Annotated in this window: 53 protein-coding genes and 1 pseudogene (1 of these 54 running past the window's edge); 18 read left to right on the top strand and 36 right to left on the bottom strand. The window is 55.5% G+C overall.

The window, feature by feature from the left end:
- The 4 genes in view from secD to queA are tightly spaced (at most 55 nt apart) and all read right to left on the bottom strand, a layout consistent with a single transcriptional unit that may run on beyond the window.
- A protein-coding gene (gene secD, locus M8370_RS13430; protein WP_071830016.1) for a protein translocase subunit SecD crosses the window boundary here: on the bottom strand, nt 1–782 show its beginning. 1,066 nt of this gene lie to the left of the window's left edge; only the first 782 of its 1,848 coding nucleotides appear in the window; the start codon lies at nt 780–782; the stop codon falls past the left edge of the window.
- A 27-nt stretch (nt 783–809) separates the two neighbouring features.
- Nucleotides 810–1,142 (bottom strand): preprotein translocase subunit YajC, encoded by a 333-nt coding sequence (gene yajC, locus M8370_RS13425; RefSeq protein ID WP_000007630.1) that lies wholly within the window; start codon nt 1,140–1,142, stop codon nt 810–812.
- Between the two features lie 22 nt (nt 1,143–1,164).
- Complete coding sequence (gene tgt, locus M8370_RS13420) at nt 1,165–2,292, bottom strand: tRNA guanosine(34) transglycosylase Tgt (RefSeq protein WP_013095832.1); 1,128 nt, start codon at nt 2,290–2,292, stop codon at nt 1,165–1,167.
- Nucleotides 2,293–2,347: 55 nt separating this feature from the next.
- The gene (gene queA, locus M8370_RS13415; protein WP_250021181.1) at nt 2,348–3,418 is read right to left on the bottom strand and encodes a tRNA preQ1(34) S-adenosylmethionine ribosyltransferase-isomerase QueA; all 1,071 of its coding nucleotides are present in this window, start codon (nt 3,416–3,418) and stop codon (nt 2,348–2,350) included.
- A 92-nt stretch (nt 3,419–3,510) separates the two neighbouring features.
- On the opposite strand from queA, the gene acpH reads away from it, so the two are divergent.
- Nucleotides 3,511–4,092 carry an ACP phosphodiesterase gene (gene acpH, locus M8370_RS13410; protein WP_094085026.1) on the top strand — a complete coding sequence of 194 codons (582 nt, stop codon included), beginning with the start codon at nt 3,511–3,513 and terminating at the stop codon, nt 4,090–4,092.
- A 127-nt stretch (nt 4,093–4,219) separates the two neighbouring features.
- Nucleotides 4,220–4,822, top strand: coding sequence for a peroxiredoxin (locus tag M8370_RS13405; protein ID WP_013095829.1), 603 nt, complete (start codon nt 4,220–4,222; stop codon nt 4,820–4,822).
- Nucleotides 4,823–4,877: 55 nt separating this feature from the next.
- Here M8370_RS13405 and malZ read toward each other — a convergent pair whose 3' ends face one another.
- The 5 genes from malZ to phoB all read right to left on the bottom strand — a co-directional run bounded on the left by malZ (nt 4,878) and on the right by phoB (nt 12,021).
- On the bottom strand, nt 4,878–6,692 hold the full coding sequence (gene malZ / locus M8370_RS13400) for a maltodextrin glucosidase (protein ID WP_250021180.1): 1,815 nt from the start codon (nt 6,690–6,692) through the stop codon (nt 4,878–4,880).
- Between the two features lie 138 nt (nt 6,693–6,830).
- Complete coding sequence (gene proY / locus M8370_RS13395; protein WP_020686369.1) at nt 6,831–8,204, bottom strand: proline-specific permease ProY; 1,374 nt, start codon at nt 8,202–8,204, stop codon at nt 6,831–6,833.
- A gap of 81 nt (nt 8,205–8,285) precedes the next feature.
- Nucleotides 8,286–9,605: a branched-chain amino acid transporter carrier protein BrnQ gene (gene brnQ / locus M8370_RS13390; RefSeq protein ID WP_013095826.1), complete on the bottom strand. Its 1,320-nt coding sequence runs from the start codon at nt 9,603–9,605 to the stop codon at nt 8,286–8,288.
- 409 nt (nt 9,606–10,014) lie between these two features.
- Nucleotides 10,015–11,310 carry a phosphate regulon sensor histidine kinase PhoR gene (phoR, locus tag M8370_RS13385; RefSeq protein ID WP_029883416.1) on the bottom strand — a complete coding sequence of 432 codons (1,296 nt, stop codon included), beginning with the start codon at nt 11,308–11,310 and terminating at the stop codon, nt 10,015–10,017.
- 21 nt (nt 11,311–11,331) lie between these two features.
- On the bottom strand, nt 11,332–12,021 hold the full coding sequence (gene phoB, locus M8370_RS13380; RefSeq protein WP_010428026.1) for a phosphate response regulator transcription factor PhoB: 690 nt from the start codon (nt 12,019–12,021) through the stop codon (nt 11,332–11,334).
- A 187-nt stretch (nt 12,022–12,208) separates the two neighbouring features.
- On the opposite strand from phoB, the gene sbcD reads away from it, so the two are divergent.
- The gene (sbcD, locus tag M8370_RS13375) at nt 12,209–13,414 is read left to right on the top strand and encodes an exonuclease subunit SbcD (protein ID WP_250021179.1); all 1,206 of its coding nucleotides are present in this window, start codon (nt 12,209–12,211) and stop codon (nt 13,412–13,414) included.
- Complete coding sequence (gene sbcC / locus M8370_RS13370) at nt 13,411–16,542, top strand: exonuclease subunit SbcC (RefSeq protein ID WP_250021178.1); 3,132 nt, start codon at nt 13,411–13,413, stop codon at nt 16,540–16,542. The genes sbcD and sbcC overlap by 4 nt, the downstream gene beginning before the upstream one ends.
- Nucleotides 16,543–16,640: 98 nt before the next feature.
- Here sbcC and mak read toward each other — a convergent pair whose 3' ends face one another.
- A complete protein-coding gene (mak, locus tag M8370_RS13365; protein WP_032618450.1) occupies nt 16,641–17,546 on the bottom strand; it encodes a fructokinase in 906 nt (301 codons plus the stop codon).
- Nucleotides 17,547–17,669: 123 nt separating this feature from the next.
- Between mak and rdgC the strand changes: the two genes are divergently transcribed.
- Nucleotides 17,670–18,584 (top strand): recombination-associated protein RdgC, encoded by a 915-nt coding sequence (gene rdgC / locus M8370_RS13360; protein ID WP_013095820.1) that lies wholly within the window; start codon nt 17,670–17,672, stop codon nt 18,582–18,584.
- Nucleotides 18,585–18,630: 46 nt separating this feature from the next.
- On the opposite strand, the gene ppnP is transcribed toward rdgC, so the two are convergent.
- The 5 genes from ppnP to M8370_RS13335 all read right to left on the bottom strand — a co-directional run bounded on the left by ppnP (nt 18,631) and on the right by M8370_RS13335 (nt 21,270).
- The gene (gene ppnP, locus M8370_RS13355; RefSeq protein ID WP_013095819.1) at nt 18,631–18,918 is read right to left on the bottom strand and encodes a pyrimidine/purine nucleoside phosphorylase; all 288 of its coding nucleotides are present in this window, start codon (nt 18,916–18,918) and stop codon (nt 18,631–18,633) included.
- Nucleotides 18,919–18,989: 71 nt separating this feature from the next.
- Entirely contained in the window at nt 18,990–19,667 is a 678-nt protein-coding gene (locus tag M8370_RS13350; RefSeq protein ID WP_250021177.1) for an AroM family protein, read from the bottom strand.
- Nucleotides 19,668–19,905: 238 nt separating this feature from the next.
- Nucleotides 19,906–20,097: a protein YaiA gene (gene yaiA / locus M8370_RS13345; RefSeq protein WP_013095817.1), complete on the bottom strand. Its 192-nt coding sequence runs from the start codon at nt 20,095–20,097 to the stop codon at nt 19,906–19,908.
- A 44-nt stretch (nt 20,098–20,141) separates the two neighbouring features.
- Nucleotides 20,142–20,666, bottom strand: coding sequence for a shikimate kinase AroL (gene aroL / locus M8370_RS13340; RefSeq protein WP_029882461.1), 525 nt, complete (start codon nt 20,664–20,666; stop codon nt 20,142–20,144).
- Between the two features lie 142 nt (nt 20,667–20,808).
- Nucleotides 20,809–21,270, bottom strand: coding sequence for a YaiI/YqxD family protein (locus tag M8370_RS13335; RefSeq protein ID WP_013095815.1), 462 nt, complete (start codon nt 21,268–21,270; stop codon nt 20,809–20,811).
- A gap of 96 nt (nt 21,271–21,366) precedes the next feature.
- Between M8370_RS13335 and proC the strand changes: the two genes are divergently transcribed.
- A complete protein-coding gene (gene proC / locus M8370_RS13330) occupies nt 21,367–22,176 on the top strand; it encodes a pyrroline-5-carboxylate reductase (protein WP_013095814.1) in 810 nt (269 codons plus the stop codon).
- A gap of 17 nt (nt 22,177–22,193) precedes the next feature.
- On the opposite strand, the gene adrA is transcribed toward proC, so the two are convergent.
- The 5 genes from adrA to M8370_RS13305 form a co-directional block, all read right to left on the bottom strand.
- Nucleotides 22,194–23,297: a diguanylate cyclase AdrA gene (gene adrA, locus M8370_RS13325; RefSeq protein ID WP_250021176.1), complete on the bottom strand. Its 1,104-nt coding sequence runs from the start codon at nt 23,295–23,297 to the stop codon at nt 22,194–22,196.
- A 103-nt stretch (nt 23,298–23,400) separates the two neighbouring features.
- Nucleotides 23,401–23,721 carry a phosphate starvation-inducible protein PsiF gene (gene psiF / locus M8370_RS13320; protein WP_013095812.1) on the bottom strand — a complete coding sequence of 107 codons (321 nt, stop codon included), beginning with the start codon at nt 23,719–23,721 and terminating at the stop codon, nt 23,401–23,403.
- Between the two features lie 292 nt (nt 23,722–24,013).
- Nucleotides 24,014–24,274, bottom strand: coding sequence for an anti-adapter protein IraP (gene iraP, locus M8370_RS13315; protein ID WP_013095810.1), 261 nt, complete (start codon nt 24,272–24,274; stop codon nt 24,014–24,016).
- A 211-nt stretch (nt 24,275–24,485) separates the two neighbouring features.
- On the bottom strand, nt 24,486–25,700 hold the full coding sequence (locus M8370_RS13310) for a multidrug efflux MFS transporter (protein ID WP_013095809.1): 1,215 nt from the start codon (nt 25,698–25,700) through the stop codon (nt 24,486–24,488).
- 169 nt (nt 25,701–25,869) lie between these two features.
- Entirely contained in the window at nt 25,870–26,553 is a 684-nt protein-coding gene (locus M8370_RS13305; RefSeq protein WP_250021175.1) for an extensin-like domain-containing protein, read from the bottom strand.
- A 102-nt stretch (nt 26,554–26,655) separates the two neighbouring features.
- Between M8370_RS13305 and ddlA the strand changes: the two genes are divergently transcribed.
- On the top strand, nt 26,656–27,762 hold the full coding sequence (gene ddlA / locus M8370_RS13300; protein ID WP_250021174.1) for a D-alanine--D-alanine ligase: 1,107 nt from the start codon (nt 26,656–26,658) through the stop codon (nt 27,760–27,762).
- Here ddlA and M8370_RS13295 read toward each other — a convergent pair.
- The gene (locus M8370_RS13295; RefSeq protein ID WP_020686357.1) at nt 27,759–27,995 is read right to left on the bottom strand and encodes a DUF2754 family protein; all 237 of its coding nucleotides are present in this window, start codon (nt 27,993–27,995) and stop codon (nt 27,759–27,761) included. The genes ddlA and M8370_RS13295 overlap by 4 nt on opposite strands.
- A gap of 247 nt (nt 27,996–28,242) precedes the next feature.
- On the opposite strand from M8370_RS13295, the gene M8370_RS13290 reads away from it, so the two are divergent.
- Entirely contained in the window at nt 28,243–28,545 is a 303-nt protein-coding gene (locus tag M8370_RS13290) for a DUF2755 family protein (protein WP_013095805.1), read from the top strand.
- Here M8370_RS13290 and M8370_RS13285 read toward each other — a convergent pair.
- From M8370_RS13285 to M8370_RS13275, 3 genes are all read right to left on the bottom strand, one after another.
- Nucleotides 28,542–29,639 carry a DUF1615 domain-containing protein gene (locus tag M8370_RS13285; protein WP_013095804.1) on the bottom strand — a complete coding sequence of 366 codons (1,098 nt, stop codon included), beginning with the start codon at nt 29,637–29,639 and terminating at the stop codon, nt 28,542–28,544. The genes M8370_RS13290 and M8370_RS13285 overlap by 4 nt on opposite strands.
- 14 nt (nt 29,640–29,653) lie before the next feature.
- Complete coding sequence (sbmA, locus tag M8370_RS13280; protein WP_013095803.1) at nt 29,654–30,874, bottom strand: peptide antibiotic transporter SbmA; 1,221 nt, start codon at nt 30,872–30,874, stop codon at nt 29,654–29,656.
- A gap of 115 nt (nt 30,875–30,989) precedes the next feature.
- A complete protein-coding gene (locus tag M8370_RS13275) occupies nt 30,990–31,523 on the bottom strand; it encodes an isochorismatase family protein (RefSeq protein WP_013095802.1) in 534 nt (177 codons plus the stop codon).
- A gap of 204 nt (nt 31,524–31,727) precedes the next feature.
- On the opposite strand from M8370_RS13275, the gene ampH reads away from it, so the two are divergent.
- The gene (ampH, locus tag M8370_RS13270; protein ID WP_013095801.1) at nt 31,728–32,894 is read left to right on the top strand and encodes a D-alanyl-D-alanine-carboxypeptidase/endopeptidase AmpH; all 1,167 of its coding nucleotides are present in this window, start codon (nt 31,728–31,730) and stop codon (nt 32,892–32,894) included.
- On the opposite strand, the gene M8370_RS13265 is transcribed toward ampH, so the two are convergent.
- Nucleotides 32,891–33,514 (bottom strand): helix-turn-helix domain-containing protein, encoded by a 624-nt coding sequence (locus tag M8370_RS13265; RefSeq protein WP_250021173.1) that lies wholly within the window; start codon nt 33,512–33,514, stop codon nt 32,891–32,893. The genes ampH and M8370_RS13265 overlap by 4 nt on opposite strands.
- A gap of 87 nt (nt 33,515–33,601) precedes the next feature.
- A complete protein-coding gene (locus tag M8370_RS13260; protein ID WP_250021172.1) occupies nt 33,602–36,376 on the bottom strand; it encodes an autotransporter YaiT-related protein in 2,775 nt (924 codons plus the stop codon).
- Nucleotides 36,377–36,827: 451 nt separating this feature from the next.
- On the opposite strand from M8370_RS13260, the gene hemB reads away from it, so the two are divergent.
- Entirely contained in the window at nt 36,828–37,802 is a 975-nt protein-coding gene (hemB, locus tag M8370_RS13255; RefSeq protein WP_013095798.1) for a porphobilinogen synthase, read from the top strand.
- Nucleotides 37,803–37,929: 127 nt separating this feature from the next.
- Nucleotides 37,930–39,630 carry a bifunctional ornithine lipid synthase OlsF gene (gene olsF, locus M8370_RS13250; protein ID WP_058684251.1) on the top strand — a complete coding sequence of 567 codons (1,701 nt, stop codon included), beginning with the start codon at nt 37,930–37,932 and terminating at the stop codon, nt 39,628–39,630.
- 105 nt (nt 39,631–39,735) lie between these two features.
- Here olsF and tauD read toward each other — a convergent pair.
- The 7 genes and pseudogenes from tauD to M8370_RS13215 form a co-directional block, all read right to left on the bottom strand.
- Nucleotides 39,736–40,585 (bottom strand): annotated as a pseudogene (gene tauD / locus M8370_RS13245) (taurine dioxygenase).
- Nucleotides 40,582–41,409, bottom strand: a complete 828-nt coding sequence (gene tauC, locus M8370_RS13240) for a taurine ABC transporter permease TauC (protein WP_020686348.1) — start codon at nt 41,407–41,409, stop codon at nt 40,582–40,584. Before tauC ends, tauD begins: the two are co-directional and overlap by 4 nt.
- Complete coding sequence (tauB, locus tag M8370_RS13235) at nt 41,406–42,173, bottom strand: taurine ABC transporter ATP-binding subunit (RefSeq protein WP_250021171.1); 768 nt, start codon at nt 42,171–42,173, stop codon at nt 41,406–41,408. The genes tauC and tauB overlap by 4 nt, the downstream gene beginning before the upstream one ends.
- Before the next feature lie 10 nt (nt 42,174–42,183).
- Nucleotides 42,184–43,146 carry a taurine ABC transporter substrate-binding protein gene (gene tauA / locus M8370_RS13230; protein WP_250021170.1) on the bottom strand — a complete coding sequence of 321 codons (963 nt, stop codon included), beginning with the start codon at nt 43,144–43,146 and terminating at the stop codon, nt 42,184–42,186.
- Nucleotides 43,147–43,323: 177 nt separating this feature from the next.
- On the bottom strand, nt 43,324–44,256 hold the full coding sequence (gene mmuM / locus M8370_RS13225) for a homocysteine S-methyltransferase (protein WP_250021169.1): 933 nt from the start codon (nt 44,254–44,256) through the stop codon (nt 43,324–43,326).
- Complete coding sequence (gene mmuP / locus M8370_RS13220; protein ID WP_013095772.1) at nt 44,243–45,643, bottom strand: S-methylmethionine permease; 1,401 nt, start codon at nt 45,641–45,643, stop codon at nt 44,243–44,245. Before mmuP ends, mmuM begins: the two co-directional genes overlap by 14 nt.
- A gap of 237 nt (nt 45,644–45,880) precedes the next feature.
- Nucleotides 45,881–46,789: a LysR substrate-binding domain-containing protein gene (locus M8370_RS13215; RefSeq protein ID WP_250021168.1), complete on the bottom strand. Its 909-nt coding sequence runs from the start codon at nt 46,787–46,789 to the stop codon at nt 45,881–45,883.
- A gap of 127 nt (nt 46,790–46,916) precedes the next feature.
- On the opposite strand from M8370_RS13215, the gene M8370_RS13210 reads away from it, so the two are divergent.
- The 4 genes from M8370_RS13210 to M8370_RS13195 all read left to right on the top strand — a co-directional run bounded on the left by M8370_RS13210 (nt 46,917) and on the right by M8370_RS13195 (nt 52,430).
- The gene (locus M8370_RS13210) at nt 46,917–48,104 is read left to right on the top strand and encodes an MFS transporter (protein ID WP_095427855.1); all 1,188 of its coding nucleotides are present in this window, start codon (nt 46,917–46,919) and stop codon (nt 48,102–48,104) included.
- A gap of 11 nt (nt 48,105–48,115) precedes the next feature.
- Nucleotides 48,116–49,297, top strand: coding sequence for an amidohydrolase (locus M8370_RS13205; RefSeq protein WP_250021167.1), 1,182 nt, complete (start codon nt 48,116–48,118; stop codon nt 49,295–49,297).
- Nucleotides 49,298–49,415: 118 nt separating this feature from the next.
- Nucleotides 49,416–50,525 carry an AI-2E family transporter gene (locus M8370_RS13200; RefSeq protein ID WP_013095768.1) on the top strand — a complete coding sequence of 370 codons (1,110 nt, stop codon included), beginning with the start codon at nt 49,416–49,418 and terminating at the stop codon, nt 50,523–50,525.
- A 120-nt stretch (nt 50,526–50,645) separates the two neighbouring features.
- Nucleotides 50,646–52,430 (top strand): diguanylate cyclase, encoded by a 1,785-nt coding sequence (locus M8370_RS13195; RefSeq protein WP_250021166.1) that lies wholly within the window; start codon nt 50,646–50,648, stop codon nt 52,428–52,430.
- Between the two features lie 31 nt (nt 52,431–52,461).
- Here M8370_RS13195 and M8370_RS13190 read toward each other — a convergent pair whose 3' ends face one another.
- Both M8370_RS13190 and M8370_RS13185 read right to left on the bottom strand, forming a co-directional pair.
- Complete coding sequence (locus M8370_RS13190) at nt 52,462–52,971, bottom strand: hypothetical protein (RefSeq protein WP_045292999.1); 510 nt, start codon at nt 52,969–52,971, stop codon at nt 52,462–52,464.
- A gap of 16 nt (nt 52,972–52,987) precedes the next feature.
- The gene (locus tag M8370_RS13185) at nt 52,988–53,887 is read right to left on the bottom strand and encodes a LysR family transcriptional regulator (protein WP_250021165.1); all 900 of its coding nucleotides are present in this window, start codon (nt 53,885–53,887) and stop codon (nt 52,988–52,990) included.
- 99 nt (nt 53,888–53,986) lie between these two features.
- Between M8370_RS13185 and M8370_RS13180 the strand changes: the two genes are divergently transcribed.
- The 3 genes from M8370_RS13180 (at nt 53,987) to M8370_RS13170 (ending at nt 56,910) form a co-directional block, all read left to right on the top strand.
- Nucleotides 53,987–54,781, top strand: coding sequence for an SDR family NAD(P)-dependent oxidoreductase (locus M8370_RS13180; RefSeq protein ID WP_250021164.1), 795 nt, complete (start codon nt 53,987–53,989; stop codon nt 54,779–54,781).
- A 24-nt stretch (nt 54,782–54,805) separates the two neighbouring features.
- Entirely contained in the window at nt 54,806–56,020 is a 1,215-nt protein-coding gene (locus tag M8370_RS13175) for an L-dopachrome tautomerase-related protein (protein ID WP_250021163.1), read from the top strand.
- 218 nt (nt 56,021–56,238) lie between these two features.
- Nucleotides 56,239–56,910 (top strand): hypothetical protein, encoded by a 672-nt coding sequence (locus tag M8370_RS13170; protein ID WP_058661767.1) that lies wholly within the window; start codon nt 56,239–56,241, stop codon nt 56,908–56,910.
- A 182-nt stretch (nt 56,911–57,092) separates the two neighbouring features.
- On the opposite strand, the gene M8370_RS13165 is transcribed toward M8370_RS13170, so the two are convergent.
- Entirely contained in the window at nt 57,093–57,485 is a 393-nt protein-coding gene (locus tag M8370_RS13165) for a hypothetical protein (protein WP_229284381.1), read from the bottom strand.
- Between the last annotated feature and the right edge of the window lie 186 nt (nt 57,486–57,671).

Below are 57,671 nucleotides of genomic sequence, written 5' to 3'. Positions count from 1 at the left end.
GGCAGTTCTACAACGATACGGTCAGCACCCTGACGCTGCACCAGCGGTTCAGCCACGCCCAGTTGGTTTACACGGTTGCGCAGAATGTTGATGTTCTGCTGAACGGCATATTCACGCGCTTCTTTCAGACGGGCGTCGGTCATTACCGCGCGCAGCTGGTTGCTGCCCTGAGCGGTGATCACCAGGTCACGGTGACGTTGGGTCAGGTAATCTACAGCCTGATCGCGCGCCGCACTGTCGCGGAACGTGATGCTCATACCGTAGTTATCTTCTTTACGAACGGTGGTATACGCGATGCCTTTTTCACGCAGATCGCTGCGCAGGCTATCGATATTCTGTTCCTGCAGTTTGCCCAGCGCGGTATCCATATCCACTTCCATCAGGAAGTGTACGCCGCCACGGAGGTCAAGACCGAGTTTCATTGGCTCTGCGCTCAGCGCAGCCAGCCAACGTGGGGTAGCAGGAGCAAGGTTAAGCGCCACGACGTATTTATCACCCAGCACGCCCATCAGCGCTTCGCGAGCGCGGAGCTGCGTGTCGGTGGTGTCGAAGCGAGCAAGAATTGCGCCCTCTTCCAGAGCCACAGACTTAGCGGTAATTTTTTCTTCTTGTAACGTTTTCTGGACCTGGATCAGCGTTTGCTCACTGGCGGCGACACCGCGCGCGCCAGTGATTTGAACAGCCGGATCCTCACCATACAGGTTGGGAAGCGCGTACAGCAGGCCGACGAGAATCACGACGACCAGCATGATGTACTTCCACAAAGGATAACGGTTTAACACGGCAGTTCCCTTTGGGAAAAGTTGGGATTACAGCGCCTTCATGGTGCCTTTCGGCAGAACGGCAGCTACGAAGTCACGTTTGATAACCACTTCAGTGGTGTCGTTCAGGGCGATAGCAATGTAGCCACTTTCAGCCACTTTGGTTACGCGACCGACCAGGCCACCGTTAGTCAGGACTTCATCACCTTTCGCGATGGAGTCCATCAGCTTTTTGTGCTCTTTGGTACGCTTCTGCTGTGGGCGCAGGATCATGAAGTAGAAGATCAGACCGAACACAACCAGCATCAGAATCAGAGACATCGGGCTGCCCTGCGCTGGAGCACCTGTTGCCGCTACCGCATCAGAAATAAAAAAGCTCATTCAAATTCCCTCATTATTAATATTAATCAACGTTCAAAGGTGGAACGGTTCGACCCTGACGTTGGTAAAAATCGGTCACGAAGCTCTCTAATTTACCCTCTTCGATAGCCTTGCGTAAACCAGCCATTAAGCGCTGATAATAGCGAAGGTTATGAATGGTATTGAGACGCGCGCCCAAAATCTCATTGCAACGATCGAGATGATGCAAATACGCGCGAGAATAATTGCGACAGGTGTAGCAATCGCACTCGGCATCGAGCGGACTGGTGTCACTCTTATGCTTCGCGTTACGGATTTTCACCACGCCATCGGTAACAAACAGATGACCGTTACGTGCGTTACGGGTTGGCATGACGCAGTCGAACATATCGATGCCGCGGCGCACACCTTCAACCAGATCTTCTGGCTTACCCACACCCATCAGGTAACGGGGTTTATCCGCCGGGATTTGCGGGCAGACATGTTCCAGAATACGGTGCATGTCTTCCTTCGGCTCACCCACAGCTAAACCGCCGACAGCGTAGCCATCAAAACCTATCTCTACCAGACCTTTAACAGAGATATCGCGTAAATCTTCGTAAACACTGCCCTGGATAATGCCGAACAGCGCATTTTTGTTCTGCAGGGAGTCAAAACGGTCGCGGCTACGCTTCGCCCAGCGCAGCGACATCTCCATGGAACGTTTAGCGTAATCCCAGTCCGCCGGGTATGGCGTACATTCGTCGAAGATCATCACGATGTCAGAGCCGAGATCGTACTGAATCTCCATAGACTTTTCAGGATCGAGGAAAATCGGATCGCCGTTGATCGGGTTACGGAAGTGGACGCCCTCCTCGGTGATCTTGCGAATATCACCCAGGCTGAAGACCTGGAAACCGCCAGAATCGGTCAGGATCGGGCCTTTCCACTGCATGAAGTCATGCAGATCGCCGTGAAGCTTCATGATCTCCTGACCAGGACGCAGCCACAGGTGGAAGGTATTACCGAGGATAATCTGGGCGCCAGTGGCTTCTACTTCTTCCGGCGTCATCCCTTTTACGGTGCCGTAAGTCCCCACAGGCATAAACGCGGGGGTTTCCACCACGCCGCGATCAAACACCAGGCGACCGCGACGCGCGCGGCCATCGGTGGTATCGAGTTCAAATTTCATTTTTATTCCTCTGTGCCAGAAAAACAGTCCAACACATTATTCCGGTGCCGCGGACTTATTCCCCGACACGCTCATTCAAAGCCAGCGGATTGTACGTGATAAACATCGCGTCCCCGTAGCTAAAAAAGCGATATTTTTGTTCTACCGCAGACTTGTATGCCGCCATGGTGTGCTGATACCCCGCAAAGGCGGAGACCAGCATAATCAGCGTTGATTCAGGCAGATGGAAATTGGTCACCAGTGCATCGATGACTTTGTACTGATAGCCCGGATAGATAAAGATCTGCGTATCGCCAAAGAATGGCTCGATCAGATCTTTTTGAGCCGCCTGGGCAGCGCTCTCCAGTGAACGTACGGAGGTGGTGCCTACCGCAACAACGCGGCTGCCGCTCGCTTTTGCCGCCAGAACCGCATCAACAACCTCCTGCGGCACTTCAGCATACTCAGAGTGCATGATGTGATCTTCAATGCTGTCTACCCGCACCGGCTGGAAGGTGCCCGCGCCGACGTGCAGCGTCACAAACGCCATCTCCACGCCTTTTGCGCGTAATTTTTCCAGCAGCGGTTCGTCAAAGTGCAGACCCGCCGTCGGCGCCGCTACCGCGCCAGGCTTCTGGCTGTAGACGGTCTGGTAGAGCTCACGATCGGCCTCTTCATCCGGGCGCTCAATATACGGCGGCAAAGGCATGTGGCCGATGGCATTGAGAATATCCAGCACCGTGCGCTCATCGTTGAACTCCACTTCAAACAGCGCGTCGTGGCGCGCGGTCATGGTTGCTTTGATGCTCTCGTCATCGCCCAGCAGCAGTTCGGCACCCGGTTTAGGTGCTTTAGAGGCGCGAATATGTGCCAGAATACGTTTATCATCGAGCATACGTTCGACCAGCACTTCAATCTTGCCGCCGCTGGCCTTGCGGCCAAACAGACGCGCCGGGATCACGCGAGTATTGTTAAAGACCAGCAGATCGCCAGGGTTGAGCTTGTCGAGCAGATCGGTGAAAGTACCGTGCGTCAGCTCGCCCGTTGGCCCGTCCAGTGACAGCAAGCGACAGCTACTGCGCTCAGGCATTGGATAGTGAGCAATCAGGGATTCAGGTAGTTCAAAGGAGAAATCGGCGACGCGCATGACGTATACTCGTGACTTAAAAACAGGCGGCATAGTCTAGTGCTCACACCCTTTTGCTGCAACAACTAGCCGCCCCCGGACAAATAAAACGCATGAATTTTCTCGCTCACCTGCACCTCGCTCACCTCGCTGACAGCTCCCTTTCCGGCAATTTGCTGGCCGATTTCGTCCGCGGCAACCCCGCCGAGACCTGGCCCGCTGAGGTTGTCGACGGGATTTTTATGCATCGTCGTATCGATGTCATGACGGATAACCTGCCAGAAGTAACCGAGGCCAAAGCGTGGTTTCGCCCTGAAACGCGCCGCGTTGCGCCAATCTCGCTTGATGTCATGTGGGACCATTTCCTGTCGCGCCACTGGGAGCAGCTGTCGCCGGAAATGCCATTGCCGGATTTTGTGCGTTATGCCCACCAGCAGGTGTCGATCATTCTGCCCGACTCGCCGCCGCGCTTTGTGAATCTGAATAATTACCTGTGGTCGGAACGCTGGCTGGAGCGCTATCGCGAGATGGACTTCATCCAGAATGTGTTAAATGGGATGGCGAGCCGCCGACCGCGTCTGGATGCGCTACGCGATTCATGGCATGACCTGGACGAACATTACGATGCGCTGGAAACGCGTTTCTGGCAGTTTTACCCGCGAATGATGGCGCAGGCGAAAAACAAACAGCTCTGACAGAATTCGCATTGATAGGTAAAAGCTGGCGGAACGATTGTCACCACCTCTTTGTCTTATCCATGAACACTCTTTATACTGGCTCGCGTTGCGTTCCAAATAACCTTAGTATCTACAGGAGAATCATATGGTTCTGGTAACTCGTCCGGCTCCGGATTTTACAGCTGCAGCAGTTCTGGGCAACGGTGAAATCGTTGAAAACTTCAACTTCAAACAGCACACCAACGGTAAAGCGACCGTTCTGTTCTTCTGGCCAATGGACTTCACTTTCGTTTGCCCGTCTGAGCTGATCGCGTTCGACAAACGTTATGAAGAATTCCAGAAGCGTGGCGTAGAAGTGGTTGGCGTCTCCTTCGACTCTGAGTTTGTACACAACGCATGGCGTAACACCCCTGTCGACAAAGGCGGCATCGGTGCGGTGAAATACGCAATGGTTGCGGACATCAAACGCGAAATCCAGCAGGCTTACGGTATCGAACATCCGGACGCTGGCGTTGCGCTGCGTGGCTCCTTCCTGATCGACGCGAACGGCATCGTGCGTCACCAGGTTGTGAACGATCTGCCGCTGGGTCGTAACATCGACGAAATGCTGCGTATGGTTGACGCGCTGCAGTTCCACGAAGAGCACGGTGAAGTGTGTCCGGCTCAGTGGGAAAAAGGTAAAGAAGGTATGTCTGCGTCCCCAGACGGCGTTGCGAAATACCTGTCCGAGAACGTATCCAGCCTGTAATCGGCACGGTTTACGCAAAAGGCCCGCTTATGCGGGCCTTTTTGTTATCACGCCGTCAGCCAAACCAGACGGAAGCAGAAATCGCTGGCAGGGAGAGGATCCCCTCCTGCACGCTCCCTTTCCCCTCTTTTAGCTGCCACGCGCTCACGTTAAGCAGCGGAGAGTCATCCAGCACCACTTCGCACGCCTCGCCCCGGTTGATGCCTACCAGCACGCGCTGCTGGTTATAAACGCGGACAAACACCACCACGTTGTCGTGGGCATAAACCACCTGACAACCACCGTAGCGCAGCGCCTGGCTCTGCTTACGCAGCTTCGCCAGACGCTGGTACAGACTGAACAGCGCTTTGTCCTGCTTCGCCGGATCCCATGGGAAGGTTTTGCGGCAGAATGGATCGTTGTTCCCGTCCAGCCCCACCTCATCGCCGTAATAGATGCACGGCACGCCCGGCCAGGTAAAGAGCCAGGTCACCGCCAGCGGCAGGCGCGCGACATCCTTACCGAGCAGGGATTTAAATCGCGCGGTGTCATGGCTGTCCAGCTGGTTAAACATCCGTAACTGCTGCTGATGCGAAAGACTGGCGCGGTAGTTATCCATCCACGCCATGCAGGTTTCCGCATCAATATGCTGCGGATCGTAGGAAATATCGGTGTTAGCAAGGAATCCCCACAGCGGGAAGGTAAAACCGCGATAGTTCATTGCCGCATCTTCCGCGTCCGCCTGCAGCCACTGGCGCGCGTCGCCAAAATGTTCGCCAAACACGAACGCCTCCGGCTGCGCGGCTTTTGCTGCACGGGTGATCCCGGCGACGTGCTGAAGGTTATTACGCGCCCCGCCCGCTTCACCGAGCATATGCACGACGTCAAGACGCCAGCCATCCATATTCCATGGCTCACTCAACCAGTGGCGCACAATGCTGTTTTCACCGCCGTAAATCTCGTTCACCAGCGTTGGCGACTGGAAATCCAGCTTCGGCAGGCTCGGATAGCCCAGCCAGTCCAGCGCGCGCCCCTCCTCGTTGAAGCTGTACCAGTCGCGCTGGGGTAAATCCGGGTTATGGCACGCCCCGCCCATCGACTGGTTATGACGGTCAAACCACGCGTGTGAGTCGCCGCTGTGGTTGAACACGCCGTCCAGTATCAGACGCATGCCCTCTTTTTGCGTATTTTTACGCAGACGAAGCAGCGCGTCATCACCGCCAAACTGCGGGTCAACGTGGCGATAATCGGCGGTATCGTATTTATGCACGCTCGGTGCTTTAAAGACCGGGTTAAGGTACAGCGCCGTCACGCCCAGCTTCTTCAGATACGGTAGCTTTTCGCTGATGCCGTCAAGATCGCCGCCGTAGAACGTCGAGCCGCCCGCCTGCGCGGTTAACGGCTCATCCCATTCTTTCAGGATAATGTCGTGTCCTGCAGCGTGGTGGTAATAAACTTTATCCTGCCCGGCGGTGCGCGTTTCGCTGCGCGCAAAGCGATCCGGGAAAATCTGATAAAAGACCTGGTCGTTAACCCACTGCGGGCCAGCGTCCGGGTAATCGACGGCAAACTGCTCCAGCCGCGCCGGAGGAAAACGGCTAAATCCCTGCGGGGTAAACCACAGCTGGCGGTTATTCCAGAGCAGCTTAAAGCTATAGCGTCGGCGCGGCTGGCCGCTGCGCAAGTCGATGTTTGCCCGCCATGCCGTTACGCCAGGCTGCGGCTGGCTGCGCTGCTTGTGCATTTTCAGCGTGGTTTCTTCATTATCGACTTCAGCGCGTAGCGTCACGCGTTCAGGCTGATTTTCCCCCGCCAGCCAGAGCGTAATCACAAGGTTGTCTTTGTTTTGCTTAACAAATGGGGCAACCGGAAGGTGCCAGGCGTTTAACATCACGAATCCCCTTTGATGAAATTGACGTCACCTTGCCACAGGGTGATTAAGGTTAGCTCACCATGACGTGATTTATTGGGGGAGGAGAAAGGAGGAGGAGACAAAATTCCCTCTCCCACAGGGAGAGGGCATAAAATATTACTGCGCTTGCGCCAGCTGACGGTCGCGGCGGCATTTAAACACCCAACCCACCAGCAGCAGTACGATCCACGCACAGCCTACATAGAGGGAAATACGGGTATCAGGATGGTAGCCAATCAGGCCGATGATAAACACCAGGAAGATCAGCCCAACGACGGTCGTCGCTACCCCGCCTGGCACTTTAAACTTCAGCGCTTTTGCCTCCTCAGGGGACAGACGGCGGCGGAACGCAATCTGTGACAGCAGGATCATGATCCACACCCACACGGTCGCGAAGGTCGCCAGAGAAGCGATCACCAGGAAGACGTTTTCCGGCATGATGTAGTTCAGGTAGACCGACAGCAGCAGCGCAACGGTCATCACCATAACCGTCACCCACGGCGTGCCGCGACGGGAGGTTTTGGCAAAGACCTTCGGCGCACTGCCCTGCTCAGCCATGCCGTGCAGCATGCGGCCCACGCCAAAGACGTCACTGTTGATCGCTGACAGCGACGCGGTCAGGACCACAAAGTTCAGGATGCTGGCCGCAAAGGCGATGCCCATATGCTGGAAGGTCAGCACAAACGGGCTACCGTTGGTCCCCACCTGGTTCCACGGATAGATAGACATAATGACGAACAGAGTACCCACATAGAACACCAGAATACGCATCGGCACCGAGTTGATGGCGCGTGGAATGGATTTCTCCGGGTCTTTGGCTTCCCCGGCGGTGATCCCGATAATCTCAATCCCGCCGTAGGCAAACATCACCATCTGGAGCGACATCACCATGCCGAGCCAGCCGTTGCTGAAGAAGCCGCCGTTGCTCCAGAGGTTATGAATACCGGTTGGCTGGCCCCCGTTACCGATCCCCCAGATGATGATGCCGAAACCGGCCACAATCATGATGATGATGGTGGCAACCTTGAAGAAGGAGAACCAGAACTCCAGCTCACCGAAGACCTTCACGCTCATCAGGTTGACGGCACAGATAATCAGCACCACGCTCAACACCCAAATCCAGTGCGGAACCGCCGGGAACCAGACGCCCATGTAGATGCCAAAGGCGGTGACGTCGGCAATGGCCACAATCAGAATTTCGAAGCAGTAGGTCCAGCCGGTGATAAACCCGGCCAGCGGGCCTAAATTCTCCTGCGCATAGCGCGAGAATGAACTGGCTGAAGGGTTATGAACCGACATCTCTCCCAGCGCACGCATGATGATATACGCCGCCACGCCGCCGATGATGTAGGCCAGCAGAACGCTTGGACCGGCCATTTTGATGGCATCTGCCGAGCCATAAAAAAGACCGGTACCGATAGCGGAGCCGAGCGCCATAAAGCGAATGTGGCGCGTGCTCAGCCCACGTTTGAGTTTGTTAGTGCTTTCCATTTAAATCTTGCCATTCAACACGAAAAAAACAAAAAACCACGGGGCCTTAAGCCCCGTGGTTAAACAGTTTGTTGCCGTTGATTAATGGGCGTTCGATGCGACCTGACGCCCTGCAGCACGGTCCCAGATAATGGCCAGAACCAGTGCAACAACGGTAGGCATCAGCCAGGCCAGACCTTGCTCAGACAGCGGCAGACGCTGTGTCCAGGCTGGCAGGATGTGAGCAAACGCTGATGCTTTAATCCCGTCAAGGATACCAAAAATCAGGCTGATAAACATGGCTGGCGCAATAATTCGCGAGGAGTTGTTCCACCACGGGCGCGTAAAGCTCAACACCACCAGCACGATACACGGCGGATAGATGGCCGTCAGCACCGGAATGGAGACCTGAATCAGGTGGCTCAGACCGAGGTTAGACACCGCCATGGAGAAGATGCCGAGGATGAATACCAGCGTGCGGTAAGAGAGCGGCAGATACTGCGCAAAGAACTCCGCACAGGCACAGGTCAGGCCAACCGCCGTCACCAGACAGGCCAGGAAGATCAGGGCCGCCAGCAGCATGCTGCCCGCACCGCCAAAGGTGTGCTGAACGTAAGCGTGCAGAATTGCCGCACCATTCGCGTTCTGATCGACCAGCGTGGCGCTATCGGAACCCAGGCGGAACAGCGCCAGATAGAGCAGCGTCAGGCCCACACCGGCCATCAGACCAGCCCAGATGGTATAGCGGGTCAGCAGACGCGCTTCGGTCACACCACGAGAACGGGCAGCGTTCACGATAACGATACCAAACACCATCGCGCCCAGCGTATCCATGGTCAGATAGCCGTTCACAAATCCGTTAGAGAAGGCCGCGTTTTGGTAGGCATCCATCGCGCTGCTGATAGGACCCGCAGGCCAGATAATGGCCGCAACCGCCAGCACGATCAGCGCGATAATTTTGAGTGGAGCCAGGAAGTTACCCACGGTATCCAGCAGTTTGCCCGGATAGAGGGAGACCAGAATCACAATAGCGAAGTAAACCAGGCTGTAGATAAACAGCGGCATCGCACCGTCACCGGTCAGTGGCGCAATCCCCACTTCGAAGGAGACTGTCGCGGTACGCGGGGTCGCAAACAGCGGGCCAACGGCCAGATAACACACCGTTGCCAGCAGAACGCCAGCCACTTTACCAATTGGGGTGCTGAGGCTATCAACGCCGCCGCCAACTTTCGCCAGCGCAACCACGGTCAACACCGGCAGGCCCACGGCAGTGATCAGGAAACCAAATGCTGCTGTCCAGACGTGTTCACCCGCCTGTAAGCCAACCATTGGAGGAAAAATGATGTTGCCTGCGCCAACGAACAGCGCAAATGTCATAAAGCCCAGCGCGATGATGTCACGCGATTTTAAGTGATGGGTCATAAAACCTTACTGCCTGTGGATGTGGTGTTGAATATATTGAGATTTTCGCCATCCCCAATGGGACGATACAGCGGAAATTTTGCTCAATTTCAGCGGGATATGCTCCCGTCCTGGCGTGGAGAAGTATAGTTTTTCGATTTACCACGCAAATACAGTCGGTCTGACAGTATCTGGGGGGCAATTTAAACGCTTATAACGTTTAAAGGCAAGGAGGGATCGTAAAACCAGAACAATATGCCAGCATGAAAACACCAACCAGAATAATTCGCTAATATCATGAAAAAGCCATGGCTAATCATGCGAACAAAAAAGCACCAGCCGTATAAAATTCATTCGCGTTTCGCTTTACTGCAAAGCAAACGGGCCAGCAATAGCTGGCCCGTGGAAAGGTAAAATGACACACCCGCCGTCAGGCGATCTTTTTGGCAATTAATCGTTCCGGTATAACGAAACTGAAACGGGTTCCTTTGCCCAGCGTGCTTTGAATATCGAGGCGGCTTTCATGGTGATTCACCGCGTGCTTCACAATGGCCAGCCCCAGCCCGCTTCCCCCCGTTTGCCGGGAACGGGCTTTATCTACCCGGTAAAACCGCTCGGTCAGACGTGGAAGATGCTCAGGCGCAATGCCCGGCCCGTTATCCTCGACGCTAAACTCGGCCCCCGTTGGTGTCTGCTGCCAGCGCACCATAATATCCGTTCCTTCCGGGGTATGATTAACCGCGTTATAGACCAGGTTAGAGATAGCACTCCGCAGTTCATCCTCGCTCCCGAGCACCTTCAGACTGTTATCGACGTCAAAGGTCAGATGATGTTTTTTATGGCTTAAGGTTTGCGCTTCGCGCTCCACTACCCGCAGCATCATCGGTACGTCGATAGTGTCATTTAAGGCAAGTGTCGGAGCCGCCTCAATCTTCGACAGCGTCAGTAGCTGTTTCACCAGCCCTTCCATACGGTGCGTCTGCTCGCGCATGGTATGCAGCGCCTTCTCACGCGGCGCCCCTTCAAGCGTCTGCTCCTGCATCATCTCCAGATAGCCCTGCAGCACCGTCAGCGGCGTGCGCAGCTCGTGGCTCACGTTGGCGAAGAAGTTGCGTCGTGCCCCTTCCAGCTGGTGCATCTGGGTGACGTCGCGCGCCACCATCAGCCATTGCCGATCGCTGTAGGGCATCACACGTATTTCAAGATGGCGGCCATTGTTGAGCTTCAGATTATGCGGACGCGTGAAATCACGTTTTTTCAGATACTGCGTGAACTCCGGATAACGCAGAAGGTTGAGGATATTCTGGCCATTATCGTCCGGCCAGCGCAGGCCCAGCAGCTGTTGGGCGAGACCGTTACACCAGAAGATTGTCCCCTCTTCCGTGGTCAGAATCACCGCATCCGGCAGCGATTCCGCACCGCTGCGAAAGCGTTTAATCAGGCTTCCCAGCTCGCGACGGCGCTTTTTATTACGCATCTGCATCTGGTGCAGGCCGTAAAGCAGAGGCTCCCAGCTCCCGCTTCCTGGGGGAGGCGTCATACTTCTGTCAACCCACAACCACCAGGAGAGGCGCAGTAAGTTCCAGAAATGCCAGATCAGCAGCCCGGTCACAGACGCCAGCAGAAACCACGGCAGGTATCCAAGAAAGGCCCCCAAAATGAAGGCCGGAATACAACATAAGATCAGTTCAAAGACGAGCCTTTTCCATGACAGACGTTCCAGCACGCGTCACACTCCTGTCATTGTTCAGAAACGGGTAGAAAAACGATAACCCGTGCCGCGGACCGTCTGTACCATGCGATCGTGGCCGCTCAGTTCCAGCGCTTTACGCAGGCGGCGGATATGTACGTCAACCGTCCGGTCTTCGACATACACGTTAGTTCCCCAGACGTTATTCAGCAACTGTTCGCGGCTGTAAACACGCTCCGGGTGAGTCATAAAGAAATGAAGGAGTTTGAATTCGGTAGGCCCCATGTCGAGGGGATTTTCGCCCGTCATAACACGGTGCGAGGTGGGATCAAGGCTCAGGCCCTGCATCTCAATGACCTCTTCCACCGCCATCGGTGAAATACGGCGCATCACAGCTTTAATACGGGCAACCAGCTCTTTCGGTGAGAAGGGTTTGGTAATGTAATCATCCGCGCCGGTCTCAAGGCCGCGCACGCGATCTTCCTCTTCACCGCGCGCGGTAAGCATGACAACGGGGATATCGCGGGTCATCGCTTCACGCTTGAGGTGTTTGATAAACTGCAGTCCGGAGCCGCCAGGCAACATCCAGTCAAGCAGGATCAGATCGGGCCAGGGTTCATTCAGCTGGTTCACCGCGCTGTCATAATCTTCCGCTTCAACCGGCTGGAAGCCATTTTGTTCGAGCACGAAGCACACCATTTCACGAATTGGAGCTTCATCTTCTACGACCAGAATACGTCTCGCCATACTTTGCCCTGTCTTATCTTATTTAAGTTACAAGTTTGTAATGCGGCGTCATTATGCGTCAGATTTATGACAGATTTATGAAAAACAGTACCACGTAAAATGGCAAACTGTTGTTTTATTACAGCGGTTATTTTCCAGCTTCTGAAAGTTTATAATCCCCATTCCCTTTTTTTGCCACGGATTCGCTATGCGCATATTACACACCTCGGACTGGCATCTGGGTCAAAACTTTTACAGCAAAAGCCGGGCAGCGGAGCATGAAGCGTTCCTGAACTGGCTGCTGGACACGGCCCGATCGCACGAGGTGGACGCGATTATTGTCGCGGGTGACATTTTCGATACCGGTTCGCCGCCAAGCTATGCGCGTGAGCTCTACAACCGCTTCGTGGTAAATCTGCAAAAAACCGGCTGTCATCTGGTGATTGTCGCCGGTAACCACGACTCCGTCGCAACGCTGAATGAATCCCGCGATATCCTGGCCTTCCTTAACACGACCGTGGTAGCCAGCGCCGGTCATGCGCCGCAGATCCTGAAAAAACGTGACGGTACACCGGGAGCAGTGCTGTGTCCGGTGCCCTTCCTGCGCCCACGCGATATCGTGCAAAGCCAGGCGGGGATGTCCGGCGGGGAAAAGCAGCAGCATCTGTTGCAGAGCATCACGGACTATTATCACCAGCAACATACGGATGCCTGCGCCCTGCGCGGCGAACAGGCCATTCCGGTGATTGTTACCGGGCATCTTACTACCGTCGGTGCCAGTAAAAGTGACGCGGTGCGTGACATCTATATTGGTACGCTGGACGCCTTCCCGGCGCAAAATTTCCCGCCAGCGGATTATATCGCGCTCGGGCATATTCACCGGGCGCAGGTCATCGGCGGCTGCGAGCACATTCGCTACTGCGGCTCGCCCATTGCGCTCAGTTTTGATGAGACCGGCAAAGCCAAATGTGTGCACCTGGTGAGCTTTAATGAGGGCAAACTCAGTGCCGTGGAGTCGCTGGAGGTCCCCGTCACCCAACCGCTGGCGGTGCTGAAGGGCGATCTGGCGGCGATTACCGCCCAGCTGGAGCAGTGGCGCGGTGTCGAGCAAAATCCGCCCATCTGGCTGGATATTGAAATCACGACCGACGACTACCTGCATGATATGCAGCGTAAAATTCAGGCGTTGACGGAAGATCTGCCCGTCGAGGTCTTACTGGTTCGCCGCAGCCGCGAACAGCGCGAGAAAATTCTGCTGGGTGCACAGCGTGAAACGCTCAGCGAACTGAGGGTGGAAGAGGTATTTGAACGCCGACTGTCGCAGGAAGAGATTGACGACACCACGCGCGCAAGGCTTAACGAGCTGTTCCTCCATACCCTGCACGCGCTCAGCGATGAGGAAGAAAACGCATGAAAATTCTGAGCCTGCGTCTGAAAAACCTCAACTCCCTTAAGGGCGAGTGGAAAATTGACTTTACCGCCGAGCCGTTTGCCAGCAACGGGCTGTTCGCCATTACCGGCGCGACCGGTGCCGGGAAAACGACCCTGCTCGACGCTATCTGTCTGGCCCTTTACCACGAAACGCCGCGTCTGCAAAAAGTCTCCCAGGCACAAAACGACCTGATGACCCGCGATACCGCCGAGTGCCTGGCCGAGGTGGAGTTTGAGGTAAAAGGCATAGCGTATCGTGCGTTCTGGAGCCAGAACCGCGCGCGCAATCAACCAGACGGAAACCTGCAGGCACCGCGCGTCGAACTGGCGCGTTGTGAAGACGGTAAAATTCTGGCCGATAAAGTGACGGACAAACTTGAGCAAACCGCCGCGCTCACCGGGCTGGATTATAGCCGTTTTACCCGTTCAATGTTGCTCTCCCAGGGGCAGTTTGCCGCCTTCCTCAACGCTAAACCGGGCGATCGCGCCGAACTGCTGGAAGAGCTGACCGGCACCGAGATCTACGGTCAGATCTCAGCGATGGTGTTCGAGAAACATAAGGCCGCCCGTAACACGCTTGAGATGAGCGAGGCGCAGGCCGCAGGTGTGGTGTTACTGAGCGAAGCGCAACAGCAGCAGTTACAGGAGAGTTTGCAGGCACTTACTGACGAAGAGAAAACCCTGTTGACTCAGCAGCAGAACCAACAGCGCGATTTTCAGTGGCTGACGCGCAATGACGAGCTTATTCGCGAGCAGCAGCGGGTTATGCTCCTGCAACAGCAGGCGCAGCAGGCGCTGACCGACGCCGCGCCTGAGCTGGCCAAGCTCCAGCTTGCGCAGCCCGCCGCCCAGCTTCGCCCCCTGTGGGATAGCCAGCAAGAACAAACCACGCGCCTCGCGCAGACAAAGCAGCGCATTGTCGAAGTAAATACTCGCTTACAGGCCAAAGCCGCGCAGCGCTCACGCATCCGTCATACGGCGCTGCGTACCTATGCGCAATTGCAGAGTGACCTTACGATCCAGGCAACATGGCTGGCGGAGCATGAACGTTACCGCGTGTGGGGCCAGGAGATCGCTGGCTGGCGCGCCCATTTTGCGCAGTTGAACCGCGATAAACATCAGATTGCCACGCTTGCAGCCCGTATTGCTGAATTATGTCAGAAGCTCGCCGGGATGCCGGAAAACCCCCTGACGTTGACGGCGGATGACGTGGCAGCAGCAATGGAGCAACAGTCCAGGTCACGCCCTTTACGCCAGCGCCTGACCACGCTTCATGCCCGCTATCAGCCGCTGCAAAAACGGCTGCAAGAGAACGCGGATACCCGGCAAAAAGCGCAGTCCGAGCAGGTAAAACTCAATGAAACGCTGACGCTGCGCCGCCAGCAGTACAAAGAAAAAAACCAGCACTATGTCGATTTGAAAGCATTGTGTGAAAGCGAAGCGACGATCAAAAAGCTGGAAAGCTACCGCTCGCAGCTTGAGGCCGGAAAACCCTGCCCACTGTGCGGCTCCAGTGAACATCCCGCCATTGAGACGTATCAGGCGCTTGAACTCACCGATAACCAGCGGCGCCGGGACGCGCTGGAAAAAGAGGTCGCCGCGCTTAAAGAGGAGGGTCTGCTGGTGCTGGGACAGGTCAATGCCCTGACGCAGCAGATCCAGCGAGCAACAGACGAAGCGCAGGCGCTCTCTCAGGAAGAGCAAGCACTCACTAAAGAGTGGCAGGAGGTCTGCGCCGACCTGAATATCTCGTTGAATATTCAGGAAGATATCGCCCCATGGATGAACGAACAGGAACAGTACGAACGTCAGCTCTATCAGCTCAGCCAGCGCCTGACGCTGCAAAACCAGCTTAACGAACAGCAAGCGCAGGAGCGTCAGTATCAGCAGCAGCTGTCAGCAACGCGTCAGGCACTGGAAAACGCCCTGCTCGCGCTGTCGCTGCATGTTCCTGAAGAGGGGGAAGAGACCGCCTGGCTGTACGCCCGGGAAACGGAATTCAACCTGTGGCAGGAAAAACAGACGCAGTATGCTGCGATTCAGGAGCGCATTAATACCCTGAAACCGCTGCTCGACACGCTTCCGGCAGGCGATGACACCGAGGCAGAAGCGGCCATTCCTGAGAACTGGCGCGAGATCCACGACGAATGCCTGTCCCTGCAAAGCCAGCTTGTCACCCTGCAGCAGCAGGAGAGTCTGGAAAGCGAGCGGCTACAGCACGCCACAGCGCAATTTGCCACCGCGCTGGCGGCAAGCTGCTTCGCCGATCGCGAGGCCTTTCTCGCCGCGCTGCTGGATGAGGAGACTATCCGCCATCTTGAACAACGCAAGCAGACGCTGGAGAGCCAGCTTCAGCAGGCAATTGCGCTTAGCGGGCAGGCTGAACAGCAGCTACAGGCCCACCAGCATCAGCGACCGGAAGGGCTGGACGCCGACGCGCAAACCCTGCATGCGCAGCTACAGCAGTTGACGCAGCAGCTTCGCGAGAACACCACTCATCAGGGGGAGATCCGCCAGCAGCTTAAGCAGGACAGCGATAACCGCCAGCACCAGCTGGCGCTGATGCAGCAAATTGACGAGGCCTCACGTCTGGCCGAGGACTGGGGTTATCTGAATGCGCTGATAGGCTCCAGCACCGGCGACAAGTTCCGTAAATTCGCCCAGGGTCTGACGCTGGATAATCTGGTCTGGCTCGCTAACCAGCAGCTTAACCGCCTGCACGGGCGCTATCTGCTGCAGCGTAAAGTCAGCGACGCACTGGAGCTGGAGGTGGTCGATACCTGGCAGGCCGATGCCGTACGCGATACCCGCACGCTTTCTGGCGGCGAAAGCTTCCTCGTCAGTCTGGCGCTGGCGCTGGCACTTTCCGACCTGGTGAGCCACAAAACGCGAATCGATTCGCTGTTCCTGGATGAAGGTTTCGGCACGCTCGACAGCGAGACGCTGGACACCGCGCTGGATGCGCTCGACGCGCTGAATGCCACCGGGAAAACCATCGGCGTAATAAGCCACGTCGAGGCTATGAAGGAGCGTATTCCGGTGCAAATCAAAGTGAAGAAGATTAATGGACTGGGGTATAGCAGGCTGGATAAGGAGTTTGCGGTGCAGTGAAAGGCGGATCGGCGCGGTCTGGTGCCCTCACCCTGGCCCTCTCCCACAGGGAGAGGGTACAAACATAAAAAACCGCAACGTGCGTTGCTGTTTTGCTTTTATTCCGGCCATAACCACGCTGCGCCGCGCACGCCGCTGGAGTCTCCATGGACGGCTTTGCGGATTGGGGTTTCGCATTCCCCGCCGAAAACCCACTGTTTGACGAGAGCAGGCACCGTCGCGTACAGCCGGTCGACGTTGCTCATCCCACCGCCCAGCACAATCACATCAGGATCGAGAATGTTCACCACATGCGCCAGCGATTTCGCCAGGCGCATTTCGTAGCGGCTCAACGCCAGTTCCGCCACGGGATCCTGCTCCTCAACCAGACGCATGATCTCGTTACCCTTAAGCGGCTGACCGCTCAGGCGGTGGTAATCGGTGGCAAAACCGGTGCCAGAGATAAACGTCTCAATACAGCCCTGCTTTCCACAGTAGCACGGTACTTCAGTACGGTATTTAAGTTCGTCTTCATCCATCCATGGCAATGGGTTATGTCCCCACTCGCCTGCCGTACCGTTACCGCCAATATGCGCACGCCCGCCGAACGCCACACCGGCCCCGCAGCCGGTACCGATGATGACAGCAAAAACGGTCTGGGCACCGGCCGCCGCACCGTCAATCGCCTCTGATACCGCCAGACAGTTCGCATCATTTGCCAGACGCACCTCACGCTGCAGACGCGCGCTCAAATCTTTATCAAAAGGCTGGCCGTTGAGCCAGGTGGAGTTGGCGTTTTTCACCACCCCGGTATAAGGCGAAATGGACCCGGGAATGCCCATCCCGACGGAGCCGGTCTGTCCTGTCGCCTGCTCTGCCATCTCAACCAGCCGGGCAATCGTCTCGATAGTCTGGTGATAATCGTCGCGCGGCGTGGGCAGGCGGTGACGGAAAAGCTGCTCCCCCTGCTCGCTCAGTGCGATAACTTCAGTTTTGGTGCCGCCCAAATCAATCCCAATACGCACAAGACTCTCCTCATTATTTTGATTATCAACAGAGTAGAAGCACGCTTCCCGATTAGCAATGCAAGCGATGCGACAATTCGTTATCATGCCCGCTGATTTAACGACAAGGCCGTGGAAATTATCATGCTGTGGTTCAAAAATTTGATGGTTTACCGTCTCAGCCGCGACGTTTCGCTGCGTGCAGAAGAGATGGAAAAACAGTTAGCCGCTTATACCTTTTCCCCTTGCGGAAGCCAGGATATGGCAAAAACCGGTTGGGTTCCGCCAATGGGTTCACAAAGCGATGCCCTGACCCACGCCAGCAGCACGGGTCAAATCATCGTTTGCGCCCGTAAAGAAGAGAAAATCCTGCCCACGCCGGTGGTGAAGCAGGCGCTGGAAGCGAAAATTTTTAAGCTTGAAGCCGAACAGGGCCGCAAGCTGAAAAAGACCGAAAAAGATTCCCTGAAAGACGAAGTGTTGCACTCCCTGCTGCCGCGCGCGTTTAGCCGCTTCAGCCAGACCATGATGTGGATCGATACCGTCAACGGGCTGATCATGGTGGACTGCGCCAGCGCCAAAAAAGCGGAAGATACGCTGGCCCTGCTGCGTAAGAGCATCGGCTCTTTGCCGGTGGTTCCACTGGCGCTGGAAACGCCTATCGAGTTAACCCTGACCGAATGGGTTCGCAGCGGCACGGCGGCGCAAGGATTCCAGATCCTCGATGAAGCCGAACTGAAAGCCCTGCTTGAGGATGGCGGTGTCATTCGTGCGAAAAAGCAGGATCTGGTGAGCGATGAGATCGCCGTCCACATTGAAGCAGGCAAAGTGGTCACTAAACTGGCGCTCGACTGGCAGCAGCGTATTCAGTTTGTGATGTGTGACGATGGCTCTGTTAAGCGCCTGAAGTTCTGCGATGAACTGCGCGATCAGAACGAAGATATCGATCGTGAAGATTACGCCCAGCGCTTTGATGCGGACTTTATCCTGATGACCGGCGAGCTGGCCGCGTTGATTCAAAATCTGGTAGAAGGCCTCGGCGGCGAAGCGCAGAGATAATTTCGTCTCAACCTGACCCTCTCCCCAACGGGGAGAGGGAAGAAGATTATTTCAGATAGCGGCACAGATAAGAGGTCGGTTCAGCAACCTGCAGATGGAACTCACTGTGGCCAGGGACGTTGAAAACTTCGCCGGCAGAGTAAACTTTCCATTCCGTTTCACCCGGCAGTAAGACGTTAAGCGCACCACTTACCACCGTCATCTCTTCAGCTTCGGCCGTACCAAAGGTGTATTCCCCTTCAGCCATCACGCCGACACTGGCGCGGCCAGTGCTGCTGCTGGTAAAACCAATGGATTTCACTTTACCGGAAAAGTATTCGTTACTTTGAAGCATGAACTGGCCCTTATATTTTTAGATAAAAATTCACTATAGGGGCCATGCTCATGACCTGTCACGCAAAATCATCAGGTAAGGAGTTCTGAGGCCAGACGCGCCATCAGAACGTTCGACAACAGTACCGGCACATCCAGCGCTTTTTGCAGTAGATCGCGGTGATGCTGGTGGAACCCCAGGCAGTCGAGGATCAATACATCAGCCCCGCGCTCCAGTAGCTCCTTCCCGGCCGCAATGAGTTTGGCCTCACTGTCCCAGAAGGGATTGGCCAGCGCATACAGGGGCGTTTTTTCAAGCACGTGCCATTTTGCTTCCTGGTTGTTCATGAGTTCTTCAATGGGCACAATCACCCCCACCTGGTGTCCGTCCACAATGGATGCCACCAGCGGCGGAATGATTCGCATCGGCTCGAGTAAAATCGCATTACGCGCCATGAGTCCCTTAATGGGAGCAGTACTCATTAGCAAAATAACGTCATACTCTTGATTATCGAGCACTTCTATTACTGCCTGCAGCGAGCGCTCAATTTTCTGTCGTGAAACATGCGCCAGTTTACCGTCGCTTAATAACGTCGCCAGGGGATCCTCCCCCGCCTCTACAGCGTAGTCCTCCATGACCTCTTCCCGGCTCATCTTCCCCAGCAGGCTGAGATGCGTGATCTGTTGTTCAGATACATGCTCGGTTAAGAGCGGTAACACTTCGCTTACAGGGACCACACCAATAGTGATGATCGCCAACGTTGCCTTCATCGTCTTCGCCTTCCATTACTACAAAAACTTATTACACAGGTACAGGCTCACTACGCTGCACAGTTCGTTTTTTCAACAAAACAGCACCAAGCGTAGCAGGTGATCTCCATCCCGAAATGTAAAGATCACCTGCCGGTAACGGAGCTACCTGTAATAACTAAATATTAACTCCTGCTTAACATTAGCGATGAGTAAAAAGTGTGATTCAGGCACGGTATTGGAGCGTTTAGGAAAACATTTATGACTTATCGGGATCTTCGTAGCGCCGTTTCGCATCCAGCGCTTCCTGTTCAGTCTCATGTTCACTGATGAGAGAGTCGGGTTTGGGGTGATCGGCACGCAGTTGATACCAGGTCACGGTTTGATCGCCATTGCCTTTTTCAACGGTAACAATACGTGCTTCACGCGGATAGGGAGGTCTGGTTGGCATAGCTCATCCTTTTTTTATGTCAGAGCTATAAGTATAGACGGCGGTTAGCTGGCACAAGCCAAACGCAGGGCGGTAATAATCTGAATCACAACCTCTTCGGGCGACGCGGAAGCATCCACCACGTGATGTGCCGCTTCGCGGTATAACACATCGCGCTCCGCCAGCACCTCGCTCACCTCTTCGCTGAGCGGTCTGGAGGTCAGCGCAGGGCGTTGCCCCTCTTCCGGAAACGCTTCCAGACGCCCCACCAGCGCAGCCACGGGCGCACAGAGATAAATCACTATCCCTTTTTCGCGCATAAAGCGGCGGTTATATTCCGCCAGAATAATTCCGCCACCTGTGGCAATCACCGCATCGGGTGCCGTTACCGCTTCCAGCGCGGCCGTTTCACGGCTGCGAAAGCTCTCCCAGCCCTCTTTTTCGACGATATCCGCGATGGTTTGTCCGGCCTGCGTCTGCAGCCAGTGGTCGGTATCAACAAAATGACGTTGACAGGCACGCGCCAGCTCCAGGCCAACGGTGGTTTTCCCACAGCCGCGGGGGCCAACTAAAAAGATGGGTTGGGTCATAACCAGGTGTTTCCCCTTGATGCCGGATGGCTGAAGAGTGTAAAGAAATAATTGCAGAAGATGTTGCGTTTACTTTACTGCAAAGCGGTACGGAATGACAACCCTGTCACTGCCATACTGTACCAAATATTGACAATGATTATCATTTAGCAGTGCGACGTTTCACTTCCAGCAACCACTTATCCAGCTCTGCGGCAAACTGCTGGCGGTCACGTTGAGATAAACTGTCTGGCCCGCCGGTCTGCACACCGCTGGCGCGAAGCGTATCCATGAAATCGCGCATGGTCAGTTTTTCCCGGATGGTTGCTGGTGAGTAACGCTCCCCGCGCGGGTTCAGCGCTGCGGCGCCCTTTTCCAGTACCTCTGCGGCCAAAGGAATATCCGCCGTGATCACCAGATCTTCCGCGCTGCACAGCCGTACGATCTCGTTATCCGCCACATCAAAACCGGCAGGAACCCGCAACGCACGAATGAATCGGGAAGGCGGTACGCGGATATTCTGGTTTGCCACCAGCGTAAGCGGCATCTGAACACGCTCGGCAGCGCGGAACAAAATCTCTTTAATCACATTCGGACATGCGTCCGCATCAACCCAAATCGCCATAATGTCTCCCCTATTGATACTGGCGACTATTGTCGCCTGCATTTCGTTGTTAAGCTATCAATCAGAGAAAACAACGCATAACGACGGAGAAACGTGATGGATAAGAAAATCGGGTTTATTGGCTGCGGTAACATGGGCAAAGCCATCCTGGGTGGCCTGATCGCCAGCGGGCAGGTCCTGCCGGGTCAGATTTGGGTCTATACACCATCACCGGATAAAGTCGCGGCGTTGCGTGATGAGTATGGTATTAACGCAGCCGAAAGCGCGCAGGAAGTGGCCCAGGTCGCCGATATCGTCTTTGGGGCGGTTAAACCGAATATCATGATCAAAGTCCTGAGCGAGATCACCTCCAGCCTGAATAAAGACACGCTGGTGGTGTCGATTGCCGCAGGCGTGACGCTCGATCAGCTGGCCCGTGCACTGGGTCATGACCGTAAAATTGTTCGCGCAATGCCCAATACCCCTTCGCTGGTCAACGCCGGGATGACCTCCATCACCCCTAATGCGCTGGTGACCACGGAAGATGTGGCCGATGTGCTGAACATTTTCCGCTGCTTCGGCGAAGCGGAAGTGATTGCCGAATCGATGATCCATCCGGTTGTGGGCGTGAGTGGTTCTGCTCCTGCGTATGTCTTCATGTTCCTGGAAGCGATGGCGGATGCTGCGGTGCTTGGCGGTATGCCACGTGCGCAGGCCTATAAATTTGCCGCACAGGCGGTGATGGGCTCAGCCAAAATGGTGCTGGAAACCGGTAAGCATCCAGGGGAACTGAAAGATATGGTCTGCTCGCCTGGCGGTACCACTATCGAAGCGGTGCGGGTGCTGGAAGAGCGCGGGTTCCGTGCGGCGGTCATTGAAGCGATGGCGAAATGCATGGAAAAGTCAGAGAAGCTGAGTAAGTCCTGACCAAACTAAGCCGGATGTCAGGCGGCCACCTCGGTACGTCCGCGTCCGGCATTTTTGGCTTTATAAAGCGCGATATCTGCCGCTTTTAACCAATCGCGGTAGTGGGCAAACTGTGTTCCCCATGGCGCAACCCCCACGCTGATGCGAAGCCGTTCGTTCGGGGCACAGGGTAACGACAGTTTTTTCAGCCGCTCGTGGACGCGGGACATCGCCGCAATTGCACTTTCTGCCGGGGTCCCGGACATGATGATCGCGAACTCATCGCCACCGAAACGGCCAATATAATCCCCTGCCCGCAGCGTCATCTGCAGTTGACGAGTGATAGCAATGATCGCTTCATCGCCCACATCATGTCCCCAGGTATCATTGATGCTCTTGAAGTGATCGATATCGATAAGCAGGATCGTGGTTTGACAATGATCCCGTCGGCACTTTTCATACTCCATCCGCAGCAACGTTTCCCAGTGGCGCCGGTTATAAACGCCCGTCATGCCATCGCGGGTACTCATCAGCTCAAGTCTTCGCTTATTTTCCGCCAGGCGAATGGCCGTCTGATGGCTCACCCAGGCAAAGAGTATTGGGTAGACCATCAAGACCGGCAGCGTCAGCCACCACTCCAGCGCTCCGGAAGAGAGCACCACAACATTTCCGGTTAGCTTCAGCGTCACGACAGCGGATAACGTGGTTATGGCAATGCCTGCGAGAAACAGGCGACAGCCGCCGGATCCCATCATATTCATGCCCATCATCATAACCAGCGCAGCCGATGGCAGAGCGTTCACGCCCATCAGGCCGATCCAGATGCCGGTAAAAATAGCGTCGATCTTCAGATTGAAGATTTCACATTGATAAGGTTGAGATGAACGGCAGGTGAACTGCCAGGCAAGATGCGGCCAGATAAAAACCCAGCTCACCAGTAATAACCACCAGCCGCCGGGCAGAAAATGCGTGACCAGCACACCGGCAACAGGAAAAAACATCGCCGCCAGACCCACAATCCGCCCCAGCCGGACGCGCCGGGCAAAGCGTATGCCGGTACGGTGCGCGTCATCCTGAGAAAGGTTTTGAAGCCACTCTTCCCCGATACGCTCTTTATTGTAAAAGTTTTCGTCGTTCATCATATTTTGGGAATATTCTGAAACATTTTCCCAAATTATAGAGAGGGGGGATGCGGAGAAAGTATGAAATTTCGGGTGAGTCACCGTAAGGACTCACCCGATAGGACTATGCCTGTTTCTTCAGACAACCACTCATAAACTTGCTGCGATCGTCGCCTTTCAGCATTTGTTGCGTGGCCTGAGCGTTACATTCACGCATTTTTTGCTGCTGCGGCGTCAGGCTTTTTTCATCTGGTTTGGATGCACCATTTTTGAGGCAATCGCTCATATATGTCTTACGGGCATCCCCTTTCAGCGCTTTTGCTGTCGCCTGTTGGTTGCAGGTTGTCATACGCTGCTGTTGAGGTGTTAAGGTTTTCTCTTCCGCATGCGCTGAGGCGATCAGGCACAGGCCGGAAAACAGGGTAACCAGTATTGTTGTTTTCATTGCACCATCCTTTATGTGAAGTTCCACATTAAGTCTGGTTCGTTGCGGGAAAAAAACCACCCTGCGACAATGATTTTCTTCGGGTTTATGCATTATTTCATCTCTGGCGCGGCACGCTGTTCATTACCCGGTTTCGCCTGACGTGTTAGGGTATTTAATAGCGAGAGGCATGAGATGAAATAGAGGCTCTGTTTAGATTCTTTTCTCCCAGTGCGAAGGCCAAAAATAAAAACAGAGCGACGACAGGCATCCTGCATGACCATTCTATGACAGGCCATTCTCTTTCAGCAGGCTAGCTGCGAGGATGCCTTAACAGCTTCTTTACGTATTGCTGAAGCATCTCCGCGTCTTCAGCAGGGACCAGCGAATCGGGGCGAGCCTTGTCCAGCGCGCTTTCTACATTATCGATTAACGCCTGTTGCTGCGGTTGTGTCATTTGTCGGAGCAACGCCGTAACGACAATTTCCAGCGCCTCGACCTGGGCGACCAGTTCTTTTGACTCTTCTTCCTTTTGTGCAAGCTTGACCAGCAACTCAGCAATGAGATTTTTCATCGTGCTATTTCCTTATGCGTTTTTTCTGAACTTAGCATTCAGAATGAATAATGCAAAGAGGAGAAAAGTATTATCTTATGCAAAAGTGATGCTGCTGCCAAAATAAAGATGAATGGCAAGCAGCGAAACGTTTTTCTCTTTAGAAAAAGCCGCATTTAGTTATATAAAAATGCGGCAACCATAAGAATATATAATACATTACAGCAAATGATTAACGCGCTGCTCTCGCCTGCTCTAATTGGCGACGGCGTCTCAGCGCAATCGCCAGCTGGATAATATTGATCAACACCACAATCGCCGTGGCCGCAAATACCCAACGAAAACCGGCCATCGCCGAAACGGATGCGCCAATAAGCGGACCGGCAACGTTACCTAAATACATAAATGACTGGTTATAGCCAAAAATACGCCCTGTCACCTGGTCACTTGAATATTTCACCAGCAAGGTCTGCACCGCAGGTAACATAGCGCCATCGGCAAAGCCGAGCAGGAATCGCAGCACGCCGAGCTGAAGCGGTGAGGTGACGAACGACATCGCAAAAAAGAGCACCACGGCAAAAATCAGCGTGGCCATCAGGATACGCGCCGTACCGATCCTGTCGCCCAGTTTTCCCAGCCGCGGCGCAGAGATTAACGCCGATACGCCCGGCACGGCAGCAATCATCCCGCTGAGAAACGCAATATTGCTGCTGTCTGGCTCCATCGATTTTATAAACAGCGCCAGAATCGGGCCTACCGAACCATTACAGAGCTGGATCACCATGGTGGTTACGAACAGGCTTATCATCAGCCCGGGATACGGCAGCGAGGCGAAGACCGCTTTGCCGCTCAGGCGTTCAGATTTACTGACAACCGGGCGCCCCCCCTCCTTGATCAGAAACAGCGTCACCAGAAAACTGATCACCAGCAGGATAGCGGTAATGAAGAAGACGGCGCGCAACCCTACGTGGTCGGCCAGAAAGCCGCCTAACAACGGGCCGCCGATAACGCCACTGATCTGTGCGGTGGAGAGCGTACTCAACGCCCAGCCGCTACGTTCACGCGGCACCTGTGAAGCGACCAGCGCCATGGCGTTCGGAATATAACCGGATGTCAGCCCCATGATCGCCCGCAGGATAAACAGCTGCCAGACGTTAGTGGCAAAGGCCTGCAGCAGGATGGCTATTGCCATTCCCAGCGAAGCGCGCAGCAGCATCAGTTTGCGCCCTTTTCGATCCGCCAGGCTCCCCCACATGGGTGACACAATGGCGGAAACCAGAAACGTCACGCTGAACGTCAGCCCCGACCACATAGAGAGGGCTTCATGCGAGGTCACGCCCAGCTGCGACACGTACAGCGGCAGAAAGGGCAAAATCTGGCTGATGGCCAGCCCGGTGAAGAAACACCCGAACCAGACCGAGATGAGGTTAACTTTCCAGGATTCCATAAAAGAAATAGTCTTCATTTTTAGGCAAATGCGCCGACAGATTAGCAAGTTACCGGCATCTACGCCGTGCCAGAGATGCGGCCTTGCTGACTTTGGTGTTTTATCTTCCCAGTCATCATATTTGTGAAATATGTCACAAATCATCCAATTTCTGGCGGAAGATTATGCTTTAGCGGCAGAGTCCAAAGCCGCGCATTCCCAGATGGAAATGGTTGGCGTGCGCCGCGTTATACTCCGGCCCCAGGCCGTTCCCGTAGTAGCCGCAGCTCGCCGTCAGCAGCGCCTGTAGCCACGGCTGCGTTTTGGTCGATCTCCAGCCGTGCAGAATGGTGACCCGTTCACCGTTCGCCAGCCGAAACGCGCTGATATCCAGCGCCTCTGCCGTGGCATGTTCGCTGCGTCTTGCATCAGGGCGGTGGTAAATATTGCGACAGGCGTAGCTGCCCAGGTGCTCAATGCGCACCAGCTCGCTTCCGGTCCAGGTTCTGGTGAGTGGCCGGGCCTGCTGGCTGACAAACAGTGCAGAACTCAGCGCCAGCGGGCAGCTGGCAAGAAAGCTGCTGTTCAGGCTGACCGGCCCGAAGTCACGCACGCGCACCACGTTGTGAAGGGGGCATACTCCGGCGCTGTCGGCGACAGGCTGTGTGCGAATAAGGGCCTTCTGATTGGCCTGCGATAACAGGCTGGCACACGCCTCGGGGGTAAGGCGCCGCAGTTTGTACTGAGTAATTGGGCCTGGCGGGTCGTCAAGCGAGAGCGGCGTAAAAGGGTTGTAGTGAGACGGCAACCAGCGGTAACCCACCGTTGCGACTGCCACCAGAATGAAAACGATCAGCAACGTTTTGCCTTTCACACTCCCCCCTCTTTACTCCCAAAACATTATGGCAGAAGGTCGCGAAACCCGCAGGGCATCGTGGTATGTTATTGGCTTTTCGTCAGACTGGAAGAGAGTGAGATGGCAAAGCAGCGCGTAGGTATTGTCTTTGGGGGAAAATCAGCGGAGCACGAGGTTTCATTGCAGTCGGCAAAAAATATTGTCGATGCGATTGATAAAAACCGTTTCGACGTAGTGCTGCTGGGCATTGATAAACAGGGCCAGTGGCATGTGAACGATGCGAGCCAGTATCTGTTAAACGCCAACGATCCGGCACATATCGCCCTTAATCCTTCTGAAATCAGCGTCGCCACCGTCCCTGGCGTAGTGAAGGGGCAACTTATCGACGCCGGTAATGCACAGGCTCTTGCTCAGATTGACGTCGTGTTCCCAATCGTCCACGGCACGCTGGGCGAAGATGGTTCGCTGCAGGGTATGCTGCGCATGGCGAACCTGCCGTTTGTCGGCTCCGATGTACTGGGCTCCGCCGCTTGTATGGATAAAGACGTCACCAAACGCCTGCTGCGCGATGCCGGGCTGAACGTTGCCCCGTTCGTGACACTCACCCGCGCCAACCGCGATAAATACACATTCAGCCAGATTTCCGCCCAGTTGGGTCTGCCGCTGTTCGTGAAGCCTGCGAACCAGGGCTCCTCCGTTGGCGTCAGCAAAGTGACAAGCGAAGCGCAGTTCACCGAAGCCGTTCGTCTGGCTTTTGAGTTTGACCACAAAGTCGTGGTTGAGCAGGGTATCAAAGGCCGTGAAATTGAGTGCGCGGTGCTGGGCAATGATTTCCCACAGGCAAGCACCTGCGGTGAAGTGGTGTTAAACAGCGATTTCTACTCTTACGACACCAAATACATTGATGATAAAGGCGCTCAGGTCGTCGTGCCGGCAAATATCGATCCGGCCATCAACGATAAGATCCGGGCGATCGCCATCAACGCCTATCAGGCTCTTGGCTGCTGCGGCATGGCGCGTGTGGATGTGTTCCTGACGCCAGATCCAGATAATGAGGTGGTGATTAATGAAATCAACACCCTGCCGGGCTTTACCAACATCAGCATGTATCCAAAACTGTGGCAGGCCAGCGGTCTGGGTTACTCTGAGCTGATCACCCGTCTGATCGAACTGGCGCTGGAGCGTCATGCCGCTGACAGCGCACTCAAAAGTTCCGTAAACGGTTAATCGGTTCTTTTCACCGTCTCCGTCTCATCCGCTGTCGTCTCTTCCGGACGACGGCGGATAATTAACCCAGCCAGCCAGAAACTGATCACCCATGTCACCAGCCCGACAGCATAGGTTTGCCATCCTTTGGCTTCAAACCCCAGCAGCCCTACGACACCGTTAAGAATAAAGATCAGCCCGATAGCAAAGGCGTAGTAGTGCCAGTCACGGCGTAGTTTGGACGTGAGCTTCATAACAACTCCGGCAGGAAAAAAAGACATCCTCTCACAGTTTTACGATCGGGTCTGTGGCAGATGCGGAAAATCTGAAACACGACGCAATTTCAGTTAAGTAATGAATTTGTGATGTGCTGCAGAAATCGACAATCCAGGAGAATTCCGCAGGGGAAATTACCACGATTCTGATATTGACAAATGCTATGACCTGTCAAACTCACCGTGTGCGAAGCGTATTAACAGAGTGATATTTCCGGAGGTCTTTATGGCTGACTTTACATTGTCGAAACCGATTTTTGGCGGCACACCACCAAAAACCTCCACTGCGGGTAATATTGCGTATGCCCTGTTTGTCCTGTTCTGCTTCTGGGCAGGCTCTCAGCTTCTCAACATGCTGGTTCACGCGCCTGGCGTCTATGAACATCTGATGCAGGTGCAGGATAACGGACGCCCGCGGGTTGAGATTGGTTTGGGTGTGAGCACCTTGTTTGGCCTTGTCCCCTTCCTCGCGGGTTGTCTGATTCTCGGTGTTGTCGCGTTAGTCGTACGCCTGCGTCGTCGCCATTAACGTCCCATACAACGAGCCCGACGATCGTCGACGCGTTTGGCGAACCATGCCGTTGTCAGATTACGCGTGATTTTCGGGCTTTCCAGTTGAATACCCGGCAGGATTGCCCGCGGTAACGCTTTTCCACTCTTCTTCTCGGCCAGCGCGAAAACCTTGTTGTAGAGATCCGTCTTCTCGAACGCCAGGCTATCACCTTTCTCCAGCTGACGGCGAATGTCGCTATCGCTCATGCCAAGTGTTGTTGACAGTTTGCGCACCGCCAGTTCCGTAGTGCCCGCCTTGCTGCTGCCGTAGGCGATGAGATCGCCGTCCAGCGCCAGTTTCACCCCGCTGGCACGGCTGACCGCACTCTGAAACGCCGCGTTTCGGCTGGCATACCAGCCCGCGTTAAAGTCTGCAAAGCGGTACAACGGCTCGCTGTAGCTCGCCGGATAGTTCAGCAGATGGTACGTGCCAAACCACAGTCCGCCACGCAGGGAGAAGACTTCCTGGCGCACCGTCCCGTCGATTTTCCACGGATAACCGTCCGTATGCTGCTCGGCAAACGCAATGCTGACCTGCATCGGGCCGCCGGTGTGCACCGGGTTAAGCGAGCCGAACAGTTTCTGCCCCATCGGCACCATATTGATGAAATCATCAAAAATGGCGCTCAGCTGTTTCTCGGTTTTCACCGTGTCCAGCCGATCGCTGTAGCTTTTGCCGTTTGGCGAGGTGATTTTAAGGGCGGTATGCACCAGGAACACCGGGATATGCATCGATTCCGCGCGACGGTCGATCTCTTTCCAGGCAATTTTGTTCAGCCCCGGCACCACCGGATCTGATTGGTACATCGACTCCTGCTGCGCCACTGCCAGCACCGAGCAGATATTCTCCTCGGTAGGGGCAATTTTCTGACTTTCAAAGGTCTTCGCTAATGCCTCGGCCCACGCATTGCGGTCTTTCACCGTAGAGGGCATTTTTTGCCGCACCACGCTCGCCACATCTACAGGTTTCTCACCTTTTTTAAGCGGGGCGGCCCCTTTTTCGGCACACCCCGCCAGCACGAGTGCGGCGAGTAAAGAGAGCGATAATGTACGCGGTACGGCAAAAGACATAGCAATTCCCTGTTTTAGCTAAATGTATTGGTGACTTCCTGCAGATCCCGATCGTCCAGCTCGCGTTCAAAGCTGCGCAGACGTTTGTAGATGGACATCAGTTCCACCAGCGTGGTCCAGGAGCTAATCAGATACTGGAACGACCCGCGAACCTGACCAAATACGTTGGTGATCTGTGTCATCAGACCCAGCGTTATCGTACCCGCAACAATGGACGGGAACAGCAGGAACAAACCGAAAACGTTATCCACCTGCAGATACAAAATGCGCGCAATGTTGAAGTACATATAGTGGAAGTAAAGACGGAAATAGTTGCGACGCACGGCGCCAAACAGTTCACGTACGGTTGGCGGCGAGGCGCGGTTGGCGTCATCTTCACCATACACCAGCTCTTTACGATACGCCGCTTCAACGCGCTGATTTTTAAACTCCAGCCCAGGCAGCTTGATCCCCACCACGGCCAGCAGCCCCGTTCCCATTAATGACCAGACAATAGCGGCAATCACCAGGCCATACGGCAGATGACCAACAATCGGCAGGTCCGGCACGTGCGCCGAGAGCGTCACCAGCACCGGCAGGAAGGCAATCAGGGTCATAATGGCATTGATAAAACTCACGCCCATGTCTTCAAGGGTCGAGGCGAAACGCATGGTGTCTTCCTGCACACGCTGTGCGGCGCCTTCGATATGACGCAGGTGTTGCCAGTGCGCCATATAATGTTCGTTCATCGCGGTACGCCAGCGGAAGACGTAGTGGCTGACAAAGAAATTGTTCATGACGCCAATCACTACCGCAATAAGGGCAATACCGAGGAAGATGCCAACTTCATGGTAGAACTGATTGATAGTCACCTTATGCGGTGAACTCAGCGCACTCTGGATCAGATCGTAGAACGGGGCATACCAGGCGTTAACCGCCACCCCCACTTCCACCAGAAACCAGGTGACAAAGATGATCAGCGACGTGCCCAGAATCGACCAGTATTGCCAGCGATGTGGCGAATAGACAAACCAGAACAGGGCAAAGAGCCCTACGCAGACCATGTAGTAGGCATAAAACAGCAGATAGCTCAGCGACCAGAAACGCGCCGCGCTAATGGGAACCTCGCCCGTCGCGCCCGTGATACGCGTCAACCACGCTCCGCCGCCGGCCTGCCAGAAAATGACAGCGATCAGTGCCCAAATAAATGCCGACAGGAAAAATGGCCCCGGCTTTGGGAAAAAAGACTTAAACATGATACATCCTTCTTGTTGTTATGGCTGTTGCTGTGCTCAACACACCACCACACGAAAATCTTGCCTGGGCCAGGTGCCTGGCGCAGGCAAAAAGGTCAGACCCGAGGGTTTATTATTAGTTCGCTTTCCAGTTTTCAAGAATTGTTTCGGTGCGTTTCACCGCGGGCGGGTTTGCGGGCGCAATGAAGTTGTGCCAGACGTCGTTGTAGTGGTTAATCAGAATGCGGGCTTCGGCCGCCGGGCGATTCGCGGTGGTATGCGCATCCTCCGCCACGGTGATGTGGTAGCCCCGGCTGACGCCATTCTTGAACGTGGCATCGACACAGTAATCAGTAGCGCAACCGCAGATGACAAACTCCCGGATCCCCTGCTCGCGGAGCAGCGTTTCAAGCGAGGTGTTATAGAATGCATCGCAGGCCGTCTTGGTCACGTAAAGGGCATCAGCAGGCTGATGCAGTTCAGGCAGCAAGGCAAACCCGTCACTGCCCTCTTCCAGACCGCCGGGCTCGGTATGCTGAATAAAAATCACCCGATCGGCTGCCTGCGTAAGCTGATTGATCAGTGAAACACATTTTTCACGCTGATGACGAGGCGTTTCGAACACCCCTTGCTGCATATCGACAACCATAACCACACGCTTTCCGGACATACCCTTCTCCGCAAGATTGAGTAACACAGCCCTCTATCATAAGGCCGATGTCACAAAATGGGAGACTGACGGTAAGTAAATTCTTCTGATTTACTCGCAGTTACGTTTTTCTGGTTATCGTTATGTAATTCGGGGCATTGCACCGTACGGTTTAGTAGTATAAATACCCATTACTTTCCTCATTCACACTATGGATGCTTTTCGTTGAAACGTTGTCTGCTCTTTTTCGCCGCGCTGTGTGCGGTGAGCTTCTCAACCGCCCAGGCAGCCCAACCGCTGACGGCGCCCGTTCTGGCATCGGATATTGCCGATCGCTACGCGAACCTGATTTATTACGGCAGCGGCGCGACGGGAATGGCGATGGTCGTCATCGACGGTAATCAGCGCGTGTTTCGCAGTTTCGGTGAAACGCGTCCCGGTAATAATGTTCATCCGCAGCTGGATTCCGTCATCCGCATCGCGTCCCTGACCAAGCTGATGACCAGCGAAATGCTGGTGAAATTGCTGGACCAGGGCGTGGTGAAACTCGACGATCCGCTCAGCAAGTATGCTCCGCCGGGCGCACGTGTCCCGACGTATCAGGGAACGCCGATAAGGCTGGTCAACCTGGCAACGCATACCAGCGCCCTGCCTCGCGAGCAGCCAGGTGGTGCGGCGCATCGCGACGTTTTTGTCTGGCCAACGCGTGAACAGCGCTGGAACTACCTGAGCAAAGCCACGTTGAAGTCCGCGCCCGGTTCTCAGGCCTCTTACTCCAACCTGGCGTTTGACCTGCTGGCCGATGCGCTGTCGACGGCAGCGGGCAAACCGTATACGCAGCTGTTTGAAGAGCAGATCACGCGCCCGCTGGGCATGAAGGACACCACCTTCACCCCATCACCGGATCAGTGCCGCCGTCTGATGGTCGCCGAAAAAGGTGCCAGCCCGTGTAACAACACGCTGGCAGCCATCGGCAGCGGCGGGGTTTATTCCACCCCTGGCGACATGATGCGCTGGATGCAGCAGTTCCTCTCATCAGACTTCTACTCACGCAGCCATCAGGCCGACCGTATGCAGACGCTGATTTACCAGCGCAGCCAGTTGCACCGCGTGATCGGTATGGACGTGCCGGGCAAAGCCGACGCCCTCGGTCTGGGCTGGGTATATATGGCACCTAAAAATGGCCGTCCGGGCATTATTCAGAAAACGGGGGGTGGTGGAGGATTCATTACCTATATGGCAATGATCCCCCAGTCCAACGTGGGCGCTTTTGTGGTGGTCACCCGCTCGCCAAATACCCGTTTCGTCAATATGAGCGATGGGATCAATAACTTAGTGGCTGAGCTCAGCGCCAATAAAGCCCAGGTGCTTACCGCCTCCGTCCAGCCTTAATATTCCGTGGGCAAACGGTTGATGCTAACCAGTTTGCCCCGGCTCATATTGATGTAGTTACCCTGTCGAAGCGCAGCGAGCACCTCTGCCACGACCGAACGCGAAATGCGCGTGCTTTGTTGAATATGATTCATCACACCAATTTTTGAGCGCAGGGTTTCATCCCATTCGGCCATATTCAGCAGCATGGCGCGGATTTGGTGATAGGAGTTATTTCCTACCAGTTGCCTGTCCCGCTTTTCCAGAATGGATTTAATCCAGGACAGCCAGCAGAAAGCTTCTTTCCAGAGAGAACTTTGCTGAATAAGCTGCAGAGAGGTCGAAGCAGGTAAATAAAAGCCTGTGCACGGATTTTTGGCAACGACCCGATATTCCTTGCTGTAATCAAGCATGCCTGCAGTCAGCCCCAGAATAAAGGGCGCAGTAGCAATGCCAATCAGCAACTCGTCTGAACGGCGATAGATTTCAATAACGCCGGTCTGTAATACAAAGGTGCTGGGTTCATCATTATCATCATTTGAAATAATCTGCTGGGGAGCAGATTTAAATGGGATACTGGCTACTTTCAAACACTGTTCGAGCCGGCTTAATTCAGAAAGTGGTTTCGCATTAACTTTCATGCAGACCTCTGGACATCCGTATTTGTCGGTTCAATATTATTTTTTTTAGATGACAAAGCGGGGGATATATTCCCCCGCTTTTATACTTTACCAGGTATATTTCACACCCAAATTGGCGCCCCAGTTCTGGTCAACGTCACCGCCGCCCAGGTAAGTGGCATCCGTGTATGCACTGAAGTTTTTGGTGAAGCTGAACTGTGTGCCCAGACCCACACGCACCGCAGAGCCTTCAACGCCGTTATCAATGCTGTCGCCATTCACGTTCGCATTGTTATCAGCATCGTCATACACATACGCCAGTTTGACGTATGGCGTCAGAGCCTGATCGCCGCCGTAGTTGAAGGTATACCCTGCGTCGACACCGAGTTCATAGCGCAGGCTGTCGTAAGACTGGCCATCAATTCGCATGTCATTGCTCAAGCGGTAGTCGTCACCCGACTGGAACAGCCCAGACACTGCCGCATAAGGCGTGACGTAGCCGGACAGGTTTGGTTTCCAGTCATAACCCAGTTTCATACCGAAACCTACCGCATCTGTCGTGGTATTACCGTCCACGTACTGACCGTTACTCATGGTCGCGGAGAGATCGTTATTGAAGCGGGTGTAGCTCAGGGAGCTGTCGAGGAAGAGATCGTTGGCAAACTTCGCAGAGGCATAGATCATCGCCGTCTGGCTATCCTGATCAACCTGACCGGTACGATCGCTGATATCCCCCTTCGCGAAACCTGCCGCGCCACCCACGATCCACTTCGCGTTGTTACCGTCAATCTGCGTATCCAGACCAACCATAATCCCGCTTACGTCCTGATCGTAGCTGATAACGCCATTGTCAGCGTCAAAGTTGCCGCCGAAGTAGCTCACCCACGCCCCGCCGTTATCGGCCAGACCGTGACGGCTGTTAGTCAGACGGGTTCCAACGGTATCCTGCTGCAGATCCCAGATATTGGTATTCGCTGACGGAATGCTCAGCGCCATATTGGCGTAGTCAGTCAGCGCCTTCTGCTGCAGAACAACCGTGTCACCCTTCTGCTGCGCCTGGTAGGTATAGGCACCTAAATCGGCTTTGTTTGCTGCCGTAAAGCGGGCCGCAGTGTCTGCGTTGTTGTCATAAACGCGGATGATCTCTTTGTTTTTATAATCAGCAACAGAACCGGCGCCGGTCGCATCGTCGATACGCACAGTGTAGTTACCTGCCACATCACCGTTCACCGCCAGATGACCGTCTGAGTTAAGCGCCACGACGCCATAGTCGTAATCTGCTTTGCTCTTGTCGTTGGTGATAAAGCGGGCGTTGTTCAGATCGCTGTTCAGCACGTAGTCACGGCTGGCAACGTTCAGCACACCGCCATCGGTCAGCACCATGTTGTGCGTGTCCACCTGACCCAGGCCCAGTGCCAGTTCCGCACCGTTGTCGACGGTGATGGTGTTGGCATACAGTTCAGCCGTTTCTTCCGTCAGCGCGGCACGGCTATAGCTGTCCAGATACAGGCTGTCTGTCGCCACTGCACCGCTGTCGCCAATATTCAGGGTAGAGGCGTTGGTCAGGGTGATGGAATCCGCCAGCAGGCCAGAGTTTTCAACATTGACCTGCGACTGGTTATTCACTGCCAGCGTGTCGATGTTAGACAGTTTGCGGGTATCCCACTCTGAACCGTTGTTCAGGGTGACGTTGAACAGACCGCTCTGGTAGACCTCTTCACCTGCAACGTGACCGTTGGTGTCGTAGGTGGAATCAGGCCAGATGCTGTTTGGCGACAAGGTTCTCCAGTCAACGCTGCTGTAACCCTCACCATACATCTGCGCGGTGCCGATCGCTTCAACGCTGGATTGTGCAGCGCCAACCCATTTGCTGCCGTTGGTCAGTGTAACTTCCAGCTTATCGGTACCATCCCAGCCGTTGGTGGTTGGGTTATACACACCGTCTTCGGTGGTATCGGTTGCCGGGTCGCCATTCTCGTAGAAGTTATTGTCGAAGGTGCTGGAGAACAGGATATCGCCGGTAACGGTAGAGTGATCGAAGGTGGCGGTGGTTTGCATGGCGTTGTCAGACGCGCTGGCCGCGACGATCAGTGCCGCGTCATCTGCGCCGGTCGCGTTGGTTTCACCGTAGTCGCTCGGCTTCGCGGTTTGACCATAGAACCCGCTGGTACCCAGATCGCTGTATGCGCCAGAGGTCAGAACAGAGTCTTTGACCACCAGGGTGTTAGTAAAGACATTACTGCTATCCGCAACGCCTTCAACGCCGTCATACGGGGTATTGTCCAGCTCATGGTAACCCTGAGTCAGCGTGATACCTGCAACGTGGGAGTTGTTCTGGATAACAATATCCGATTCCACATCCAGCGTAATCGCATTACCCAGTCCATAGGTATCCAGATAGTGGGTTTCGGTGTTGTCACCATTCAGAACATCATACGCATAATGCTCATAGGTATCGTTAATGGTGGAGTGATCGACGGTCAGGCTAAAACGATCGTACTGCGTATGGGTCGTGCCGTCCGTATCAACCCCATCAGCACACGTGGTGGTCATGCACTTTGAGGTGATCATGCCATTAATGGTGCTGTTAGAAATGCTCAGTGCATTCGCTCTTCCATTGACACCATCGTCAAGGTAGTACGTCGAAATAACACCGTTCACCGTTGACTTATTAATCACCGGATAAATATCACCGTCGTGGGTGGCATCCGAGTAATCCCAGTCAGCGTAGCCATAATACCAGGGTGTTGATGCTGTATTATCATATCCGAAGGTATTATATGTGGCACCAGAAATATCTTTCGCATTGGCCTGAGAAGCGATAGCCAGGGTGCAGGCTAATGCAAGTTGTGATACAACCAGTTTCTTTTTCCATGTTTGCATTGGGTCATCCCTCCTCAGGGACGTAAGCAAGTTTGTCCATCAAATCATTTGGCAACATTGTATTGCGGAGGGAATTATGCATTTTCATTTCGAAAAGGTTCAATGAATGATTCCATTAAGTCCGTATCCAGACTAATAACATGAAAAAAATGCAACGACATTAAAAATTATAAATAAACACTATAAAAACAGCGAATTAAAATCATCTGACATAAATATAGAAAATATAATAAAGAATAATAGATCATTATTAATGATATATTTACTTCAATTTAGAAATCGCACCAATATCTCGAGCGTGTGAAAAACAGGCTGACGTTGGTTATATATATTGACCATGTGAAACATCGCAAACCCCATTTCGCATTAACAAAAAGCCTACTTTCGTAAAACCCTCTCCTCCACTTTCATGTACACTAGCCTTCTTTGTTCCACAAACGTCAGGCATATCATGACCGATTTAATTGCTCGTCCCCGTCGTCTGCGCAAGTCACCTGCACTGCGCGCTATGTTTGAAGAGACAACACTGACCTTAAACGATCTGGTGTTGCCGATTTTTGTTGAAGAAGAGATCGATGACTACAAAGCCATCGACGCCATGCCAGGCGTGATGCGCATTCCGGAAAAATATCTGGCGCGTGAGATCGAACGTATCGCCAACGCGGGGATCCGCTCGGTGATGACCTTTGGCATCTCCCACCACACTGACGCTACCGGCAGCGATGCCTGGAAAGAGGACGGTCTGGTCGCCCGGATGTCGCGGATCTGCAAAGAGACCGTGCCGGAAATGATCGTCATGTCAGACACCTGTTTCTGTGAATATACCTCTCATGGCCACTGCGGTGTGCTGTGCGATCACGGTGTCGATAACGACGCCACTTTGCTGAATCTCGGCAAGCAGGCGGTGGTAGCTGCAGCAGCCGGTGCGGATTTCATCGCACCTTCCGCTGCCATGGACGGGCAGGTTCAGGCGATCCGCCAGGCGCTTGATGCGGCCGGATTCACTGATACCGCCATCATGTCCTACTCCACCAAGTTTGCCTCTTCGTTCTACGGTCCGTTCCGTGAAGCGGCCGGTACAGCGCTGAAGGGCGATCGCAAAACCTATCAGATGAACCCGCTGAACCGCCGTGAAGCCATCCGTGAATCGCTGCTGGATGAAGCCCAGGGCGCAGATTGCCTGATGGTGAAACCGGCTGGCGCGTATCTGGATATCCTGCGCGACATTCGCGAGCGCACCGAGCTGCCGCTGGGTGCATACCAGGTGAGCGGCGAGTACGCGATGATCAAATTCGCCGCGCAGGCGGGTGCCATCGACGAAGAGAAAGTGATCCTGGAAAGCCTGGGCGCGATCAAACGTGCCGGCGCGGATCTGATCTTCAGCTACTTTGCGCTGGATCTGGCCGAGAAGAAAATTCTGCGTTAATCCGCTTTAGCGCCGGGTGGCGGCTTCGCCTTACCCGGCCTCCTCTCTGCGCTAATCTTCACCAAACTGCAATACAACCGACATCTCTCCCTTCTACTGTCTGAGCAAGACGGCAGGAGGAGTAACCATGTTTAGTCTCGATAGCGTTCTCGACGACCTTTGGCCTCAGGCGAGGCCTGCACCCTGGCAAAAAAGTCTGTTAAAAAGACTGTTCTACGAAGAAGAATTCCAGCAATTTGCCGCGACACACCGCCATCTGAAAGGCCTGGATATGGTGGAGCAGGTTCTGGAGCACCTCGATATACTCTGCACCGTTTCCGCCCGCGATCTCGAACAAATCCCTGAACATGGCCCGCTGGTCATTATTGCCAACCACCCAACCGGAACGCTGGACGGGCTGGCGCTGATGTATGCCGTTTCCCGTGTACGGCGCGATGTGAAAGTCGTCACTAACCGGATGCTGACCCACCTTGAACCGCTTAGCTCGCTGTTTATTCCGGTGGACAATATGGGCGGCAGAACGGCAAAAACGTCCCTGATGCAGATGGAACAGCATCTGCAAAACGCAGGGGTGCTGATCTTCTTCCCGGCGGGAGAAGTGTCCCGTCCTACGCGTAAAGGGATCCGCGATAAAAAATGGCACCCCGGCTTTATTAAACTCGCCAGTAAGCTGCGCGTACCGCTGCTGCCGGTGCATATTCAGGCACACAACAGCCTGCTCTTTTATGCCAGCACGCTGGTGTCCCCCACCGTATCGATGCTCTTGCTGATGCAGCAGATGTTCCGCCGCCGCCACAGCCAGCTACCGATAAAGATCGGCCAGCAGATAGCCTGGCATCACTGGTATAGCACAACCCTTTCATCGCGTGAGATGGCCGAGCAGTGCCGTCAGCACGTGATACGTCTTGGCAAGGGAGTGCCTGGCGTCTTTAAAACCCAATGCGCCATTGCCCGTCCGGAAGACCGGGCCACGCTGAAGCGCGAGCTGGCCCAGGCCGAATGTCTGGGCAAAACCAGCGATGGCAAAACTATTTATCTGTGGCAACGCAACGGACAGGAAGAGGCTCCCCTGCTGCGCGAGCTGGGACGCCTGCGCGAGATCGCGTTTCGCGCCGTAGAGGAAGGGAGCGGTAAACGTCGGGACACCGACAGTTACGACGATGACTATCTGCACCTGATCCTGTGGGATGAAGACGATCTGGAGATCGTCGGCGCCTATCGCTTTATGCCCACTGCCAGACAGGTCGAGCAACGCGGTCTGGAAGGGCTTTATAGCTACAGTCTGTTCCACTACGACGATAAAATGCAGGACGTGCTGGAACACGGTATTGAACTGGGGCGCAGCTTTATTCAACCGCGCTACTGGGGTCGTCGCGGTCTGGACTATCTGTGGTCCGGTATTGGTGCCTATCTGGCGCGTTATCCGCACTACCGCTACCTCTTTGGCCCGGTCTCGATTTCCGGTGGCTTACCGCCTGCCGCACGGGATCTGCTGGTGGCGTTTTACCGCCTCTGGTTCCCGGCGACAAATCCCTTAGCCGCGTCACGTCAGCCTTATCCGGCCTCCCTGCCGGACGTGCTGGCGCAGTTTGGCGGGGTCGATTACGTGGATGACCTGACGAAGCTGAAATCCCTGCTCGGTAATCTGGGGTGCGGTATTCCACCGCTCTACAAACAGTATTCCGAGCTGTGTGAACCCGGCGGCGTGCAGTTTATCGATTTTGGCAGCGACCCGGCGTTCAACAACTGCATCGACGGGCTGGTGCTGGTGGACTTGTGCTACCTCAAGGCAAACCGCTATCAGCGGTATATTGAGGCGCACCTTTAACTGTGCGGTTATTTGTAGGCCGGGTAAGCGCAGCGCCACCCGGCAAGAACGGTGCACAATTGCCGGGTGGCGGCTACGCCTTACCCGGCCTACGGGTGCGATGGTTCAAGGACGGTAAAACGGCTTATCTCCCAAAATTGTCGCCCGCTGCATAATCCGACGCTGTGGCAGATAATCCGCATTCGCATAGTGCTGCGTCACGCGGTTATCCCAGATCGCCAGATCGTTCTCCTGCCAGCGCCAGCGCACCTGAAACTCCGGTTTGGTGATATGCGCAAACAGGAAACGTAACAGCGCCTCGCTCTCTTTTTCCGTCACGTCCACAATCCGCGTCGTGAATCCCTCATTCACAAACAGCGCCTGCTTGCCGGTTACCGGATGGGTGCGCACGACCGGATGGAGCAGCGGGGGATGTTTCGCAACCGCCTCCTGCCAGCGCTGATGCTCCGCTTCTGTTTTGCGGTACTTGTACTCCTGGAATGATTTTTTTAAAGTCATGCTCCGCCCGCAGGCCGCTCAGCAGGGTACGGAAGGGTGCGGACAGCGCCTCAAAGGCCGCAATGCCGCTGGCCCACAGCGTATCGCCGCCCGTCTCCGGCAGCAGCTTCGCCGAAAGAATCGCCCCTGCAGGTGGCGTCTCGATAAACGTCACATCCGTGTGCCAGTTGTCGTTGTCCGGCGGGTTATCGTTATGCGTATCGAGCACAATAATCTCCTCCACCCCTTCCGCATGCGGATAAACCGGATGGATATGCAGATCGCCAAAGCGCAGTGCCAGGGCGCGTTGCTGCTGCGGGGTGATTGCCTGTTCGCGCAGGAATACCACCTGATGGCGCAGCACCGCATGATAAAGCTGCTCAAACTGGTTATCGCTCAGCGGACGGGTCACATCCAGGCCCGACACCTGCGCACCAATATATGGCCCCAGCGGGGTAATGGTCAGACGTTCACTCATTGTATTTCTCCATGCCAGGGCGTCAGACGACGCTGTAGCGCGCGCAGCCCCAGTTCTAATCCAAAGGCGATCACGGCGATAACCGCAATCCCGGCCAGTACCACGTCAGTCGCCAGAAACTCCCCCGCCGACTGCACCATAAACCCTAACCCTCGGGTGGCGGCGATCAGCTCTGCCGCCACCAGCGTTGACCAGCCCACGCCAAGGCCGATGCGTAATCCGGTTAAAATCTCCGGCAGTGCGCCCGGTAAAATCACAAACAGCAGCACCTGTGTCCGGCTGGCTCCCAGCGACTGCGCCGCGCGGATCCGCACCTGCTGAGCGCTTTTGACACCCGCCAGAGCCGACATGGCAACCGGGGCGAAAATCGCCAGATAAATCAGCAGGATTTTTGACGTTTCACCGATGCCGAACCAGATCACCATCAGCGGCAGATAGGCCAGCGGCGGCACCGGACGGTAAAGCTCAATCAGCGGGTCGAGGATGCCGCGCACCGTCGGGCTTAAGCCCATCGCGATCCCGACCGGAATGCCGATTATCACCGCCGCCAGTAGCGCCACCAGAATGCGCGCCAGGCTTGCACCTAAGTGCTGCCAGAGCGTAGCGTCCATAAAGCCCTGCGGCCCGGCAATGGTGATGAGTTTTGCCAGCACCTGCCCCGGCGGCGGCAGAAACAGCGGGCTGATCCATGCCTGCGCGGCAACCAGCCACCAGACCGCCAGCAACACCAGCAACGTGCCGACACTGAGTGTTATCTGGCGCGAGAAAGGCCAGCGTAAGGCCGGGCGCGCGCGTCGCGTTTTCTCGCTGAAGACGATGCTCATGAGAAGGCCTCCCGTTGTTCAAACACGCGGCTTAAGACGTATTCACGCTGTTCGATAAACCGCGGATCGGATTTGATGCTGCGTACCGGCTCCCCCGAGACATAGCGACGGGCAAACTCAAGCGGCAGCCGCTCCAGCACGCACCCCGGGCCAGGGGACAACAGCACCAGCTCGGTCGCCATAAACACCGCCTCTTCGATATCGTGGGTGATCAGCAGCACCTGTTTACCCGTTTCATGCCACAGGCGTAAAAGCAGGGTTTGCATCTGCTCGCGGGTAAAGGCATCCAGCGCCCCGAACGGCTCATCCAGCAGCAAAAGCTGCGGATTGGCCGCCAGCGCGCGGGCAATTCCAACCCGCTGACGCTGGCCGCCGGAAAGCTGCCAGATAAACCGTTTTTCAGCCCCTTCAAGACCGACCTTTTTGAGCATGTCCCGTGCTGTTGCCAGCCGTTGCTCGCGGCTTACACCCGCCAGTTGCAACCCAAACGCCACGTTTTCCTGCACGTTGCGCCAGGGAAGCAGACCTTCGTTCTGAAAGACCACCCCACGCTCAGCGCCCGGGCACTCCACTTTTTTACCTTCCAGTTGAATGGAGCCATGCTGATATGGCACAAACCCGGCAATCAGATTCAGCAGCGTGGTTTTCCCGCACCCGGACGGGCCAAGCACAACCAGCAGCTCACCGCTGTCCAGCGTCAGGTTGATGTTCTCCAGGGCCGGTTTGCCACCGTAATCAGCAGACAGATTTGTAATATTCAGCATCGCAGCCCCCTTATTTCACAAAGCGATCGGTCACGTACTGGCTGTAGTCCGCCGCCACCGCCGGCACTTTGCCCTGCTCTTTCAGGAACGTGGCGGTATCGACAATCGCTTTGTTTACCGGCCCGGTCAGCTGTTGTACCTGCTGGGCAGGCGTGAGATAGGTATTACCTTTCACCAGCCCCGGAACGTCCGCTTGCGGCACGCCGCTCAGACGGGACAGTTTTTCGAGATTGGCAGGCTGCTTCAGCCATGCATCCGGGTTGCTGATATAGGGCTGCTGAGCGTCGATGGCGCTTTTGGCAAAGGCCTTCACGATCTCAGGATGTTTCTCGGCAAAATCTTTGCGCACCACCCACACGTCGAGCGTTGGCGCGCCCCACTGGCCCACTTTTTCGGAGTTGGTCAGCACGGTGCCGTCTTTTTCCAGCTCATTGACGGCCGGTGCCCAGACGTATGCGCCATCAATATCGCCGCGCTGCCAGGCCGCAATAATCGCCGGTGGCTGCAGATTTATGATTTGCACCTGGCCTGGCTTGATGCCCCAGTGTTTCAGCGCCGCCAGCAGGCTGTAGTGAGTGGTCGAAATGAACGGCACGGCAATGCGCTTGCCGATCAGGTCTTCCGGTTTGGTGATGTTTTTCTTCACCACCAGCGCTTCGGAGTTACCCAGCTGTGAAGCGAGGAGGAAAACTTCAATCGGCACCTGCTGGCTGGCCGCTACCGCCAGCGGGCTGGAACCGATGTTACCAATCTGCACGTCGCCGGACGCAAGCGCACGCACCACGGCCGCCCCGCTGTCGAACTTACGCCAGTCGACGTTTGCGCCGCTCTCTTTGGCAAAGGTGTTATCCGCCTGTGCGACTTTCGCAAGCTCTGCGGAGGTCTGATACGCGACGGTGACATCCACCGCCTGCGCCTGAAATGCCCACAGCGCCAGCGCGCCGAGTAATGTAATTCGCGATGAAATTGCCATCCTGTCTGCTCCCCTTGTTGTTATGAGGGCAGTATTTCCGGCGCGGGAATTTTGATAAAGGAATTAAAACGAATCGCTAATAACGATTCGTTTTTAGAAAAAAAGCGGGAAAGGATAGTTGGTTTTGTGCGGTTGTTTTTTTCCCTCTCCCCGTGGGAGAGGGTCAGGGTGAGGGCATTAGCGCTGAGACGTCAGCTCAGCAATATCTTTCGGCGTGGTGCGACAGCATCCACCGATTAATCTGGCACCGGCCTCCAGCCACTGGGGCAAATACCCCGCCAGCGTCTCGCACGCTTCACCGTGATGGTGCCAGGTTTTGGTCACCGCATCATAATGCTCGCCCGAGTTCGGATAGACCACCAGCGGCAGTGCCGTCAGGCTGTGCAGGTGTTTCAGCGCCGCGGTGGTGTTTTCCAGCGCGATACAGTTGATGCCCAGCGCCACGACCTGCGAATTATCTTTCAGGGCCGCGACAACTTCCAGCAGCGGTGTCCCGTCGCTCAGGTGCTCGCTGTCGCGCAGGGTAAACGAGAACCATGCCCGGGCGCGGGGATACTCAGCCACAAGTGCTGCCAGCGCCTTGATCTCCTCAAAGGAGGGTAGCGTTTCGCAAGCCAGCAGATCCGCCCCCGCATCCAGCAACGCCTCAATGCGCGGACGATGAAACGCGGTAAACTCTTCGGCGCGACGCACATAATCTCCGCGATACTCAGAGCCATCCGCCAGATAGGCGCCATACGGCCCAACGGACCCCGCCACCAGCAGCGTGCCCGCATGCGGATTTTCCGCCAGATACGCTTCACGCGCCTTACGCGCCAGCTCTACGCTTTTGCCGATCAACACGCGGGACTGCGCCTCGTCCAGACCGCGCGCCGCAAAGCCCGCAGGCGTGGCCTGATAGCTGGCGGTGATCGCCACCTGCGCACCTGCGCGGTAGTAGTCGAGGTGGACTTCACGGATAAGCTCCGGGTTTTCCATCAATACTTTGGCAGACCAGAGGTTGTCTGCAAGGTTGCACCCGCGCGCTTCCAGTTCAGTTGCCATTGCGCCATCCAGCACCACAAACGGCTGCTTTTCAAGGAGGGCGGTAAGCGGATTATTCTGCGACATGTTCAGGCTCCTGCGATGTCAGGTTTCGGGTCAGGTAGTAGGCACCATAACACAGGGCGACGAACGGCAGGCCACAATAAAGGGCAATGCGCTGGCTCGGATCAAACCACAGGCCGATACATGCCACTACGCAGAGGATAAACCCGAGCACCGGCACCAGCGGATACCACGGCGCGCGATAGTGCAAAGCAGACAGCGGCTGTCCGGACTGCAGATGACGACGGCGGAAGACAAAGTGCGACGCGCAGATGCTGATCCACACCGCCACCACCGCAAAACCGGAAATGGCCGACAGCGCCACAAACACCGTGTCCGGCGCAACCACGCTTGAGAAGAGCGCCAGCACGCCACCGAGCATGGAAACGGAGAGCGCCGTCAGCGGCACGCCGTTTTTATTGACGCGGGCAAAGCAGCGCGGCAGCGTTTTCTCGTTAGAAAGCGACCACAGCATGCGCCCTGAGGCGTACAAGCCGGAGTTTGCCGCCGAGAGGATCGCGGTCAAAATCACAAAGTTAAAGATATCTGCCGCATACGGGATCCCGACTTTTTCAAACACCAGCACAAACGGGCTCTTTTCCACCCCGGCCTGCTGCATCGGGATCAGCGCCGCCAGCACAAACACGGTGCCGATAAAGAAGATGATCAGTCGGGCAATGGTCGCGCGGATCGCCACCGGAATAACCTTATGCGGGTTTTCCGTTTCGCCCGCCGCAATGCCGATAAGCTCGGTGCCGGAGAAGGCAAAGTTCACCGCCACCATGGTCATCAGGATCGGCAGGCCACCATGTGGGAACCAGCCTTCAGCGGTAATGTTGCTCAGACCCGGCGCAGGCGAACCGTCCTGCATCGGAATAAAGCCAAAGATCGCCGCGCCGCCAAGAATAATAAAGGCGATGATGGTGATAACTTTCACCAGCGAGAACCAGAATTCGCCCTCGGCAAAGAAACGCGTGGAGATAACGTTAAGGCCAAAAATCACCACGCAGAAGACCACGCACCATACCCAGACGGGCACCTGTGGGAACCAGTACTGCATACAGAACCCGGCGGCGGTAAAGCTCGATCCTAGCGCCACCGTCCAGGTGAGCCAGTACAGCCACGCCACGGTATAGCCCGTCGCCGGGCCGAGGTAACGAGCGGCATAGACGTGAAACGCGCCGGTTTCCGGCATCGCCACCGACAGTTCGCCCAGACACTGCATCACCAGCCAGACCACCAGTGCGCCAATGAGATAGGCCAGCAGCGTGCCTGCTGCCCCGGTTGTCGAAATGATATAACCGGTATTAAAGAATAACCCAGTGCCAATCACGCCACCCAGCGAGAGCATAATCAGGTGGCGTGTTTTCATGGTGCGCTTTAGCTGCCCATTTTCTTGTTGTGTTTGCATATTACCTTCTATACGTATGGACATCTAAACATCCAAAGAAGGTGTGTTATACCGCGATTAACATTAAAAAGCTAGACGACCAGACGCAACCGGGCGCGTCGCGCACTGAGTCGGGGATGGGTTGTGAGGATCACATACAGAATCGGACGCCAGGCCATAAGCACCTCCGCAAGCAGATACTTACAGCATGGCGCGGACGGCTGTGATTCTGGCTCAAACAAAAGTCGTATCTGTCCGCTACCAGCTAAACCCTCTGCATGCTTCGCGCAGGCGAATCAAAAACTGACGCGCGTTGGTGGTCATCGCCGACTTTTGCGACCACACCGCGCAATACTGCGCCGACGGCAGTTGGGTGATGGGCAACGCCACCAGCTTGTCATCAAGCTGTAGCGGCTGACACATTGCCCGCGCGACCACCGTCAGATAGTCCGCGTTAAGCACCATATTCAGCCCCGTGATGACGGAATCGGTGCGCAGTGGGGTGATATCCACCTGTCGATAAAAATGGCTGAGCTCATTTTGTAGCTGCTGGTAGTAGCCTATGGACGACTCCGGCAGTAGCCATTTGGCCTGACGCAGCGCCATCAGATCGCGGGCTTCTGCCAGTGGGTGCCCCTTGCGCGCGATGATGCAAAACGGCGAGGTAAACAGCGGTTCGATCATCACCCCTTCCGGCGGCGCCATCGGATCCACCGAGCCGATAGCCATATCTATTTCACCGTTTCGTACGCCAGGCAGGAGCGAGGAGAGCTGCCCCTCCTTCACCGTCAGCAAGACCTGGGGCAGCGTTTTCTTGAATGCCTCGGCCACATCGGGAAAGACGGTCAGCGCAATAAGCGAAGAGAACCCCACCGTCAGACGCCCGTGAGTAAAATGGTTAATCTGCTCCACTTCATCCGCCGCACGCCGCAGCTCTTCAAGCACCCACTCCGCGCGGTGGGAAAACGCTATTCCCGCCTCGGTAAGGGCAATCCCCTCTTTGCTGCGCAATAAAAGTTGGGTGCCTAAAGTTTGCTCAAGCTCACGCAATGTACGGCTCAATCCGGGCTGCGAAACACCCAGTTCCCGTGCGGCCGAACGGATACTGCCGCTGCGCGCCACCTGACGAAAGGCCTGAAGATGGCCGAGTTTTGGCAGATATTTCATCGCTCACCCTATAACAAAAAAGCATCACCTATAGCAAAATTATATCTTCCCGCCTGTCTGGTAAACCCCTAGATTCAGAGTGCACACAACAATTCTCATCACACTCTGACGTCAGGCGGAAAACACAATGAAAAGCCAGTCACAGATGATTTTTTTACTTTTTATCGGCTATGTCGTGGTCTACATCGATAAAACCGTAATGGGTTTTGCCCTGCTGCCGATCGAAAAAGAGTTCGGGCTTACCACCGCGCAGCTGGGCTATATCACCGGGATCTTCTTTCTCGCCTACTCTCTCTTTCAGGTGCCTGCTGGCTGGCTAAACGACCGAATCGGCTACAAAACCATGCTGATCCTTTCTCTGTGTGCACTGGGGATCTTCGCCCTCTGCTTTGGCGCGCTGGGTATGAGCGTAGGCCTGCTGCTGGTGTTTCGCTTTCTCTCCGGCGTGGGGCATTCCGGCTATCCCTGCTCCTGCGCGAAAGCGGTGGTCAGCAATTTTACGCTGGAAAAACGCACCTTCGCCCAGTCGGTACTGCTCTCCTCCGCCGGGCTGGCGATGACCGTCGGGCCGATTGTGGCCGTCTCGGCGCTGGAACACCTGGGCTGGCACGCCTCCTTTGTGGCATTAGGGATCGTTGCCTGCGCCATCGCCCTGCTGATCGCCTTGCGCGTGCCGTATCAGAAACCCGCGCCACGCCAGGCCGCGCACAGGCAACACGAGGCGCTGTGGCGTAACCCTACGGTGCTGCTGCTGTTTTTCTCGGTGTTTTGCATCAATATCCCAAGCTATGGCCTGTTGGCCTGGCTGCCTAAATTCTTTGTCCAGAGCATGGGCATGCCGATTGAGGTGTCCGGTTATATCGTGGCGGCTGGCGGCGCGGGGATCTGGCTTTCGTCGTTGTGCACCGGCTGGCTGGTCGGAAAATACTTCCACCACCGCGAGCCACAGGTGATTTTGATCTGCGCACTGGTGAGCGCTGCTGCCATTCTCGGCATCTTCCACACCGCCACGGCGGTGAGTGCCAGCATCCTGCTGTTTGTGGGGGAGATCTTCCTGATGGCCACCTTTGTGACCGCGTTTACCCTGCCAATGAAACGCCTGCCGGAGAACATCATGGGCTCGGCCATCGGGCTGATAAACACCGGAGGGACGCTGGGGGGCTTCGTTTCACCGGTTGTTATTGGCTATCTCGTTGGAAAAAGCCACAGTTATGAAAGCGCATTTATTTTCTTGTCACTGGCAATGGTGTGCGCGGGCGTGGCGATAGTGCCATTGATAAAAAAACCTGTGCCCTCACTGCCGGTGACTGACTGAAGGAGACTGTCATGAAAAGTAGCACTGAAAACCTTATCCGCGACGTTCACGACGAGGTGATCCGCTGGCGCAGGCATATTCATGCCAACCCGGATCTCTCATTTCAGGAAAAGCCGACCGCAGATTTTATCGCCCGTGAACTGGCTAATCTGCCGGCGCTGACGATTAGCCGCCCGCTGGAGAACAGCGTGGTGGCGGTATTACAGGGTGAAAAACCCGGCCCGATGTGGGCACTGCGTGCTGATATCGACGCCCTGCCGCTGCAGGAAGAGAGCGGTGAAGCATTCAGCTCAACCAAACCCGGCGTAATGCACGCCTGCGGTCACGATGCCCACACCGCCATGCTGATGGGCGCGGCGAAAGTGCTTTGCCACCTGCGCAGCCAGCTGTGCGGCAGCATCAAGTTTATCTTCCAGCCTGCCGAAGAAGTGCCGCCGGGCGGCGCGCGCGAACTGGTGGAGAAAGGCGTGGTTGACGATGTCGAGAAGATCTTCGGTCTGCACGTTTTCCCGACCAGTCCTACCGGTAACATTACGCTGAAAGAAGGGGTCTATGTCGCCTCCAGCGATAATTTTGATATCACGATTTTCGGCCGGGGCGGACATGGCTCAATGCCGCAGTTCTGCATCGACCCGGTGGTAATCGGCGCTGAAGTTGTCACCGCGCTGCAAAACGTGGTGGCGCGTAATCTCGACCCGATTAACGCCCCGGTGCTGACCATCGCGACCTTCCAGGCCGGTGACAGCTATAACGTGATTCCGGACAGCGCCCGCCTGGCCGGAACGGTGCGTACTCATAATCAGCAGGTACGCGAGCAGGTACCGCAGCTGGTGCAGCGTATTGTCGAGGGCGTCGTCAGTGCCCACGGCGCGCGCTGTGAGATCCGCTGGCAACAGGGTTACGCCGTTGGCAACAACCATGCCGACACCAATGCCATCGCCAAAGCGGCGATTGCAGCGCACTTCGAAGAAGGAACGCTGCAGCTTGCCGATCGGGCCCTGTTTGGCAGCGAGGATTTCTCCTCGTATCAGGAGAAAGTCCCGGGAACGTTTCTGTTCATCGGCTGCGGCAACGAGGAAAAAGGCGCGGTCTGGAACGTCCACAATCCACACTTTCGCATCGACGAGGCCGCGCTGGCAGTGGGGGTGAAAACGCACGTTGCGCTGGTGAGCCCGCTGTTTGAGGAGATTTGACCCCTCCCGTCCTGACATTGCCCGGCGGCGCGTCGCCTGCGCCCCCCGGCGCAATGGTTGGTAAATCCGTCAATCAGTTCTATAGTCGTCACAGTTTCTTAGTAACCAGGACTGACTGATGCGCTTTAACGGACTGACCAAAGGTTTCTTTATCTTTATTCTCGCCCTCGTGACGTGGGCGTTTTTCGACGTGCTATCGCCCTACTTCTCCGCCATTCTGTGGGCCGCCATTCTGACCGTTATCTTTAATCCGGTAAAAAACAAGCTGCGCGCCGCACTGGGAGATCGCAATGGGCTGGCCTCGCTGCTGACCATCGGCATTATCTGCCTGATTGTCTTTATCCCGTTGATGGTGATCTTCTCCTCGCTCGCCATTGAGCTGAACGTGGTGTACACCAAACTGCAGGAGAACAACACCCAGTTCCCGGAGGTGGTGGCGAGCATCTTTAACCATCTGCCGGACTGGGCCAGCGGTTTCCTCGCGGATCACAACCTGACCAACGCCGCGCAGATCCAGAAAAAACTCTCCGATGTCGCCCTGCAGGGCGGGCAGTATCTGGCGGGCAGCGCGTTTCTGATCGGCAAAGGGACGTTCGGCTTTGCCATTAGCTTCGGTATCATGCTGTATCTGCTGTTCTTCCTGTTGAAAGACGGGCCGTTCCTGGTGCGCCAGATCCTCGACTCCCTGCCTCTGTCCGATTTCGCCAAGCAGCACCTGTTCGCCAAGTTTGTCGGCGTCTCGCGGGCGACGGTAAAAGGCACGGCGGTTGTCGCGGTGGTTCAGGGCACGCTCGGCGGGATTGCGTTTGCCATTGCCGGTATCGACGGCAGCATCCTTTGGGGAGCGCTGATGGCCTTCCTCTCCCTGGTGCCTGCGGTGGGGTCGGCGATTGTCTGGGTTCCGGCCGCCATTTTCCTCTTCGCGACGCATCAGATCTGGCAGGGGTTGTTCATTGTCGGCTTCTTCGTGATTATCGTCGGGCTGGTGGACAATATCCTGCGCCCGCTGCTGGTAGGCAAAGACACCAAAATGCCGGACTACCTGATCCTGATCTCAACGCTTGGCGGCATGGAGCTGTACGGCATTAACGGCTTCGTGATTGGCCCGCTGATTGCCGCGCTGTTTATCGCCTGCTGGAACCTCTTCTCCGGTCGCGATCATGCGGGTAACGCCGAAGAGCTGGATGCCGCGTTTATTGAAGAAGGGAAAAATCCTCCAGATTTATAAACCGCTGACGATAACCTTCCCAACAGGCGGCGCTGTGCCGCCTTTTTTTTCGCCTTAAATCAAACGTTTTCTATAATTTGAAAGAACGCCATCCTTCTTTGGTCGTAAAAGGATCACCAGGTGCGAATCGCGACGATAACAAACTGGGCCTACGGTGCCACGGTCTGCCTGACCCTCGCTTCCGGCATCATCATGCTGATGGCGTCCAATGCTGACACCCTTGAGCGTCAGGCCGTTGAACAGCGGCAGAAATTTGATCAGCTTACGGAAGAAATCGAAATCGAAGTCTGGGCGCAGTCTGATTTAGCCCGCCTGTACGTGATTAAAAAAGATCCGCAGATCCTCAGGGAATACAACCAGTCAGAGAACAAGCTGAAGAGTACCGAACTCCGGCTGGAAAAACTGCAGGATGTCGGCGCGTCAGATGATGAGCTGTCCCTGCTGCATGAAGGGATAAAAATCGTCGATGAGCTACAGGACGAACAGCAGGTCGCCCTCACCCACACGGCGCAGGGAGAAGATGCGCAGGCCATCGCCCTGCTCTACGGTGCGCCCTATGAGCAGGAGCTGGAACGCGCCCAGAATCAGATCGAACACTTCCGCCAGATACTCGACAAGCGGGTGATCGCTTCCGTTCAGGAGGCAACCAAAAAATCGAAAACGCTGCGGACAATCTCTGAAATGATGGTTGGCCTGACCGCCCTGCTGTTCCTGTTTGTGCTTGGCTTTATCTTAAAACGGCGCGTGCTGCGCCCGGTGGTACGCCTGAGCGATGTGGTGCATCGCCTGGCGTCGCAGGACTATGCCGTAGAAACACCCAATTTCAACCAGATCGATGAGATTGGCGATATGGCGCAGGCGATTCGTATCTTTCGTGAAAATGGCCTTGCGAGGCAGCGTCTGGAAAAAGAGCGCGACGCCGACTGGGCCATCCGCGAGCTGCTGGCGCGCATGACCCAGCGGCTGCAAGGGTGTGAGAACTTTGCGGACGTGATTAACGTAGCGGAGCTGTTCGCCCCCAATATCGCGCCGGGAATTGCCGGGCGGCTCTATATCCTCGACCGCGATCCGTGGCAGATGCGCTGCGTCGCTCAGTGGCTTTCGCCGCCAGGAGAGGATACGCCTTTTCATCCCGATGAGTGCTGGGCGGTCAGACGTGGGCAGAGCCATCCTCCGGTGAATGGCGAGCCGGATATCGCCTGCTACCATCTGCCGGCGTCGCACACGCATACGTCGCTCTGCGTTCCTATGATTGCCCAGGGCGAAGCCATTGGATTGCTCTCCTTCCAGAACATCACTGCGGACAATGCCCCTTCCCGCGCCTATCTGGAGCTGATGGCTGAAGCGCTCGGCCTGGCGCTGGCCAACCAACGTCTGCGCGATGCCCTGCTGGAAAAAGCCCTCTTCGATCCGCTCACCGGCTTGCGTAACCGTCATCATCTGGAAGATACCCTGCGCACCCAAATGGCGCAGGCGGTGCGCAATGAAGAGCCGGTAAGCTGCCTGATGATCGACATCGACCACTTTAAAAGCATCAATGATCGCTTTGGTCATGAAGCGGGCGATCAGGTCATCAAAAGCGTGGCCTCCATCGTACAACGCGCCGTACACGACAGCGGGCTGGCATTCCGCTATGGCGGCGAAGAGTTTCTGGTGCTGCTTTCCGGCGTTGATGAAGAGGCAGCTCAGGCGTGCGCCAAAGAGATTTATAACGGCGTGCATGAACTGTCGCTGCGCTATGGGCTTTCAGAGATTGGCCCGGTGGATGTGTCGATTGGCGTCGCCAGCTATCCGCAGCACGCTCAGAGCGATAACCTGCTGCGCGCTGCCGACGTGGCCTTATACCGGGCGAAAGAGCTGGGCCGTTCGCGTATTGTGAGCTTTGGGATGCTGGAGGCGGGCTGACGGTGATTTTCGCGCCCTGAGCTTCACCGGTTCAGGCGCGCGTGATCGCCCAGAGCACCACAATCCCCAGCGCATTACTCCGCTTTTCCACGTACAGGGTAGAGTTGGAATAAACGTTACCCTTCGGGTTACAGATTCGGATCTCTTTTTTTAACTCCGGCTCGTAGACTTCTGCCCCCGAGCAGCTGTGGCGGGTACTGGATTCATACCGGTAAGGTTTGCTCCATGAGGAATAGTCTCCCTCCAGTAGCCAGGCCGTTGTAAAAATCACGAACATGGCAACCGGCAGGCTGCAAATGAAGAAGCCGAGGTATAGTTTTATCGCGCCAGCAACACGCTTGCCTTTCAGTCGTCCCTTTCTGATAAAAATAACCATCGGCACCAGCGCCAGCAGCAACGCCCCTCCGGCCAGATACTGCTCCCCGCGGATCGTAAGGTATGTCACGCGATAAACGTTAACTGACCAGACCACAAAACCAGATAGCAGGGCTATACCGCCCGCGATGAGTGGGAGCCAAAAGGTATAAGTCTCTTTTTTCATAGTGGACATATCCTTGTCATTTTTGGGTGGTGAGAAGATCAATCATCGCCCGGGTGGCCGCCGACTGGCGTCGGTGTGGCGCGAAGAGCACGGAGAACGGCCGCGACCGTCCACGCAGGTGTGGCAGCACCTCAACTAACTGACCGCGCTGTATCCTGTCGCGGACGATAAATTCATAGCTCTGGCAGATCCCCATCCCCTGCTCCGCCAGCGAAACCACGCCGAGTACATCGTCTGAGATTTCGATAGTTGAACCCGGCAGCCAGTCAATATCACGTTCCTCATCACGAAACACCCAAGGGGCAATGCGCCCGGTACGCGGCATGATAAAGGGCAGGCAGGTGTGACGAAGCAACTCCTCCAGCGTCTGCGGGCTCCCCATGCGGTGCAGGTAATCAGGCGATGCGACCAGCAGCAGCGCCGCGTCCTCCAGCTTGCGCGCAACTAACCCACTGTCGGGCAACTGCCCCAGGCGAATCGCCAGATCGAATCCCTCCGCAATCAAATCAACGTTGCGATTGGTGATGTTCAGCTCCACCTGAACGCGTGGATAGTGTTGGGCAAAGCGCGCCAGCAGCGGCGGCAGACGGTAGTGCCCGTAGGTGGTTGGAACGCTCATTCGCACGCGACCGGTCAGATCGCCTTCCTGGCCCCGCCCCTCGCGTTCGGCGTCATCAAGCAGTGCAAACGCAGACCTCGCCTGTTCCAGATAAATGCGTCCGGCCTCCGTCAGCCCCACGCGGCGGGTCGTTCGCTGTAATAACTGCCGTCCAAGACGCGCTTCCAGGCGGGAAACCGCGCGACTCAGGACAGAGGGTGTGGTGGAAAGGACAACCGCTGCGGCAGTAAAAGAGCCGTGTTCAACGACAGTAATGAAGACTTCAACGTCTCCGAGATAATCGAATTTGCGGCTCATTTTGCTCTTTCAGGAACAAATGTTTTTCAATCTGGCTAATTTATCCCCTCCGGAGTGATGAGTAAAGTGAGCTGCATTCATCATCAGAGGGTAAACACTATGGATCTTCAACTCACCGGTAAGACCGCGCTGGTTACGGGCGCAACCGCAGGCATTGGTTTGGCCATCGCCCGCACGCTCGCTCAAGAAGGGGTTGCCGTTACCCTTACCGGACGCGACCCGGCAAAGCTGCAAAAAGCCGCGGCCACCATCACCGACGCGACGCCTGACGCACAGGTCTCCACCGTTGTCGTTGACCTCGGTACCCTGGAGGGCGCAGAAGCCCTGTTCGCCGCCTGCCCTGATACCGATATTCTGATTAATAACCTGGGGTTCTACGAAGCCAAAGCCTTCGCGGATATTAACGACGAAGACTGGCTGCACATGTTCAACACCAATGTGATGTCCGGCGTCCGCCTCTCACGCCACTACTTCCCGCGCATGCTGGAACGGAACTGGGGACGGGTGATTTTTATATCGAGCGAAGTGGGCGCCTTTACGCCGCCAGACATGGTGCATTACGGCGTCAGCAAATCAGCGCAGCTTGCTGTTTCGCGCGGTATGGCCGAACTGACCCGGGGAACCGGCGTGACGGTTAACAGCGTGCTGCCGTCGGCGACGCGCTCGGACGGCATTATAGAGTACCTTCGCCAGACCGCGCCTGCGCTGAATATGACCGATCGGGAGATCGAAGCGCATTTCTTCCAGACCTACCGCCCCAGCTCGTTGATCGCCAGAATGATTGAGGCAGACGAGATCGCAGCGATGGTCGCTCTGTTAGCCAGCCCACTGGGCGCGGCATCCAACGGGGCGGCTGTACGCGTTGAGGGCGGCACGTTCCGTTCCATCCTTTAATGCTGAACTCACCGGAGCCTTTTCATGTTCATTCGCACCCGTAGTCTGTCCGCCATTGCGCTGGCGGCGCTGATCGCTTTCCCGAGTCTCGCCAGTGCGGCGACGCTCCAGCCCCTGGAACGCTGGCGCAGCTATGCTGGCGTGAGCTGGGATACCCCTCAGAATGGGCAAACGCCGACGCAGTTTTCCGGCTCGGTTAACGCGCCCATTGCCGGTATCCATTTTGATGCAAAGGGCCGGGCCTTTGTCAGTACACCCCGGCTGGTTTCTGCCGCCGCCCCCGCCACGCTGAGTATTCTGGATACGACTGTTCAGTCCGGCCCTGCCCGCCTGACGGCGTTTCCGTCACGCGAGGGGAACGCGGTAAACACCGATCCCGCGCAGAACCTGCGCAACGTGCTTGGCTTTTATATTGATCGTCAAAACGGCTGGCTATGGGCGCTGGACATGGGGTTTGTCGCAGGCGAAGCGGAGTCGCCCGTGGGCTCGCAGAAACTGGTCGTGCTGGATCTCAACACAAGCCGCCCCCTTAAACGTATCGCCCTGGATGGCGTGGCGGACCGCAAAGCCAGCTTCCTGAACGATGTGGTTGTCGATGAGAAACGCCGTGTCGCCTATATCTCCGACAGCGGCTCGCGGAGCGCACCGGAAAACCGCGTGGGCCTTATCGTCGTAGATTTCGCCACCGGCACGGCGCGACGCGTGCTCGACCGTCACCCTGCGCTACAGATTGAGCCGGGCGTCAAGGTGGTTTCACACGGTGCGGAGGTCTGGCCGGGTAAACCCTTATTAATTGGCATCAACGGTATTGCGCTCTCCCCGGATGCGGACACGCTGTACTGGACGGTCACTACGGGAACCCATGCCTGGGCAGTGCCCACGGCATTGCTGAGGCAGGCAGGGTCAACCGATGCGCAGATTGCCGCCAGTATCCAGGATCTTGGCGTGGTGGGCGGTAACACCGACGGTCTTGTAACCGATGCAAAGGGCAACCTCTATATCACGGATGTTACCCGCAACGGCATTGTCCGGTTTGATCCGAAGCACCGCGCTATGTCGCTTATCGCCGCCAGCGAAGACGTTTACTGGCCAGACACACCGGCAATCCGTCCGGACGGGGATTTGATCTTTACCTCGAGTCGCCTCAATGACCACTTCGCGGGAGCCGTTAAACCCGGAGAGGAACGCTATGATTTGTGGCGTTTGCCTCTCGGTGCATCACATAATACGGACGAATAATAAAATACCCGTGGCTGGATAATCGCGAACGATTATTGATGCGAGTCAAAGGAATGTGGCTGATTGACTAAAGAACAGGGTCAGGGAGTCGATATTTATCTGGATAGTTGTCAGCCTGTGTCTGCAGGCTGGCAACTCTGCCGGGCAAGATAAACGGCCCTTTTCGGCTCAGGATCATCCACGCAGCCACCTAAATAAAATTATCTCATGGAGAGAAAATGAAAGTTCGTCTTCTAGCGATTGTATCTGCATCCTTAATTCTTGCGGGCTGTGCTGGCTCGGTAAAACCCGACACCGTGAAAGCGGCAAATGGCAGCGCAATTGATATTTATAGCGTATCAGCACTACCGGAACTGAATGACAACCGTATCGCCGACAATACATTGCGCGAAGTGACCCCGACGCATGCCGCAGCCGGTATGGGGCTTGCCGTTCTCGGCGCGTTAACCGGTAACATTAACTCCGGTGACTTTGATAAAGAGAACTATAAAGGGACAGCGATCGAAACCCTGCAAAACCCGACGAACAGCTGGTTTGTTCCTAAAGCGAAACAAAATATCAGCAAGTGGCTGAACGAAAAAGGCAATGGCCACGTTTACAAGCAGCCGCTCTATATTGGTAAAGCAACCTGGGCGCTGATCTATAAAGACGCCACCGCGACCACGCCTCTCTATCAGCTGAAATATAAAGTCCTCTTCTATAAGCGCCCGGAAAGCGGAAATATGTTCTCTGCGTTTACGGTAGCGGAATGCGCCCCTACGCCAGTTGAAGCGCCACTGAGCGAGTGGAGTGCAAATAATTACCAAAAAGTGACCAGCCAAACTGAAAGCTACATGAAAAGCTGCCTGCTTGAGCTGGATAACCAGCTGCCGCGTTTGCTGAAGCTGTGATGTGATTTGCAGTACGGCCCGCTTCGTGCGGGCTTGTATCGGGTATGCTCATCCTGAAATACCATGGGGTTTCAGGATGAGAAAGATTAATACCATTAGCCTGACAACCCAGGCAATTAAAGGTGCCAAGAGTGGGCATACTTTTAATCAGTTGCAACGTGACAAAAAACGCTGTGAGACACCTACCGGCCTTTCATGATTTTATGCGCTTTCCATGCAAGGCTAATAGGTATGAGATACCAAACCGCAATAACGCCAAAAACTGCAACAGGTAAGTAATATAACAATAGAGAGAATGCATAGAAGACGGGAAGGAAAATCAACGGTGTCAGAATAAGAACCAGACAAATAACCCCGCCATAAAAACGCTTGCTTAGATCATCCACTAATGTTGAAAGCGTTTCGTTGGCATTTTCATCTCTGCTCAGTACGCCTTTCAGACGAGATAATTGCTTATTAGTGAAACCACTATCTTGCAGGTCCTTTTCCGTCAGTTCACTGGCCACATGCCCGCCTTGTTCATGATTATTATGCTTATAAAGAATAACTTGAAGGTGAGCCTTTTTAAACAGCATCGTAACTCTCTGGCTAGCGTTTGTGCATTACGTTCTCGCGGCCTGACAGATTCATTGCCCGGCGTCATGCCTGCCGGGAATACAACATTCTGGCGCCGCGCCTCCCCTTCGTGGGTGATGCTGCCAACTTACTGATTTAGTGTATGATGGTGTTTTTGAGGTGCTCCAGTGGCTTCTGTTTCTATC

The sequence above is a fragment of the Enterobacter cloacae complex sp. OE43NF genome, assembly GCF_023544405.1.
Taxonomy (GTDB): domain Bacteria; phylum Pseudomonadota; class Gammaproteobacteria; order Enterobacterales; family Enterobacteriaceae; genus Enterobacter; species Enterobacter cloacae.
Note: the sequence above shows the minus strand (reverse complement) of the source record. Positions and strands in the feature narration are given on the sequence as shown.

Bases quoted from the DNA above. Each gene is read 5' to 3' on its own strand.
- adrA (WP_250021176.1), bottom strand. From the start codon at position 23,297: ATGATGAACGACGAAAACTTTTACAATAAAGAGCGTATCGGGGAAGAG.
- M8370_RS13350 (WP_250021177.1), bottom strand. From the start codon at position 19,667: ATGAAGGCAACGTTGGCGATCATCACTATTGGTGTGGTCCCTGTAAGC.
- M8370_RS13185 (WP_250021165.1), bottom strand. From the start codon at position 53,887: ATGAGCCGCAAATTCGATTATCTCGGAGACGTTGAAGTCTTCATTACT.
- ppnP (WP_013095819.1), bottom strand. From the start codon at position 18,918: ATGCTTCAAAGTAACGAATACTTTTCCGGTAAAGTGAAATCCATTGGT.
- M8370_RS13200 (WP_013095768.1), top strand. From the start codon at position 49,416: ATGCGCTTTAACGGACTGACCAAAGGTTTCTTTATCTTTATTCTCGCC.
- tauA (WP_250021170.1), bottom strand. From the start codon at position 43,146: ATGGCAATTTCATCGCGAATTACATTACTCGGCGCGCTGGCGCTGTGG.
- olsF (WP_058684251.1), top strand. From the start codon at position 37,930: ATGTTTAGTCTCGATAGCGTTCTCGACGACCTTTGGCCTCAGGCGAGG.
- M8370_RS13215 (WP_250021168.1), bottom strand. From the start codon at position 46,789: ATGAAATATCTGCCAAAACTCGGCCATCTTCAGGCCTTTCGTCAGGTG.
- acpH (WP_094085026.1), top strand. From the start codon at position 3,511: ATGAATTTTCTCGCTCACCTGCACCTCGCTCACCTCGCTGACAGCTCC.
- proY (WP_020686369.1), bottom strand. From the start codon at position 8,204: ATGGAAAGCACTAACAAACTCAAACGTGGGCTGAGCACGCGCCACATT.
- tauC (WP_020686348.1), bottom strand. From the start codon at position 41,409: ATGAGCATCGTCTTCAGCGAGAAAACGCGACGCGCGCGCCCGGCCTTA.
- sbcC (WP_250021178.1), top strand. From the start codon at position 13,411: ATGAAAATTCTGAGCCTGCGTCTGAAAAACCTCAACTCCCTTAAGGGC.
- M8370_RS13405 (WP_013095829.1), top strand. From the start codon at position 4,220: ATGGTTCTGGTAACTCGTCCGGCTCCGGATTTTACAGCTGCAGCAGTT.
- mmuM (WP_250021169.1), bottom strand. From the start codon at position 44,256: ATGTCGCAGAATAATCCGCTTACCGCCCTCCTTGAAAAGCAGCCGTTT.
- M8370_RS13295 (WP_020686357.1), bottom strand. From the start codon at position 27,995: ATGAAGCTCACGTCCAAACTACGCCGTGACTGGCACTACTACGCCTTT.
- sbcD (WP_250021179.1), top strand. From the start codon at position 12,209: ATGCGCATATTACACACCTCGGACTGGCATCTGGGTCAAAACTTTTAC.
- yaiA (WP_013095817.1), bottom strand. From the start codon at position 20,097: ATGCCAACCAGACCTCCCTATCCGCGTGAAGCACGTATTGTTACCGTT.
- M8370_RS13285 (WP_013095804.1), bottom strand. From the start codon at position 29,639: ATGTCTTTTGCCGTACCGCGTACATTATCGCTCTCTTTACTCGCCGCA.
- M8370_RS13190 (WP_045292999.1), bottom strand. From the start codon at position 52,971: ATGAAAAAAGAGACTTATACCTTTTGGCTCCCACTCATCGCGGGCGGT.
- M8370_RS13205 (WP_250021167.1), top strand. From the start codon at position 48,116: ATGAAAAGTAGCACTGAAAACCTTATCCGCGACGTTCACGACGAGGTG.
- tgt (WP_013095832.1), bottom strand. From the start codon at position 2,292: ATGAAATTTGAACTCGATACCACCGATGGCCGCGCGCGTCGCGGTCGC.
- M8370_RS13170 (WP_058661767.1), top strand. From the start codon at position 56,239: ATGAAAGTTCGTCTTCTAGCGATTGTATCTGCATCCTTAATTCTTGCG.
- malZ (WP_250021180.1), bottom strand. From the start codon at position 6,692: ATGTTAAACGCCTGGCACCTTCCGGTTGCCCCATTTGTTAAGCAAAAC.
- M8370_RS13210 (WP_095427855.1), top strand. From the start codon at position 46,917: ATGAAAAGCCAGTCACAGATGATTTTTTTACTTTTTATCGGCTATGTC.
- sbmA (WP_013095803.1), bottom strand. From the start codon at position 30,874: ATGTTTAAGTCTTTTTTCCCAAAGCCGGGGCCATTTTTCCTGTCGGCA.
- M8370_RS13265 (WP_250021173.1), bottom strand. From the start codon at position 33,514: ATGAAAGTTAATGCGAAACCACTTTCTGAATTAAGCCGGCTCGAACAG.
- brnQ (WP_013095826.1), bottom strand. From the start codon at position 9,605: ATGACCCATCACTTAAAATCGCGTGACATCATCGCGCTGGGCTTTATG.
- rdgC (WP_013095820.1), top strand. From the start codon at position 17,670: ATGCTGTGGTTCAAAAATTTGATGGTTTACCGTCTCAGCCGCGACGTT.
- queA (WP_250021181.1), bottom strand. From the start codon at position 3,418: ATGCGCGTCGCCGATTTCTCCTTTGAACTACCTGAATCCCTGATTGCT.
- ddlA (WP_250021174.1), top strand. From the start codon at position 26,656: ATGGCAAAGCAGCGCGTAGGTATTGTCTTTGGGGGAAAATCAGCGGAG.
- M8370_RS13275 (WP_013095802.1), bottom strand. From the start codon at position 31,523: ATGTCCGGAAAGCGTGTGGTTATGGTTGTCGATATGCAGCAAGGGGTG.
- yajC (WP_000007630.1), bottom strand. From the start codon at position 1,142: ATGAGCTTTTTTATTTCTGATGCGGTAGCGGCAACAGGTGCTCCAGCG.
- hemB (WP_013095798.1), top strand. From the start codon at position 36,828: ATGACCGATTTAATTGCTCGTCCCCGTCGTCTGCGCAAGTCACCTGCA.
- M8370_RS13165 (WP_229284381.1), bottom strand. From the start codon at position 57,485: ATGCTGTTTAAAAAGGCTCACCTTCAAGTTATTCTTTATAAGCATAAT.
- iraP (WP_013095810.1), bottom strand. From the start codon at position 24,274: ATGAAAAATCTCATTGCTGAGTTGCTGGTCAAGCTTGCACAAAAGGAA.
- M8370_RS13260 (WP_250021172.1), bottom strand. From the start codon at position 36,376: ATGCAAACATGGAAAAAGAAACTGGTTGTATCACAACTTGCATTAGCC.
- M8370_RS13290 (WP_013095805.1), top strand. From the start codon at position 28,243: ATGGCTGACTTTACATTGTCGAAACCGATTTTTGGCGGCACACCACCA.
- tauB (WP_250021171.1), bottom strand. From the start codon at position 42,173: ATGCTGAATATTACAAATCTGTCTGCTGATTACGGTGGCAAACCGGCC.
- proC (WP_013095814.1), top strand. From the start codon at position 21,367: ATGGATAAGAAAATCGGGTTTATTGGCTGCGGTAACATGGGCAAAGCC.
- M8370_RS13175 (WP_250021163.1), top strand. From the start codon at position 54,806: ATGTTCATTCGCACCCGTAGTCTGTCCGCCATTGCGCTGGCGGCGCTG.
- phoB (WP_010428026.1), bottom strand. From the start codon at position 12,021: ATGGCGAGACGTATTCTGGTCGTAGAAGATGAAGCTCCAATTCGTGAA.
- M8370_RS13335 (WP_013095815.1), bottom strand. From the start codon at position 21,270: ATGGCGATTTGGGTTGATGCGGACGCATGTCCGAATGTGATTAAAGAG.
- M8370_RS13310 (WP_013095809.1), bottom strand. From the start codon at position 25,700: ATGGAATCCTGGAAAGTTAACCTCATCTCGGTCTGGTTCGGGTGTTTC.
- psiF (WP_013095812.1), bottom strand. From the start codon at position 23,721: ATGAAAACAACAATACTGGTTACCCTGTTTTCCGGCCTGTGCCTGATC.
- M8370_RS13180 (WP_250021164.1), top strand. From the start codon at position 53,987: ATGGATCTTCAACTCACCGGTAAGACCGCGCTGGTTACGGGCGCAACC.
- aroL (WP_029882461.1), bottom strand. From the start codon at position 20,666: ATGACCCAACCCATCTTTTTAGTTGGCCCCCGCGGCTGTGGGAAAACC.
- mmuP (WP_013095772.1), bottom strand. From the start codon at position 45,643: ATGCAAACACAACAAGAAAATGGGCAGCTAAAGCGCACCATGAAAACA.